This window comes from Sphingomonas flavalba (assembly GCF_004796535.1).
Classification (GTDB): Bacteria; Pseudomonadota; Alphaproteobacteria; order Sphingomonadales; family Sphingomonadaceae; genus Sphingomonas_L; species Sphingomonas_L flavalba.
Map to the genome: position 1 here is coordinate 1 of NZ_SPHY01000009.1, position 56,460 is coordinate 56,460.

The window sequence follows — 56,460 nt, forward strand, 5'->3', positions numbered from 1 at the left end:
GGCTTCGCCGGCACCGTCGTCGACGTGACCTTGGCCGGGGCCGGGCGCGGCGCGGCGGCCACCGGCGGCGGCGCGGGCGGCGCGTCGACCGCCTGTGGCAGCACGACCGGCGCTTCCGGCACCGCTTCCAGATCAAGCTTGGCGTCGGGCGCGGCGCCCTGGCTGGCGGCGTAGGTGGTGTCGCCCTGCCCTTCGACCGCCATGCCGCCCGGCTCGTTCGGCTTGACTTTGTAATCGCCGGTCGGCGCCTGGATCAGCGCGCCGTCGCCTTCGGCGGCCGGGGTGCGGTTCTGCCACCAGTAGACGCCGCCGGCGACCAGCCCGATCAGCACCAGGCCAAGCAGCACGAACAGGGCAACGCGCAGCGGCGAAACGCCCTCGTCGTCATAATCCTCGTCGTCGACCGGCTCCAGCCAGGGCAGACGGTCTTCGTCGCGCAGTGACAGGCCGTCTCGATCGGTGTCGGTCATCACTTCATCTCCTCGACCGCGGCGACCCCCATGATGGCCAGGCCATTGCGGATGATCTGCCCGATTCCGTTCGCCAGATAAAGCCGCGCGCAGGTGGTTTCCACATCATTTGCCATCAGCACCCGCCGGTCGGGCCGGTCGTTGCCCATGTTGAAATAGGCATGGAACGCCGCCGCCAGATCGAACAGGTAGAAGGCGATGCGATGGGGCTCGCGCGCGGCGGCCGCCGCCTCGACGACGCGGGGGAACTGCGCGGCCAGCGCGACCAGCGCCAGTTCCTCGCGGTCAAGCCGCTCCAGATCCGGCGTCCCGGCGCAATCGATCCCGGCCTCGGCGATCCGCCGGCCGATCGACCGGATGCGGGCGTGGGCGTACTGGACGTAGAAGACCGGGTTGTCCTTCGACGCCTCGACCACCTTGGCGAAATCGAAGTCCATCTGCGCGTCGGCCTTGCGGGTCAGCATGGTGAAGCGCACCACGTCCTTGCCGACTTCGCGCACCACGTCGGCTAGCGTGACGAAATTGCCCGCCCGCTTCGACATCTTGATCGGCTCGCCGCCGCGCAGCAGCCGGACCATCTGGATCAGCTTGACGTCGAACTGGACGCGGTCCTCGGTCAGCGCGGCGACCGCCGCCTTGATCCGCTTGACCGTGCCGGCGTGGTCGGCGCCCCAGATGTCGATCAGCGCGTCCACGCCTTCCGCCTTCTGCGCATGGTAGGCCAGGTCGCCGCCGAAATAGGTCCAGCTCCCGTCGGATTTCTTCACCGGCCGGTCCTGGTCGTCGCCAAATCGGGTGGCGCGGAACAGGGTCAGTTCCACCGGCTCCCAGTCGTCCGGCGTCTCGCCCTTCGGCGCTTCCAGCACGCCTTCGTAGATCAGCCCGCGTTCGCGCAGCCGGGCGATCGCCGCGTCGGCCTTGCCCTCGGCGTGGATCGCCGCCTCGGACGAGAACAGGTCGTGGTGGATGCCGAGCAGCGCCAGGTCGGCCTTGATCAGCGCGATCATCGCCGCCACCGCGCGCTCACGGAAAAGGGCCAGCCATTCGGACTCTGGAACGTCTACGTAACGATCCCCGAATTCCGCCGCTAGCGCTGCCCCCACCGGCTTCAGGTAATCACCGGGATACAGCCCCTCTGATATCTCCCCGATAACCTGACCGAGAACCTCGCGATACCGAAGGTGCGCCGACCGCGCCAGAACGTCGACCTGCGCTCCGGCGTCGTTGACGTAATATTCCCGGATCACATCGTGCCCGGCATATTCCAGCAGGCTGGCCAGCGCGTCGCCGACCACCGCCCCCCGGCAATGCCCCATGTGCATCGGCCCGGTCGGGTTGGCGGAGACATATTCGACATTGACCTTGCGCCCGGCGCCGATCGCCGACCGGCCATAGTCGTCGCCCCGCGCGTGGATCTCCGCCAGCTCGGCCCGCCAGACAGCGTCGTTCAGCGTCAGGTTGATGAAGCCCGGCCCGGCAACCGCGACCGATTCGACCCCGGCGACCGCCCGCAGCCGTTCCGCCAGCGCCTCGGCCAGCGCGCGCGGATTGGTCCCGGCCGGCTTGGCCAGCACCATCGCCGCGTTGATCGCCAGGTCGCCGTGCGATGCGTCGCGCGGCGGCTCAACCGCGATATGGGCGCGGCTCAACCCGGCGGGCAGCACGCCGTCCTGTTCAAGCCTGTCGAGAATGGCGCCGAGTTCGGCGGCGAAGCGAGCGTAAAGGGTCACGGGTTCCTGTCATCCGATCATCGAAACCCGGCCGATAGACGATCAGGCGCGCGGTTGAAAGAATAGCCGCGGCCTACCCCGGGCGCCGGCGTGGGTGAAGGCCGGCGTCCGGGGCGCTGATCAGGCCGTGACGATGCGCGGCCGGGGCCGGGCCCGCATCGCGAAGCCGACCAGCCCGAAGCCGGCGATCAGCATCGCCCAGCTTGCCGGCTCTGGAACCGCCGCAGACGCCGAATAGCCGCTGATCTCGGCCTGCGAATGCGCGATGATGATGTCGCCGTTCAGCAACTGCGTGCCGAGCAGGAAGTTGTCGAACGAAGCATGGATCGCGTTGGTCGCGATGCCGAGGCTGGAAATGCCGTCGCCCCAGACCGTCTGTTCGTTCAGTACGATCCGTAGACCGAGCAGATCGACCAGCACGGTGTTGGCCGCCGGGCTGGCGAACAGCCCGCCGCCGATACCGAGGGAGCCGAGCACCGACCCGCCTAACGCCGGTTGTTCGAGCACCGTCGACCCACCGACGCTTAGCCCGGCGCCGGCATCGACCCAGGCGCTGGACCGCACCGTTTTCGAATCGATCCCGGCGATCAGCGCCGGCGGCAACAGCAATGTATCGACGAATAGCCCGGCTGACAGGTCGGCGACCGTCGCGCTCGCGCTGCCGCGGGGCGTCGCCGGATAATCCGACCTGGCCGTCGCGGTGATGACGCCGCCATTCAGCTGCTCGCCGGCCGACAACAGCGGCGACGCGATCAGCGCCAACGACTGGTGCAGGGTCAGCAGGCTGTCGCTGACGTCATACGCGCCGGGCGCCGATCCGGACGCCGTCGCAACCGGCCCCAGCGATGCGCTCAGCGCCCCGACAACATTCAGGTTCGCCGACACGCCGTAGCTTGAACTGCTGATCGTCGCCGCCGGCGCCGCGGATGCCATCAGCATCGCCCCTACGGAAATTACGCAAGTCATAACACCTTGATTCTTCATGATACCCTCCTGTTTCAGGCAGGGATCATCAAGCAATTGCCGTGCCGCATCAGGATATCAGCCAGGCATTCAAGTAAACGTCGTGGCCATCGTTAATGCCGCCGACACTATCTCTAATATATATCAATTATTCATCACGTAATTCGCGCACCAAACTACGTATATTGCACATCGCGACTATCGCCGTGGCTCGGGGGCCGAAAGCGTTAATCCTCCACGCGCATGCCGGGCGGCGTCTCCAACCACTGGAAGAATTCGAGCGTATAGCCGCCTGGGTCGCGAATCTTGAACTCAAGCGTGTCGCCCTCGCAGCCCCGTTGCAGGTGGCTCTCCACCCCGGCAACACCGGTGTCGACCAGGTGGCGGTGCCAGCGTTCCAGGTCGCGCGTCGCGATCGTCACCATCGCGCCTTTGTTGGCGCCGGCTATCGGCTGCTGGCTGCCCACTTCTCCGGAGACCAGCCCCAGATAGGCATGATCGATAATCCGGAAGATCGCCAACCACCCATAGTCGAGCACCTTCTCGAAACCGATCGCCTGCTCGTACCAGCGGGCCGTGGCCGGTACATCGGCGTAGTAGAACAAGGTGATGACCCCGTCGACGCGGCAGGCCGCGCGCAGCGCCGTGACAGACAACGGTGGATGGGCCAACAATCCGCCGAACTCCTCCTGAGCGATCCGCCGCTCAGTTCCGTTCGGTATTAGAAAGCACAGCCCGCCGCAATCGCCGTTGTGAGGCGTGCGCGGCGCGTCAGTAATCGTCGCGGGTGATATTGTCTTCCAGCCGGGCGAGCAGGCCGCGCAGCGCCGCGATCTCCTTGACGGAAAAGCCTTCCATAGCGATCCGCTCATGGCGCCGCGCCGCCGGCAGGATCTTCTCGAACGCGTCGACCCCAGCTTCGGTCAGCACCACCTCGATCATCCGCGAATCCGCCGTCGACGTCCGCCGATGCGCCCGCCCATCGTGCTCCAACTGGTCGATCACCCGGCTGACCGTCGACTGTTCCATCAGCGTGTGTTCGACGATCTTGCCGATGGTCAGCGTCCCGTGCGAGCGCAGCACGCTCAACACCCGCCATTGCGACGGGCTGACGCCGATCGCCTTCAGGCGGTTCTGCAGGCGCAGGTTCAGACGGTTGACGACCCGGTACAGCCGATAGGGCATGAATTCCTCGAGCCAGTCGTCGCCGATCTCCAGGTCATCCTTTGCCGCCTGCGCGCGCGCTTTGCTCATCCCGTCCTCGTCCCCTTGCCAATCCGATACGCCAGAACACATTCATCCACTTGGGCCAGGCCATCCGCCGCCTTGCTCGATCAGTACGGCACCTCGACGCCGATATTCCGCCGGCGCGCCTGATCAAGCACGAAATACGCCGCCGCAAGGTCCTGGGCTGCGACACCCAGCGACTTGTAAAGCGTGACATCTTCCGGCGCGATCCGGCCGGCACAGGCACCGCTCGCCACCGCGCCGATCTCTCCTACGATGTGATCCGGGCCGATCGCTCCCGCGGCCAGCGCCATCCGGTACTCGCCCGCCTCTGCCTCCGCGGAAGGGCGATAATCGACGAAGAACCGCGCTCGCGCGACCAGCGCGACGTCGATCTCGGCGGCGGTCACGACGCTCGATCCGACAATGTTCAGGTGGGCGCCGGGCGCGACCCAGCCACCGGACAGGATCGGCGCGCGCGCTTTGGTCAGCGTGCAGATGATATCGGCACCCGCCACCGCCGCCTCGACGCTGGCGGCCGGTTCTATCGCGACGCCGTGCGTCGCCCCCTCGCTTTCGGCGAAGGCGCGCGCTTTCGCACCGTCGCGCGCCCAGACGCGAATGCGCCGCAGCGGCCGCACCGCCAGCATCGCCCGCAAATGACTGCGGGCCTGCGTCCCGACGCCGAGCAGCGCCAGATCGCCCGCATCGGCGCGCGCGAGCAGCCGCGTCGCGAGACCGCTCACCGCCGCCGTGCGGATCGCAGTGATGGCGCTGGCATCGACAATGGCCTCGATCCGGCCGTGCTCTGGTTCGAACAACAGCACGACGCCGTGATGCGACGGATGGCGGCCACCGTCACCGGGGAACAGGCTGACCAGCTTGACCCCGAAACAGGCCGGGTCGGCGAGACAGCCGGGCATGTTGCCCAGCGCTCCACCGCCCGGCATCGCCATTACCGAGCGCAGCGGAAGGACGGCCCGGCCGGCCGACACGGCGCGCATCGTCTCGTCCATCAGGGCGACGCAGCGGTCGACGGGCAAAATCGCCCGCACCTCTGCCTCGCGAATGATCCTGATGGACATGAGCCCCGGTTACCGCCTCATTCCTGTTCCGGTCCAAACCGCGCCTTCAGGGACGCGAGCGCGTTAATCGCCGAATCGACGTCGGCTTCGTTGTTATAGAAGTGGAAACTGGCACGGACATTGTCGTCGCGGAAAGACGTAACGATGTCGCGCTCCATCAACGCCGCGCACAGCCCCTTGGCATCGCGTGACGGGATGGCAACGGTCGTGCCGCGCCGGGCATCGGCGCGTGGCGTCACGCTCGGCCAGCCGATCGCGGCCAACCGGTCCATGAGCAGGCCGCTCAGCGCCTGATTCCGCGCGGCGATGGCATCCAGGCCGATGTCGAGCAGCAGGTTCAACCCGGCTTCCGCCGCATAGCAATTGACCACTGCCGGCGACCCCGCTTCGAAACGGCGCGCGGTCGGCGACGGTCGGTTGGCGGTGATGTCCATCGCGACGATGTCGTCCTGGGCGAACCAGCCACTGTTCGTCGGCACCAGATCGGCGATCAACCCCTTGCGGACGTAGAGGAAGCCGATGCCGGCGGTGCCGAGCAGATATTTCAGCATGCCGCCGACAAGGAAGTCGACGTCCAGCGCGCGCACGTCAATTTCCAGAGACCCGACCGCCTGATAGCTGTCGACCAGCATCTTCGCGCCGCGTTCGTGCGCCAGCCGGCCGATCGCACCGACGTCCAGCCGGGCACCGTTGCGGAAACAGACCTGGGTGGCGGCAACAAGCGCGGTGCGCTCGTCGATCACGTCCAGGAACTGCTCGACCGGGATATAGCCGTCGGCATCGCGGCGGACGTGCACGACCTCGGCGCCGCGCGGCACCTGCGCATGCCAGATCTGCGCGGCGGTCGGGAATTCGAAATCGGTAATCACGACCTTGTTGCGCTCGCCGGTGAAATCCAGCGCACTGGACAGCGCGTTCAGTCCGGCGGAAACCGACGCGGTCACCGCGATCTCATCCGGCTCGGCGTTGATCAGCCGAGCCACGCGGGCGCGCACCGCCTCGTTCTTATCGACCCACACGTCCCAGTTGGCACCAACCGCCAGCCGGTCGGCCATATAGGCCTCGAACGCCTGCTTCACGCTGTCGGCCAGCGCGCAATACGAACCGCTGTTCAAATATGTTTTGTGCGCCAGCAGCGGAAACCGTTGCCGCAACCCATCGAAATCGACTGTCATTTCATCCCCTTGCCGGTAGAAATTCGCCTCTGCGCTCATGCCCGACCCGGCTGCCGGCGGCGCCACAACCAATAGGCCAGTGACAGCAGCAGCAGCCATGGCACCCCGACCAGCCACGATACGTTCCACGCGGTATCGTCGAGGCCCATCGTCACCAGGATCGCGGCCAGCAGGCACAGTCCGATGATCTGCAGATAGGGGAACAGCGGCATCCGCACTGGCAGGGTTTCCGGCGGGTTCACGCGACGGAACGCGATATGGCTGCACATCACGATCATCCAGACGACAATCGCGCCGAACAGGGCGATGCCAAACAGGTAAGTATAGGCCTTGGGCGTCAGCTTCGACACCGCTGACACGCACAGGATGGCGCCGCCGGACAGCAGGGTCGCGACCATCGGCGTGCCGCTGCGCGTCAACTTGCCGAGCAGGCGCGGCGCGAAGCCGTCGCGCGACAGTGAGAACAACATGCGCGAGCACAGATAGACGTTGGTGTTCATGCTCGACAGCGCTGCACTCAGCACGACGAAGTTCATGATCCCGGCAGCGTGCATGATGCCGCTATGTTCGAACACCTTCACGAACGGGCTGGCGGTGATGATGCTGGTCGCGCCGGTTTCGGTCCACGGCACGAAGGCGACGACGATGGTCAGCGCCAGCACATAGAACAGGAACAGCCGGATCGCCATCGTCCGCAGCGCGGCCGGAATCGCCTTCTCCGGGTTGGCGGTCTCACCCGACGTCACCGCGATCACCTCAATGCCGCTGAACGAGAAGATGCCGACCACCACCGCCATCCAGACGCCGCCGAACCCCATGGGCATGAAGCCGCCGGGCAGGCCGGTCAGATTGTGCAGGCCGGTCGCCGGCATGCCGATGCCGAAGATCGTCGCAAAACCCAGAATGATGAAGATGACGATCGCCGATACCTTGATCAGCGCCAGCCAATATTCGATCGTACCGAAATTCTTCACCGATCGCGCGTTGAAATAGACCACGATCATCGCGAAGCTGACCGACCATATCCACACCGGGATATGCGGGAACCAGAAGGTCATATAGACGCCGGCCGCCGTCGCCTCGCCGCCGACAGCGATGACCTGCGCCATCCAGTAAGTATAGCGCACGACAAAGCCGGACCAGCGGTTCAAATAGGTTTCGGCATAGACACCGAACGACCCGGCGCTCGGGTGGACCACCGCCATTTCGGACAGGCTGAACACCATCGCCGCCGCGATCACCGCCGCGATCGCATAGCTGACGATCACCGCCGGCCCCGCATAGCCGATGGCGAGCGAGCTGCCCGCGAACAGCCCGGTGCCGATCGCCCCGCCCAGGCCAATCATCACGATCTGCCGGCGGCTCAAGCTCTGCTGCAAGCCGTGCTCGCGCTCGGCTATCTCACTCTGGTTCGCCACCAAGCCTCCCTGCTTGCATATTTATATTCCGATTCATGTGATTTCTAAGGCGACCGTGCCGCCCTGCATAGAGTATTTCCGGATTGCAGAGGGCCCGCGCCTGCCGGCCGGCCCAGCGACGGCCCCTTTTCGGGCCGTCTTATTTGCTTCCTGTTGCCCCCCAAAGAATTTCCGCAACGGACCCTTGGCAAAGTGTATGCAAACTCATATTGATTAGCAAGGACTAGAAACGGGGCGGTCTTGCAATCATGACGGAAACGAACAGGTTTCAGCTTGGGCTTTTCGGCGCCAACGCGGACGGCGGCCTGGCTGTCACCACAGTGCCCGAACGCTGGCGCGCCACCTGGCCGGATCTTCTTGCCCTCGCCCGCCTCGCCGACGGTGCCGGTTTCGACTTCTTCCTGCCGTTGGCACGGTGGAAGGGGTTCGGCGGCACCACCAACGCCCGGCACCATTCGTTCGAGACGCTGACGATGGCCGCTGCCCTCGCCACCGCGACCGAACGGATGACCCTGTTCGCGACCGTCCACGCGCCGTTCGTTCACCCGGTCCAGGCGGCGAAGGCGATCGCGACGATCGATCACGCCAGCGGCGGCCGCGCCGGCCTCAACATCGTCTGCGGCTGGAATGCCCCGGAATTCGCGATGTTCGGCATGGAACGAACCGACCAGCCCTACGCGCTGGGGCATGAATGGTACGAAGTGTTCTCGCGCATCCTGGCCGGCGAAGGACCATTCGATTTCGACGGCGCCTATTACAAGCTGCGCGGTGTCGAGGGCGCGCCCCTCTCGCTCCAGCGGCCGCGTCCGACCGTGCTGTCGGCGGCTTTCTCACCCGCCGGGCGGGATTTCGCCGCACGCACCAGCGACCATATCTTCACCACTTTCGTCGAGATCGCCGACGCCGCCGCGACGATCGCCGACGTCAAGGCGCGTGGCGAGGCGGCCGGTCGGCCGCTTGGCGTGTTCACCGCCTGTCACGTCGTCTGCCGCCCCAGTCAGGACGAAGCGGAGGATTATTACGACCGCATCGCGGTGCGCGAGGCCGACAAGGGCGCGGTCGAACACTATATGGCGATGAAGCAGGCGACGTCCGGATCGCACGATCCGTCGGCCTACACGCTCCACGCCAAGCGCTTCGCCGCCGGGGCCGGCACCTACCCCCTCGTCGGCACGCCGGAACATATCGCGTCGGAACTGGTCCGGATTCACGAGGCCGGCTTCAACGGTACCGCGATCAGCTTCGTCAACTATCTCGACGAACTTCCCGCCTTCATCAACGACGTGCTGCCGCTGCTCGCTGACGCGGGCATCCGGCGATGACCGCATCCCCCTTTCCCAACCGCACGCTGGCTCGGCTGCGTGCGGGCGAGGCGATATCCTGCCTGTGGCTCAGCCTGGGCTCGGCCGCGCTGGCGGAAATCGCCGCCGAGCAGGCACCGGATGCAATCGTCCTCGACCTGCAGCATGGCCAGTGGGACAGCGCCATGACCCATGCCGCGCTGGCGGTCGTTGCTGCCTGGGGCGTGACGCCGCTGGCCCGCGTCGCCGACAAGCAGGCATTGTCGATCGGCCAGGCGCTCGACGCCGGCGCTGCGGGAGTGATCGTACCGCTGGTCGACACCGCCGAGGAAGCGGCCGCCGTCGTCGCCGCCGCCCATTACCCGCCGCATGGCGTCCGTTCGGGCGGCGGCATGCGGCCGCTGCGGGATTTCCCGGCCTATCTTGCCGCCAGCCGGACCGAAGCGCTGGTCGCGGTGATGATCGAAACCCGCGCCGGGCTGGACAACGCGGCCGCGATCGCGCGGACGCCCGGTCTCGACATGCTGTTCATCGGCCCCGGGGATCTCGGCCTCGCCCTCGCCGGGGACGGACCGCCTCTCGAAACCGCGATCGCCGCCATCCTTGCCGCCGCCCGCGAGGCCGGCGTGCCGTGCGGGATCTTTACGTCCAGCGCCACGGAGGCGCGCGAACGCATTGCCCAAGGCTTTCGCTTCGTCATCGCCGCCGACGACATCAATCTCGCGCGGGCCGGCTTCGCCGCCGCGCTTTCGTCCACCAGTCAGGACTCGACCGTATAATGTCCCGCTTCGACCTCAGTCTCCCCGCCCGCCACGACATCCGCGCGCAGATCGCCGCCATCTCGCTGGACAACATCGCCAACATCGCGAAAGAGGCTTTCGACAAGACGTCGATCATCCCGCTGTGGTTCGGCGAGGGCGATCTACCGACCCCGGCTTTCATCGGCGAGGCAGCCCTTGCCGGCATCCGCGCCGGCCACACCTTCTATTCGCACCAGAACGGCATTCCGCCGCTGCGCGAGACGCTGGCCGCCTATCACAACCGCCTGCTCGGCACCGCGCTCGACCCAGACCGGATCACCGTCACCTCGGGCGGCATGCCCGCAATCATGCTGGCGATCGAGATGCTGGTCGACGCCGGCGACAACGTCATCGTCATCGATCCGGTCTGGCCGAACATCGGCGGCATCGTCGAGATCGTGGGCGGCCAGGTCCGTTCCGTGCGGCTGGACTACGGCCCCGACGGCTGGTCGCTCGACATCGACAAGGTACGTGCCGCCTGCGACAGTCGTACCAAGGCGATCTTCTTCGCCTCGCCCGGCAACCCGACCGGGGCGATGATTCCGCTCGACGTCCAGACACGGCTGCTGGAACTGGGGCGCGAACTGGGCGTCTGGCTGATCGCCGACGAAGTCTATCATCGCCTGGTCTTCGGCCAGCCGGTGGCGCCGTCGCTGCTGACCGTCGCCGATCCGGAGGATCGGCTGCTGATCGTCAACAGCTTCTCCAAATCCTGGGCGATGACCGGCTGGCGGCTCGGCTGGCTGGTCCACCCACCGTCGGTCGCCGCGCGGCTGGCGGTCATCACCCAATACGTGACCAGCGGCACCACCACCTTCCTGCAGGACGCGGCGATCGCCGCGATCGAGCAGGGTGAGCCGTTCGTCGCGGAGATGAACCGCTATTGCGAGCAGGGCATGCGGATCGTCTGCGACGCGCTCGACACAATGCCGCGCGTCCGCATGGCCAGCCGCCCACCCGGCGGTATGTATGCCTTCTTCGAGGTCGACGGCATGCCGGATTCCAAGGCTGGCTGCCTGGAGATATTGCGGAACACCAGCGTCGGCCTGGCGCCGGGCAGCTTCTTCGGGCCCGGCTCGGAAAGCTTCTACCGGCTGTGTTTCTGCCGCAGCCCGGAGGCGCTAGTGACGGCAATGGAGAAACTGCGGCCATCGCTCGGCTAAAGGTGGATTCGGCGCCGCTGAAATCGGCTTCGGCGCCGTATCTCCGGCGGCATTCCAACGACGCATCAGATCACCAGAGCCTCTGGCGCTCCCGCCGCCCGCCCTAACGGGCGAGGCCGGCGGCGGCGACGAGCGAGGTCAGGCCGGCGATCAAGCCCTGACTGCTTAGCGGCTCGGCGACATCGATATGCTCATCCAGCGCGTGGGCGCGCGCGCCCTTGCCGCCTGAACCGATCGTCACCGCCGGGATGCCGAGGCTCATCGGGATATTGGAATCGGTCGAGCTTGCCTCCAGCTCCGGCGACAGGCCGACGGCGCGGATCGCCGCCTGCGTGTTGCGGACCAGCGGCGAATCGTCCGGCGTATGGCCGGCCGGCCGTTCGCCGATCACCTTAAGCTCGACGCTGATCGTGCCGGCGCGGGTCGAACGGGCAGCGTTCTCGTCCGCGACCGCTTTCTCGACGATCGCGCGGAACTTGCCGTCGAGCGCGGCCAGTTCCGCCGCGCTCACCGAGCGCATGTCGAATTCCATGAACACCGCGTTCGGGATCGAGTTGACCGAGGTGCCGCCGCCGGTGACGCTGGCCGAATAAGTGGTCTTCGGGTCCGTGGGCGGCGTGATCTCGTAAAGCGCAGCGACCGACTTCGCCATCGCAACCATCGGGTTGACCAGGCCGAAGGCGCCATAGCTGTGGCCGCCCGGCCCGCGGAAGATGGCATGATAGCGCTTCGACCCGACGCCGCCGGTGACGATGCGCGACGCATCCGTCCCATCGATCGAGAAGAAGGCACTCACCCGCTTGGCCAGCGGGTCGTTGCCGAAGAAATGGCGCACGCCGCGCAAGTCGCCCTGCCCTTCCTCACCGACATTGGCGATGAACAGGATGTCGCGCTTCGTCCTGATCTTGCCGGCGTCGAGCGCCCGCGCGATCGCGATCAGCGCGGCGACCCCTCGGCTATCGTCGCCGACGCCGGGCGCGGACAGAATGGTCCCCTGCCGCTTGACCCTCACGTCGGTGCCGGCCGGGAACACGGTATCGAGATGGGCAGCGATGACGACCAGCCCGCTTTCCGCGCCGGTGCCCTTGCGCAAGCCGATGACGTTGCCGACCGAATCGACGCGCACGTCAACAAGGCCGATCTGATCGAACATCGCCCGCACCGCCGCGCCGCGCTTCTCCTCGCCGAACGGCGGCGCCGGAATCTCGGTGATGGTGATGATGTCCGCGACGAAGCGGTCGTGCCCGGCCTTCAGCGAGTCACGCGCGGCCTTCCACTGCGGCGAAGCGACGATGCCCTTGACCGGATCGTCCACCTTGGCCGGCGCCGCGAGCGCGCCGCCCGCGAGGAGCAGCGCAGCGGCAATGCCGGCAAGCGCGCGCAAGCGCCGGGCGATCACTTCTTGCCGAGGGTGAGGCCGCCGAACCGCTTGTTGAAGCGCGCGACCTGACCGCCGCTGTCGACGAGCGACGACTTGCCGCCGGTCCATGCCGGATGGACGGTCGGGTCGATGTCCAGCTGCAGCGTGTCGCCTTCCTTGCCCCAGGTCGACCGCGTCTCGTAGACGGTGCCGTCGGTCATCTGCACCTTGATGAAGTGATAATCGGGGTGCGTGTCTTTTTTCACGAATCAAGCTCCTTGCGCGGCTGGTTTCCGACCAGCCAGGATGGAAGCGCGGCCCTAGCCGCTGCCGGGGGCGATGGCAAGCCGGTCAGCCGGCCGGCGGATCGGCGATCATCGCGGTGAAATTGGCCTCCGCCGCCAGCTTGCCGTCGACAAGCGCGCGGCCGGCGAACTTGCAGACGCTCGCCCGCTTCTGGATGAATTCGACCTCCAGCCGCAGCAGCACGCCCGGCTCCACCGGCACGCGGAACTTGGCGCCGTCGATCGCCATGAAATAGACCAGCTTGCCGGACCCGGCGAGACCGAGCGATTCCACCGCAAGCACACCCGCCGCCTGAGCAAGCGCCTCGACGATCAGCACGCCGGGCATGATCGGCCGGCCGGGGAAATGCCCCTGGAAGAACGGCTCGTTGATCGTCACCGCCTTGATTGCCGTGATCGACTGGTCGGGGATGATCTCCTCGACCCGGTCGACCAGCAGCATCGGGTAACGGTGCGGTAGGGCCGCCATCACCCGCCGGATATCCAGCGGGCCGATGGCGGCGGTGCCGGTGTCCCCGGTCATCGGCCCTGCGGCTGCGGCTTCGCGGGCGGCGTCGCCGCCGGGGTGCCGGCGGCCGGCTCACCGGCGACTTCCTGGCCCGGCTCCCAGCCGGCCGGCGGGGTGATGCTCGCCGTCGGCACCAGCGTGTTCAGTTCTGTGACGACGGCGGTGGTCAGGTTGGCGGTCGGTTCATAGGCGAAGGCGGCGTCGGGGCGCAGCAGCACCTTGATCTGGTGCTTGGTCATCGCGGCACGGGTTGCCTGATCCAGCTTGGCGACGACCTGTTCCTCAACATAGGCCTGCACCCGCGCGATCGGCTGGTACAGCGGCGCCAGCTGCTGCTGGATCGCCGTGCGCTTGGTCTGGATCGCATCGAACTGCGGCTTCAACGCGGCCTCCGTCGCGCCCGGCTTCTTCTGCGCTTCCTGGAAAGCGGCGATCAGCGGCTGCAGTTCGCCGTTGAGCGCGGTCTGCCGGGTGGTGAAGGCGTCGATCTGCGCCTTGTAGGTCGTCCGCATCTGGGTGGTCGCGGTCTGGAACGCCGCGGACTGCTGGACGGCGGCCTGCAGATCGGCAACGGCCACCTGGGCTTGGGCGGTGGCGGGGATAGCAGCGGCGGCGATCGCCGCGGTCATCAGAAAGGTTTTCATCAGAATTGCGTTCCTACGTTGAAAGTGAACAATTTGGTGTCGTCCCCCGGTTCCTTGAGCAGGGCCTTGGCGACGTCGATGCGGAACGGGCCGAACGGCGAGTTCCAGTTGACGCCAAAGCCCACGGACACGCGCGGTTTCAGCGTGTCGCCATAGAAGATTTCTCGGAACGGCGAGATGAACTGGGTCAGCGGCGGGTTGGCGGTGCCGTCCTGCCGCACCGGCAGTGTCGTCGAGCCGTTCGCGGTTCCGTCCGAATAGAGCGGATTGCCCGCACTGTCGCGGATCGGGATATTGATGCCGTTCTCGTTCTGGATCGGCGTCGGCGCCTTCACGCCCCACACTGCGCCGGCGTCGACGAACACGGACGGCCGCAGCCCCATGTCGCGCGCGCCGGAACCCAGCGGAATCTCCAGCTCGGCGCGGGCCATGTAGTAATAGCGCCCGCCGATCGCGTCGTCGGTCACCTGGTTTTTGTCGGTGATCAGGATCGGCGTGCCCGGCGTCGTCGTGATGTCGAGCGGATAACGCTTCACCCGGGGGCCGATACCGCGAATGTCGAAACCGCGCATCTGCGGCTCGCCCAGGTAGAAGCGGTCGACCAGCCGGATCGGATCGACACCGGCGGTGCCCTTCTCGAGCGGCATGATGTAGCCGCCCTCGCCCTGCACGGAGAAGATGAAGCCGCCGCCGACACCCCAGTATTTGGCGCCCTCTATCCGGTTGCGCAGATATTTGACGCTGCCGCCCAGTCCGGCGAAATCCTGGTGGATCGCGAAGCGCTGGCCCTTGCTCGGCCGCAGCACGTTGTTCAGGTTGTTGAACACCAGCGAGTAGCCGATCGACGATGTCGTCCGCTTGCCGAGCGCGTCGCACAGATAGCGGCCGGCGAGCAGCGGGCTGCACTGCCCGTCCAGGTAGAAGCGGTACTTGTCGAGGGTGACGTCGTCGAAGCTCAGCCCGTAGCGGGCCTGCGCCTGCCAGTATTCGGTCAGCGGCACGCCGACGCGGATCTGGAAGCCGGTCGTCACCTGCGAATAGGTGGTGTTGCGGTCGCGGTTGACGAAATTGAACGAGTTCAGGTCGCGACGGAAGATATCGCCGCCGATCGCGATGTTGCGGTCGAACAGATAGGGTTCGGTGAAGCCGAGTTGGATCGATTTGGAATAGGCGGAATAGTCGACCGACGCGCGGAGCGTCTGGCCCTTGCCACGGAAATTGCGCTGGGTGATCGACGCGTTGATGATGAAGCGTTCAAGGCTGGAATAGCCGGCCGATAGCTGCAGTTCGCCGGTCGGCTTCTCCTCCAGATTGGTGGTCAGGATCACCCGGTCCGGCGCAGAACCCTGCGACTGTTTGACCTCCAGCTTCTCCTGGAAATAACCGAGCGAGTTGATACGGTCCTGCGAACGCTTGACCAGGAAACTGTTGAACGCATCGCCTTCCTGCAGGCGAAATTCGCGGCGGACGACCTTGTCTTGGGTGATGGTGTTGCCGTTGATGTCGATCCGCTCGACATAGACGCGCGGCGCTTCCGCCACCTGGAAGGTAAGCGACATCGTCCGCGCTTCCGGGTCGCGGCGGAACTGCGGCTCGACCTGCGCGAAAGCGTAGCCGAACAGGCCGGCGGACTGGGTGATCGAGTCGACGGTGTCCTCGACCTTCTTGGCGTCGTACCAGTCCCCCGCCTTCATCGGGATCAGGTGCTTCACCGTCTCCGCCTTGAAATCGCGGATATCGCTTTCCGCCTCGACCTCGCCGAACTTGTAGCGCTCGCCTTCCTCGACGACGTAGGTGATGATGAAATCGCGCTTGTCCGGCGTCAGTTCGGCGATGGCGGAGATCACCCGGAAATCGGCATAGCCGTTGGTCAGGTAGAACTGGCGCAGCTTGCCCTGGTCGTAGGCAAGCCTGTCCGGGTCATAGGTGTCGCTGGACGAAAAGAAGCGGAAGAAGCGCGACTGCTTGGTCGCCATTTCCGACCGCAACTCGCCGGCGGAGAACTTGGTGTTGCCAAGGATGTTGATCTGGCGGACCTTGGACTTGTCGCCCTCGGTGATCTCGAACACGATGTCGACACGGTTCTGGTCGAGCTGGACCATCTTCGGCTCGACCACAGCGGCGAAGCGCCCCTGCCGGCGGTACAGCTCGATGATCCGCGCGACGTCGGCGCGGACTTTGGACCGGGTGAAGATCTGGCGCGGGGCAAGGCGAATCTCCGGCCGGATCTTGTCTTCCTTCAGCCGCTTGTTGCCTTCCAGCACGATGCGGTTGATGACCGGGTTCTCGCGGACCTCGATGGTGATGACGCCGCCGGCGTCGGCGCGGATCGTCGCGTCGGCGAACAGTTCGGTCGCGAACAGATCCTTCAGCGCCTGGTCAAGGCTCTCGCGGTCATAGGCCTCGCCCGGCCGCAACTTGACATAGGACCGAACGGTATCCGGCTCCAGTCGCTGGGAGCCGGTGACGTTGATCCGGGTAATCGTGCCGCGAACGCTGTCCGCCGCCGGAGCGGTCGTTGTGGGCGCCGTTGCCGGAACCTCCGTCGGCAGGGTCTGCCCCCAGGCCGGCGCGCCGGCGCCGGCCAGCATTGTGCCGATCAACAGCGCCGGGACGCGATGCCGCCTGGACCCGGTCCTTGCCTTCATTGCCCTCACGCATCCCACCTTAACAACTGGAAACAAGGAAAACGGGCACTGCCCCAACCCGCTCAACCGATCAACCCGGCCAGGCCACGCCACAGGCCAAAGGACGACAGGTCGTTGAACGTCACTAGCAACATCAGCGACAGCAGGACCAGCAGTCCGGACCGGTACGCCCATTCCTGGACCCGCGCCTCGACCGGCCGGCGCCGTATCGCCTCCAGCGCGTAGAAGAACAGATGGCCGCCATCAAGCATCGGAACTGGCAACAGGTTGATGAATCCGAGATTAATCGAGATGATCGCAATGAAGCCGACGAAGGCGGTCAGCCCGCCCGCCATCTGCTCGCCGGAAATCTGCGCGATTTTCAGCGGCCCGCCCATTTCGCTGACCGGCCGCCGGCCCGTGATGATCTGGCCCAGCCCGTCGACCATCATCCGCAAAATCGCGCCCGTCTGGCGGAATGCGACGACCGGAGCCTCGATCAGGCTGACCGGAACGATGACCGGCTGCGCCGACCGCACACCCAGAACGCCCAGTCGGTATTCGTTGCCGAAGCGGTCGCGCTCGATCCGCGCGCCGATCGCCAGCGGCAGGTTCAGCGTCGCGCCCTCGCGTGCGACATCCAGCGACACCTGTTCGTCGGGCCGCGCCACGACATAGCGGGCAAGGTCGCCGAAAGTGTCGACCGCCCGGCCATTGACCGACAGGACGCGATCGCCGGCGCGCAGCCCGGCCCGGTCGGCGGCGGACTGGGCGACGACCTGGTCGACGACGGCCGGCGTCCGGGGCTCGCCATGCGCCACCGCGAAACCGCCCAGGATGACCAGGGCGATCAGGAAATTGGCGATCGGTCCGGCGGCGACGATCGCCGCGCGCTGCCACACCGATTTGGACTGAAAGGTCTGGTTGCGCTCTTCCGCCGGCAATGCCAGCCATTCAGCGCTGGGCTGGCTGGCCGGGTTCATGTCGCCGGCGAAGCGGACATAGCCGCCCAGCGGCAGCCAGCCGAATTTCCAGCGCGTGCCACGCCGGTCGGTAATGCCGAAAATCTCCCGCCCGAAGCCGATCGAAAAGGCATCCGCCCTGACGCCGAACCAACGCCCGACCAGATAATGGCCAAGCTCATGGAGGAAGATCAGCGGCCCGATCACCAGAAGAAAGGCGATCGCCGTCGAAAACAGGCCCGGATACTGGGTCACGCGGCTAATACCTCCATCGCCGCGCGGGCCTTGGCGCGGGCCTCGCGGTCGATCGCGAACACCTCGTCCAACGTATGCGGAGCCGGCGGGTCATAACCGTCCAGCGTGTCGCGCACAATTGCGGCGATATCGAGGAAGCCGATCCGCCGCGAAAGGAAGGCGGCCACTGCCTCCTCATTGGCAGCGTTCAGCACTGCCGGCCGCGCGCCGCCCGCCGCCAGCGCCGCGCGCGCCAGCGCGATCGCCGGGAAGCGAACGGTGTCGGCGGCCTCGAAGTCGAGCCGGCCGGTCCGCGCCAGATCGAGCCGCTGGCACGGCGTCTTCATCCGGTCCGGCCAGGCCAGGGTATGGGCGATCGGGGTCCGCATGTCCGGCGTGCCGAGCTGGGCGATCACCGAGCCGTCGACATATTCGACCATCGAGTGGACGACCGATTGCGGGTGGACGACGATGTCCAGCCGTTCCGTCCCGACCGGGAACAGATGGAACGCCTCGATCAGCTCCAGGCCCTTGTTCATCATCGTCGCCGAGTCGACCGAAATCTTCGCGCCCATCGACCAGTTCGGGTGCTTGACCGCCTGCTCCGGCGTCACCGCGCGCATCGCCTCCGCGCTCCAGGTGCGGAACGGCCCGCCGCTGGCGGTCAGCACGATCCGCGCCACCCGCTCCGGCGCGGCATGGTCGAAGCACTGGAACACCGCGTTGTGCTCGGAATCCACCGGCAGCAGCGTCGCACCGGCGGCGCGAGCGGCGCGGGTCATGATCGCACCGGCGGAGACCAGCGCCTCCTTATTGGCCAGCGCCACCGTCGCGCCGGCGTCCAGCGCCGCCATCACCGGGCGCAGGCCGGCGCTGCCGACGATCGCCGCCATCGTCCAGTCGGCATCCAGCCCCGCCGCCGCGACGATCGCCGCGTCGCCGGCGGCCACTTCCGTGTCAGTGCCCGCCAGCCGGTCACGCAACGCCCCCAGCAACGCCTCGTCGCCGATCACCGCCAGCCGTGCACCGGTCGCCCGCGCGGCATCGGCCAGCCCGTCGACGTCGCGGTGGGCGGTCAGCGCGACGACCTCGAACCGGTCGCGGTCGTGGGCGATCAGGTCCAGCGTCGACCCGCCGACCGATCCCGTCGCGCCGAGGATGGATATCCGCCGCCGGCTCATTGCACCGCCCCGGCGGCAAGCAGCAGCGCCACCGCCGGCGCCACCGTCACCACCCCGTCGAGCCGGTCCATCACCCCGCCGTGGCCGGGCAACAGCGTGCCGCTGTCCTTGACCCCAGCAGCGCGCTTCAGCGCGCTTTCGTACAGGTCACCGATCTGGGCGAGGATGGCAAGGATTGGGCTGGCCAGCGCCAGACCCAGGTCGAGCCCACCCCACTGGTGAAACACCAGCCCCGTCGCCAGCGCCATCGCCATGCCGCCGATCAGCCCGGCCCATGTCTTGCTGGGCGAGACCGCCGGCAGCAGCTTAGGCCCGCCGATCGCCCGCCCTGAAAAATAGGCGCCGATGTCGGTCGCCCAGACCAGCGCCAGCGTCCAGAAGGCAAGCAGCAGCCCGGCCGGCAGCGCGCGGATGAACAACAGCGCAAAGATCGGCACGCCGACATAGGCGATGCCCAGCGCCAGCCGGGTGTTGCGCGTCACCCCGGCGACGAACAGCGCCGCCGCGCCGACCAGCCCGAGCGCGAACCCATCCGGTCCCGCCGCCCATGGCGACATGATAGCGAGCGGCACGACGAGGGCGTAAAGCGCGAGTTGACGATGAGTGCGCGACACCCCGGCCAGTGCCGCCCATTCGACAAGCATTGCCATCCCGGCGAGCGCGCCGAGCAGCCACAGCGCCCAACCGCCGCCGTAGAGCGCGAGCAGCGCCACCGCGATCAGCGCGACGCCGACGACGGTACGCCGGCCCAACTCGCCGCCAGGGGTGCCGCCGCTGCTCATAGTCCGCCGAAACGGCGCTCCCGCTGCCTGAAATCGGCGATCGCTGCCGCCAGCGCTGCCTTGTCGAAATCCGGCCACAGCGTGTCGACGAACAGCAACTCGGCATAGGCTGCCTGCCACAGCAGGAAATTGGACAGTCGGCGCTCGCCAGAGGTGCGGATCACCAGGTCGGGGGGGGGCAAGCCGGCGGTGTCGAGGACCGTGTTGACGGCGGCGACGTCGATCGCCTCCGGCGCCAGCGCCCCGGCCCCGACCTGCGCGGCCAGCGCCCGCGCCGCCCGGACCAGCTCATCCTGCGCGCCGTAGTTGAGCGCAACGACCAGCGTCTGGCGGCGGTTGGCGGCAGTCCGCTCGATCGCGCCGTCGATCATCCGGACCAGTTCCGGCTCGAACGCGCGATAATCGCCGATCACCCGCAGCCGCACCCCGGCCCTCGCCAGTTCGTCGAGGTCGGACAGGATGAAACGCCGCATCAGGCTCATCAGATCGGAGATTTCCGACGCCGGGCGGCGCCAGTTCTCGGACGAGAAGGCGTAGAGGGTCAGCACGCCGATGCCGAGTTCGCCCGCCGCGCGGACGATGGCGCGTGCCGCCTCCACGCCGCGCCGGTGGCCGGCGACGCGCGGCAGGTGCCGGGCCTTCGCCCAGCGCCCGTTGCCGTCCATGATGATCGCGACATGGCGCGGCGCACCGTTCCCCTCGCCCGGTGCCGGCTGCGCGGCGCTCGCGCTGGCGGAGGTCACTTGCCGAGAATTTCCTTTTCCTTGGCGGATGCGGCGGAATCGATGTCGGCGATCGTCGCGTCGGTCAGCTTCTGCACCTCGTTCTCGTGGCGCTTGCGCTCATCCTCGCTGTAGACACCCTTCTTCTCGTCGACCTTCAGCGCGTCGTTGCCGTCGCGGCGGACGTTGCGCGCGGCAACTCGGGCCTTTTCCGCATACTGGCCGGCCAGCTTGGCCAGTTCCTTGCGGCGCTCCTCGGTCAGGTCGGGGATCGGCAAGCGGATATTCTGCCCGTCGACGATCGGGTTCAGCCCAAGCCCGGCCGAGCGAATGGCCTTGTCGACCGGCCCGACGTTGGACCGGTCCCATACCTGCACGGTCAGCAGCCGCGGCTCCGGCGCGGACACCGTCGCCACCTGATTGAGCGGCATTTGCGCACCGTAGACCTCGACGGTAATCGGGTCGAGCAGGGTGGTGCTCGCCCGGCCGGTACGCAGCCCGCCCAGGTCGTGCTTCAGCGATTCGACCGCGCCGCGCATCCGGCGCTCGAGATCGGCCTTGTCATATGCGGCCATGGGTTCAGCTCTCCTCGCTATTCTGAACGATCGTCGCGGTTCCCTCGCCCTTCAGCACCTTCAGCAGGTTGCCCTGCTCGCGGATGTTGAACACGACGATGGGGATATCGTTGTCGCGGCACAGCGCGACCGCGCTGGCATCCATCACCTTCAGGTCGTCCGACAGGACCTTGTTGAAGGTGACCCTATCATAACGCCGCGCGCCCTTCACCTTCTTCGGGTCGGCATCGTAGACGCCGTCGACCGACGTGCCCTTGAACAGTGCGTCGCAGTTCATCTCCGCCGCGCGCAGGGCAGCGGCGCTGTCGGTGGTGAAATAAGGATTGCCGGTGCCGGCGGCGAAAATGACGATCCGGCCTTTTTCCATGTGGCGTTCGGCACGGCGGCGGATAAACGGCTCGCACACCGTCGACATCGGGATGGCGGACTGGACGCGGGTGTCGACGCCGATCTGCTCCAGCGCATTCTGCACCGCCAGCGCGTTCATCACCGTCGCCAGCATGCCCATATAATCGGCGCTGGTCCGCTCGAAGCCCTTGGCCGCCGCCGCCAGGCCACGGAAAATATTGCCGCCGCCGACGACGACGCACAGCTCATGCCCGGCCGCCTTCGCCTCGGCGATCTCGCCGGCGACACGGGCGACGGTATCAGGATCGATGCCGAACTGCCCCTGCCCCATCAGCACCTCGCCCGATAGCTTCAGCAGGATCCGGTTGAAGCGCGGGCGTGTCATGGGAAGGGGCGATCCGATCTGGAAGAATTTGCGCGCGCGACCTTAGTCAGCACATATCGGGCTGCCAAGGGCATTGCCCGCCCGCGCACCGCGCGCGGGCGGGATCATGATGCAAAGGGTGGCGTCAGCCCTTGACGCCAGCGGTGGCGGCGACTTCAGCGGCGAAGTCGCTCTCCTTCTTCTCGATGCCTTCGCCCAACTGGAAGCGCACATAGTCCTTCAGCACGATCGGCGTGCCTGCGTCCTTTGCGGCGGCAGCGATCACGTCCTGCACCGGGGTCTTGTTGTCCATGACGAACAACTGGCTGAGCAGCGCCGCTTCCTTCTTGAACTTGGCGATTGCGCCTTCGACCATCTTCTCGACGATGTTGGCCGGCTTGCCGGATTCCGCCGCCCGCTCCGCGGCGATCGCGCGCTCGCGCTCAATCACGTCGGCATCGAGGCCCTCGGCGTTCAGCGCCTGCGGGCTGGCGGCGGCGATGTGCATCGCCAGCTGCTTGCCAAGGCCGGACAGCACGTCCTCCGACGCGGCGCTCTCCAGCGCGACCAGCACGCCGATCTTGCCAAGGCCCGGCGCGGCGGCATTGTGGACATAGGAAACGATCGCGCCCTGATCGACGCTGAGCGTCCGCACCCGGCGCAGCGACTGATGCTCGCCGATCGTCGCGATATTATGGGTCAGCGCGTCGGCGACGGTGCCGCCCTGCGGCATGGTCGCGCCCTTCAGCGCCTCGACATCGTCGCCGCCGGCCAGCGCCAGCGTCGTCACGTCGCGGACGAACGCCTGGAACTGCTCGTTCTTGGCGACGAAATCGGTTTCGCTGTTGACCTCGACGGCGGCGCCCTTGTTGCCGGACACGACGACGCCGACCAGCCCTTCGGCGGCCTGGCGCCCGGCCTTCTTCGCGGCGGCAGCCAGGCCCTTGGTACGCAGCCAGTCGATCGCCGCTTCCATGTCGCCGTTGGTCTCGGCCAGCGCCTTCTTGCAATCCATCATGCCGGCGCCGGTGCGCTCGCGCAGTTCCTTGACAATCGCGGCAGTGATCTCCGCCATGGTCCGATCCTTTCATTCAATGAGGCGACAGGCGGACGCCGTCCCCGGCGCCCTGCCCGCGCTATGTGACAATCGTGGGTCCGCATCCCGCTGGGCAGACCCGGGCGCCGGCGTCAGGCGTCCGACTGCACTTCCGTCTCTGCGGCAGCCGCGGCGGGAACCTGCTCGTCCTCGGTGACCGGGGCAGCGACCGGCGCTTCCGGCGCGGCCAGCGCGGCTTCCGCCGGCGGCTCGTCGAACGCGCCAATGTCGACGCCCCGCGCCGCCTGGCCGCCCTGGTTGCCACGGGTCGCCGCGGTGGCGATCGCGTCGCAATACAGGCGGATCGCGCGGCTGGCATCGTCGTTCGCAGGGATCGGGAAGGCAATGCCGTCCGGGCTGACGTTCGAATCGAGGACGGCGACGACCGGAATGCCCAGCGTGTTGGCTTCCTTGATCGCCAGCTCTTCCTTGTTGGCGTCGATGACGAACATCACGTCGGGAATGCCGCCCATGTCGCGGATGCCGCCCAGCGACAGCTCGAACTTGTCGCGCTCGCGGGTCAGCTGCAGCACTTCCTTCTTGGTCAGCCCGACGGTGTCGCCGGCCAGCTGCTCCTCGAGCGCCTTGTAGCGCTTGATCGAGTTACTGATCGTCTTCCAGTTGGTCAGCATGCCGCCCAGCCAGCGGTGGTTGACGTAATGCTGTCCGGCCCGGCGCGCCGCCTCGGCGATCGGCTCCTGCGCCTGGCGCTTGGTGCCGACGAACAGCACCTTGCCGCCGGCGCCGACGGTCTGCGACACGAAGTCGAGGGCGCGCGCGAACAGCGGCACCGTCTGCGACAGGTCGAGGATGTGGATGCCGTTGCGCTGGCCGAAGATGTAAGGCTTCATCTTCGGGTTCCAGCGATGCGTCTGGTGGCCGAAATGCGCGCCCGCTTCGAGCAACGCCTGCAGGGAGACGGTGGGAGCCGCCATAAGATATTCTCCTTACCCGGTTGAACCTCTGGAAGGCAGTGACCGGACAAGGCCCGGCACCGGTATGAGCGCCTTCCATGTGGAATAGCGCGGGCCGTTAGCCGGGTCGGGCCGCAAATGCAAGCGTAGCGGCACATGCCGTCGTCGGGTAGTGTCTCAGTTTGAAATTTGATGCGCCATTGGCGTTCTGGCCGCGCCTCCTATATGCTTAGCGGAAAGCATGGAGGTTGCGCAGATGGCGACAATTCAGATTGATCCAGTGCCGATTCAATCCAAAGGTGGTTACCCCGTCACGATCACCGGAATAGACCCGACCGATCACGACTGCCTTAAGGGCGGCATTGTTACGCCCGGCCAAGGTCTTGCGCCAGCCAGTTGGAATTTGAGCGGGATAATGCGTGGCGGCACAGATCAGTGCAATGTCGACACGCGGGCTGATGAGTTCGCAGATCTTGCGGGCTTAGCTCACAAATTGGGAGCGCCCGGTGCCTAAAGGCCCCCGTGGAGAGAAGCGCCCCGCCGACGCTATTGGTCTCGCCGTGATGATCGGTAAGATTGCCACTGGCGAGATTGAGGACGAGCGCGACGAGAAGCTGTCCAGCGCCGCCGCCGAGTTGGGGCGCAAGGGCGGGAAGGCTCGCGCGGAGTCCATGACGCCGGAGCGGCGGGCGGAAATCGCGCGAAAAGCAGCCGAAAAGCGCTGGTCGAAAGATCACGGTTGACAAATCTGAACAGAATGCCATTCTGGTTGCGCGGCGCTCACAGCATCCGGAACCAGCCGATGAATCCCGTCAATCCTCGCCAGTTCGTCGATGACCAATTCCCCTCGGAGTTTCGTCCGCTGGTGGCGACCACGCTGAAAACGGCATACCGCACGGCTGATCTCTGGATCGCCAGCGAACCCGCATTCCAGATACCGACCGTGCAGTGGAACCGTGGTCGCCTTGTCTCGTGGGCCGTTGATTTCGGCGTGTTCAAGTTGGTGGAAAGCGGGGCGCTTCCTTTCGACTATTCTTGGGAGTTTTTTGCTCGTCCGACCGGACGCTATCTTGCGATCCGTCCGAGCCATTCGGTCGTGACGATCAGCCAGGTTGTGGATCCGACGAAGCAGCCCCGTAATGTGGTCTTCCGCGCCAACGCCCGGGTCAGCAACTCGCCCTTTTTCAATCTGCCGGAGTTTGAGGAAGAAGGCAGGATCGATGGCCTCCCTCATATCCTTCTGACGCACGGGCATCAGTCGCTCTCGTTTTCGCATCTGTGCATACCCGATCCCAAACATCAGAACGGCTATCGTTATCGGACTAAAAATCTGCTGGAGATGCCTCACGAGATCAAGGCGGACGGCCCGCCACCGGAAGACACCGATACCGACTTCGAGAACCTGGGGCTCTTGAAGGAGGACATCGCGAAATGGAAGAAGGATCATGGCGGCTAACGACAACATTATTCAGTTCTCGAAAGCCGCCCGCGATGAGAGTCTAGGGCGGCTTTTGATTCCCGAGCGTCTGTTGGAAGCGCGGCTTACCAAGCGCTGGAACCAATCCGAACTCGCGAACGCCGTTGGCGTCACGAGACAGTCGATCTCAACCTATGAAATGGGGACTAAGAAGCCAGAACCCACCACCATGGCAGCGATAGCACGCGAGCTGGAGCAGCCCATTAGCTTCTTCACTCGCGGTGATTTGCCCACCTTCGGGCCAGCAAGCGCGAACTTTTATCGGAAAGTCGGCGCTGACACGAAGAGACGAAATTCGGCCTGCGCAGTGTATGCCGATTGGCTCGCTCAGACGGCCTACGCCTTCGATGCCTTTGTGAATTACCCTGAACTCAATCTGCCGAGTTTTGAGCCTCACGAGACGGGCACCAACCGTTATTCGGAAGAAGAGATCGAGCAGATCGCCGAGACGGTTCGCGATCATTTTGGTTTAGGTCTCGGGCCGATTTCCAATGTCGTCCGGTTGCTCGAATCCAAAGGCATCATTGTTTGCAGAGTCGTAATTCCAGATGAAAAGATCGAAGCCTTCTCGTTTTGGCGGGGCGATCGGGCATTTGTTTTCTTGGCGTCCGATAAGGATAGCGCCGCCAGGGCAAGGCTAGATGCAGCTCACGAGTTGGGGCATTTGTGTATGCACCAATGGGTGGGTGCGGAAGAAATCGAAGACGAGAAGACGTTGAAAGAAATTGAAAAGGAGGCCGATCGATTTGCAGCCGCCTTTCTATTGCCCAGAAAGTCATTCCCGAACGAGATTTATTCCCCACGCTTGCTGGCATTTGTCGATCTTAAGCAAAGGTGGAAGGTTTCGATAGCGGCGATGGTTTATCGCTGTAAATCATTGGGTATATTTGACGAGCAGCAGGTAACGAACCTCTACAAGCAGATTTCCGCGAGGAAGTGGCGCAAGCAGGAGCCGTTGGACGGCCCCGATGGCCTGCCTTTGGAACAACCGCTTCTGCTCACAAGAATCGCTGAAATGGTTCTGATGGCCGGAAGGATCAAACGAGACGAGTTGAAGGCAGCGCTGGGTTTCTCGTCCAGCGTTATAGAGAAGCTTGTCGGGCTCCCGCCCGGCGCGCTCGACAACGACGATCACGTGGAGATTGCCCCCTCTCTAAAGTGAAATACATGCTTGACGCTAAGTATAAAAGTTCATATCCAATGGGTATGAACAAGCTCCCTCTCGCCAAGCGCACTCAAATCCTCGCCATGCTATGCGAAGGGTCGTCCATGCGCTCGATCAGCCGCGTTGCGGACGTGTCGATCAACACGGTGTCGAAGCTACTGGTTGAAGCGGGCGAGGCTTGCCTGACCCTCCACGACGAAACCGTGCGCAACGTGAAGGCGTCGCGCATCCAGTGCGACGAGATTTGGTCGTTCTGCCACGCCAAGCAAAAGAACGTCGCGACCGCCAAGGCCGCACCGGAAGGTGCTGGCGACGTGTGGACGTGGACCGCGATCGACGCGGAGACAAAGCTGATCGTTTCGTATTTCGTCGGCGATCGTTCGGGCGAAAGCGCGATCATCCTCATGGACGATCTTCGCGATCGCCTCGCCAACCGGGTCCAGCTCACCACGGATGGCCACAAGGCTTATCTGGAGGCCGTGGAGGGCGCGTTCGGTGCAGACGTGGATTATGCCCAGCTTGTGAAGCTATACGGCCCCACGGTCAGCGCACCGGGCCGCTACAGCCCCGCTGAATGCACCGGGATCAAGAAAATCCGTCGCGAGGGCAATCCCGATATCGCACACGTCTCGACCAGCTATGTCGAGCGCCAGAACCTCACCATGCGCATGTCCATGCGCCGCTTCACCCGGCTTACGAACGGCTTCTCAAAGAAGCTCGACAACCATATCCACGCGCTGGCGCTGTATTTCGCCTTCTATAATTTCTGCCGCATCCATAAGACGCTGCGCATGTCGCCAGCCATGGCAGCGGGAATCACCGATCGGCTATGGTCGCTGGAGGATATTATCGCGCAAATCGACGCGGCGGCTCCGGCACCGAAAAAGCGCGGCCCCTATAAAAAGCGGGAAGCAATTTCAAACTGAGACACTACCCGTCGTCGGCTTCCCTTGCATTTGCGCGGGCTGCCCGCTATGCGCCCGCCATCCGCGCCATGGTCATCCCTGGAGGCATGGCGGGATTGTTCAAACCCAAGCGAATTGGAGACATGCGATGAGCGATGTGCTGACGCTGTCGGCCGAGACGCGCGACCGGGCTGGCAAGGGAGCCTCCCGGGCCCTGCGCAATTCCGGCCGCGTCCCTGCCGTGATCTACGGCGACAAGCAGGAACCGACCCCGATCCACGTTGAGGAGCGGGCCTTGATGAAGCTGCTGCATACCGGCTTCTTCATGAACTCGCTGGTCATGGTCGAAGCCGGCGGCAAGACCATCCGCACCCTGCCGAAGGACGTCCAGTTCCACCCGGTCACCGACCGGCCGCTGCATGTCGACTTCCTGCGCGTCTCGGCGAACGCCAAGGTCACCGTCGCGGTGCCGGTGCGCTTCATCAACGAAGACAAGGCGCCGGGCATCAAGCGCGGCGGCGTGCTGAACGTCGTCCGCCACGAGCTGGAACTGGCCTGCGACGCGGCGCGTATCCCGGATGAGGTCATCATCGACCTGACCGGGCGCGATGTCGGCGATTCGATCCACATCTCGCACGTCACCCTGCCGGAAGGCGCGACCCCGACGATCGACGACCGCGATTTCACCATTGCCACCGTCGTCGCCCCGTCGGCGCTGAAGTCGTCCGAAGGCGACAATGAAGAGGAAGCGCCCGCCGCCGGCGACGTTCCCGCCGCCAAGCAGTCGGACGGCGAATAGCATCCGACACCTGATGATCGCCGCCCCGGCACCTGCCGGGGCGGCGACAGGAAGGCGTTGACCATGCAAATATGGGTCGGTCTCGGCAACCCGGGCGCCCAATATGCGCTGAACCGCCACAATATCGGCTTCATGGCGATCGACGCGATCGAAGCTGTCGCCGGCTTCCCGCCGCCGCGCACCCGGTTTCAGGGCTGGGCGACCGAAGGCCGCGTCGGCGCCGAAAAGCTGCTGCTGCTGAAGCCGGCGACCTTCATGAACGAAAGCGGTCGTTCCGTCGGCGAGGCGCTGCGCTTCTACAAGCTCGACATCGGCGCCCTCACCGTTTTCCATGACGAACTTGACCTCGCGCCGTTCAAGGTCAAAGTGAAGACCGGCGGCGGCACTGCCGGGCATAATGGCCTGCGCTCGATCGAGGCGCATGTCGGCGACGGCTTCCGCCGCGTCCGCCTCGGCATCGGCCACCCCGGTCACAGGGACCGGGTGACGCCCTATGTCCTCGGCAATTTCGCCAAGGCGGAGATGGACCCGCTCGCCGACATGCTCGGTGCCGTCGCGGCGGAGGCGGAATGGCTGGCGCAGGGTGACGACGCGCGGTTCATGAACGCTGTCGCGCTACGGCTGCAGGGCTAGTCCCGTCGCAGCCGGCGCCCGGGCAGACGAAGGAGAAAGGATGCCCCGCTTGTCCCCCATCGTTGTGCTCGCCGTCGGATCGGTGCTGGCGCTTGCCGCTTGCCAGCGCAGCACACCGCCAGCCGAGCAGACCGCGAACGCTGCCGTCCCCGCCGACGCGCCGCCCACCCCGACGCCAACCCCTAGCGCCACCGCCACCGCCACCGCAACCGCAACCGCCACCGTAGTGAAGCCAGTCGCCACGCCGACAACGGCGGACAGCACGCCGGTCGACGGCACCATCCGCAACGCCGCGGAGCGCAACACGTCCGACACCAAGCATATCGGCGGCGTCCCACGCGCGGAGGGCGACATGGATCGCGGCGCCAACCGCCGCGCGCTGCCATCCACCGGCAAGCCGGTCCCCCCGGTCGAGCGGCGCGCCATCACCCCGGACGATGCCGACCGCAAGCTACCCGCCGCACGCGTGCCCGGCCGTGGCGAGGCGGGTGGCAAGCAGCCGGAAGCCGACAACCGCCCGCCGGTGGCGACGCCAAGCAATCCGCCGCGCCTTCCGCGTCCGCGGATCACGGAAACGCCGCGCAACTGATGCGGCGCGGACTGGTCTTGCACGCCTGATCGGCCTATCTGGCCGCCATCACGCCGCCGGGCGGCGGCACTATCACGGGATTTCTCATGGGCTTCCGCTGCGGTATCGTCGGCCTTCCGAATGTCGGAAAGTCAACGCTTTTCAATGCACTGACAGAAACGGCGGCGGCGCAGGCGGCGAATTATCCGTTCTGCACCATCGAACCGAATGTTGGCCAGGTCGCGGTGCCCGATCCTCGCCTCGCCCGGCTTGCCGCGATCTCCGGCTCGGCGAAGATCATCGAAACCCAGCTTGCCTTCGTCGACATCGCCGGGCTGGTGCGCGGCGCGTCGAAGGGCGAAGGACTGGGCAACCAGTTCCTCGCCAACATCCGCGAGGTCGACGCTATCGTCCATGTCCTGCGCTGCTTCGAGGACGGCGACGTCACCCATGTCGAGGGTCGGGTCGACCCGATCGCCGATGCCGAGACAGTCGAGACCGAACTGATGCTCGCCGACCTTGAAAGCCTTGAAAAGCGCGTGCCCAACCTGGTCAAGAAGGCGCAGCAGGGCGACAAGGAGGCGAAGACCGCCGCCTCCGTGCTCGGGCAGGCGCTCGATCTGCTGCGCGCCGGCAAGCCCGCCCGGCTGACCGCGCCGCGCGATGCCGACGAGCAGCGCTGCTTCGAACAGGCGCAACTGCTGACCGCCAAGCCGGTGCTTTACGTCTGCAACGTCGACGAAGCGCACGCCGCCGACGGCAATGCCCTGTCCGCCCGCGTATTCGACAAGGCGAAGGCGGAAGGGGCGGAAGCCGTCGTCGTTTCCGCCGCGATCGAGGCGGAGATCGCGACGATGCCGGCCGAGGACCGCGCCGACTTCCTCGTCGACCTCGGCCTTGCCGAAACCGGCCTCGCCCGCGTCATCCGCGCCGGCTATGCACTGCTCCACCTGATCACCTTCTTCACCGTCGGCCCGAAGGAAGCACGCGCCTGGACGGTCGAGAACGGCGCGAAGGCGCCGCAGGCCGCCGGCGTCATCCATAGTGATTTCGAGCGCGGCTTCATCCGCGCCGAAACCATTGCCTATGCCGATTATATTGCCTGCAACGGCGAGAACGGCGCGCGCGACGCGGGCAAGCAGCGCGCCGAAGGCAAGGATTACGTCGTCCAGGACGGCGACGTGCTGCTGTTCCGCTTCAACGTATAGGCCCTTGCCGATGATCGACCGCCCTCTGCTCTATCGCCCCGCCGTCGGCATCATGCTGCTCAACCCGGTCGGCCGTGTCTTCGTCGGCCAGCGGCTCGATAACGAGCTGGAGGCCTGGCAGATGCCGCAGGGCGGGATCGACGACGGCGAGGGCGCCGAGGCGGCGGCGCTGCGTGAGTTGAACGAGGAAACCGGCATCACGCCGCGCCATGTCGACTTGGTCGCCCGCCACCGGGAGGAGCTGTTCTACGACTTGCCGGAGGATCTGGCCGGCAAGCTGTGGAAGGGCCGCTGGCGGGGGCAGCGGCAGGTCTGGTTCCTCGCCCGCTTCACCGGCACCGACACCGATGTGAACATCGCCACTCCGCATCCGGAGTTCCGCGCCTGGAAATGGGCGGAGCCGGAAGACTTGCCCACAATGATCGTTCCGTTCAAAAAGACGCTGTACGAGGATGTCCTGAAGGCGTTCCGTTCCCTCATCTGAGGGGGGTGTCCGAAATTCCGGCTGTCCCGGATGCGCGGCACCATCGTACCGGCAGGGCGCCGCCGGCGCACTGCCAGACGCACGCTGAGCCATGAGTATCGAGGAGCCGATGCGTAGATTTGCCCCCGTCGCCGCCATTTGCGTGCTGCTGCATGCCCTGCCCGCCGCCGCCGCCAGTCTGCCCGAACCACTGCGCCAGATGCTCGATGCAGCGCTCGCCTCCAACAGCGAGGGCGATATCGTCACCGTCGCCAAATACGTCCGCCTCGCCGCCCCCGATGCCGCTGATGAGGTCGACGCCCGCGTCACCGCCTGGCGCGCAGCGCGCAGCGCCGCCCGCAAGGAACAGCTTGTCGAGGCCGGCCCGCTCGACCTGTGGAAGGGCCGCACCGACATCGGTGGCTTCCGCAACAGCGGCAACAGCAACGCCGCCGGCCTGTCCGCCGGACTGGATATCCGGCGCGAGGGGCTGGACTGGCGCCATCGTCTGCGCCTGCGCGCCGATTATCAAGAGGACAAGGGCATCAAGACGCGGGAAGCCTACACCGCATCGTGGGAACCGAGCTACAAGGTCAACGAGCGCCTGTCTGTCGCCGGCGTCGCCCAGTACGAGCGCGATCCGTTCCTCGGCTACGATAGCCGCTACTCGGCCGCGCTCGGCATCGGCTACCGTGCCGTGTCGACACCGGCGCTGACCATCGACGTCAACGCCGGCCCGGCCTTCCGCTTCACCAGTTTCATCGACGGCACGCGGGAGGACAGCCCGGCGGCGCGCGGATCGACCAGCATCGCGCTCAAATTATCGCGGACGTTGAAGCTGACCAACGACAGCGCCGCCTATTTCGACACGACCAACAACACCGTCGTCTCGACCAGTGCGCTCGATGCCAAGCTGATCGGCCCGCTGTCGGCGCGGCTGTCCTACAACCTGCAATACGAAGGCAACCCGCCGGCCGGCCGCAAGACGCTGGACACCCAGACACGCGCGTCACTGGTCTACGACTTCTAGCGTCGGGCCTGGCGGCACCGACCGAACCGGCGCCGGCCTGCGCGCTGCGACGATCAAGGGGAAGCTGGATGCCCCGCGTGGATTCGAACCACGATTGACGGAGTCAGAGTCCGTAGTCTTGCCGTTAGACGACGGGGCACCGGAGGCGCGGCACTAACCCGCGGGTTTCAGCCGGTCAAGGGTCATGACCGGCCGATCGGGCGAAAGCTGTGGGGCGCGGCTTTCCCACCTTCGACAACCCCGCACACGGCACGAAAACGCCGCCGACCCGAAGGCCGGCGGCGCCCCTTGGTGACCCTATGGCCTCGCTTATGCGTAGGTGACGCGCACCTGCCGGCGGCTGCGCAGCGCACCGCCAACCAGGCCGAACCCGGCGATCAGCAGCGCCCAGGTCGCCGGCTCGGGAACGGCGGCCCCCGCCCCCTTGGTGTAGATGACCTTGCCGCCATAGCTCGCGTGGGACTGGGCGATGCCCTTGACCACCAGCGTCTGCTTGCCGGCGGTGACCGGCAGGTCGATCAGCGTGCGGAAGTCGATCGCGCCGTCCAGAATGACGTCGAACGGCGTCCCGTTCAGCGTCACGGAGGTGAACTGCAACGCCGTACCGGTAAACCAGATGCCGGCCGAACCGATCGTGCTCGTCACCGAGCCATCGGCGACGGTGAACTCGTATTCGTCGGTGAACTGGCCGGTCGCCGGGTCCAGATTGCCGAACAGCCCGACGAAGGTGCCGAAGCCGATGGGCAGCAGATCGATCACGGTCGCCGCCTGGGCCGGCGCGGCGATCAGCGAGGCGGCAGCAGCGGTGGCGAGCAGAGAAAGTTTCATGAAATAACCCCTTGGATGGATACGGATGAACGATTCCCACTGTGCCTTTCCGGCGACGGAGCAATCAATCATTAACCATGACGCAGAATTCACTGTTCCATTTCGGGACGTCCCTGAGCCTGTCGTTCGCCGCCGCTCACCCCGCATGCGCCGCCGGGATGCGCGCTTGCCGCTCGTCCCGCCACAGGATAACGTCGGGGCAAGTACCGGCGGCATTCCCGATCCGGATGAAACATAGATTGGCCCGATTAATGGTGGATCCCTCCACTGCGGTGCCGCTGGGGGCCGACGACACCCGGCCCCGCAGGGCGCGTTCCATTCCTCCGGTGTCGTCGCATGATCGCCGCGCCTATGGCGCACTGGATCTCGGCACCAACAACTGCCGGCTGCTGATCGCGCGTCCCGCCGACGACGGCTTCGTCATCATCGACGCCTTTTCGCGGATCGTCCGGCTGGGCGAGGGGCTGGCCGGCAACGGGCGACTGTGCGACGCGGCGGTCGACCGCGCCGTCTCCGCGCTGTGCGTCTGCGGGGAAAAGCTGCGCCGCCGCCGCGTCCACATCGCCCGCTCGGTGGCGACGGAGGCATGCCGGCAGGCCAGCAACGGCGCCCAGTTCATCGAACGGGTCCGCCATGAAACCGGCATCGCCCTCGACATCATCTCGACCGAGGAAGAGGCGCGGCTGGCGATGCTCGGCTGCAGCGCGTTGCTCGAACCCGGCGAAGTGCCGGCGTTGATCTTCGATATCGGCGGCGGCTCGACGGAGCTGATCCTGGTCGACACGACGGGGCCGCAGCCACGCACGGTCAACTGGTTCAGCGCCCCCTGGGGCGTGGTCTCGCTGACCGAGGTCGAACCGGTCGATCAGGCGGACGAGGCCGGGCGGATCGCCGCCTATGCGCGGATGCGGGCGCGGGTCGCCGACGCCTTTGCGCCGTTCGTGCCGCACCTGCCCGCCGTCGCCGCCGATACTGCGCGGCTGCTCGGCACCAGCGGCACGGTCACCACCCTGGCCAGCGTCCACCTGCAATTGCCCAGCTACAACCGCCGCGCGGTCGACGGGCTGGTCGTGCCGGCGGAGGCGATGCGCGGGATAAGCCGGCAACTGGCGGCGCTGCCGGTCGCGGAACGAGCGCTGCTGCCCTGCATCGGCACCGAGCGCGCCGATCTGGTCGTCGCGGGTTGCGCGATATTGGAGGCGATATTGGACATGTTCCCGGCCGAACGGCTCTGCGTCGCCGATCGCGGCATCCGCGAAGGCATTTTGCGCACGCTGATGGCGCGCGACGGGCACGGCTGGTGAGCCGCGGCCTTCCTCCTAGCGGTCACCAGCGGGTGCGCACCGCGCGTGGCCGCACCGCTGCCTCGACCCGCTGGCTCGAGCGCCAACTGAACGACCCCTATGTCCGCAAGGCGAAGGCGGAAGGCTATCGCAGCCGCGCCGCATACAAGCTAATTGAGCTGGACGAGCGCTTCCGCCTGATCAAGGGCGCGAAGCGGGTGGTCGACCTTGGCGTTGCGCCGGGCGGCTGGAGCCAGGTCGTCCGCAAGCTCGCGCCGGGTGCGGCGGTCGTCGGCATCGATCTGCTGCCGACGGACCCGCTCGACGGCGTCACCCTGTTCCAGATGGATTTCACCGACGATCGCGCCCCGGAACGGTTGATCGAGGCGCTCGGCGGCGCGCCGGACCTGGTGCTGTCGGACATGGCGGCGAACACCGTCGGCCATGCCCAGACCGATCACCTGCGCACGATGGGCCTGGTCGAAACGGCGGCGCAGTTCGCGGTCGACACGTTGCGCCCCGGCGGCGCGTTTGTCGCCAAGGTGCTGGCGGGCGGCGCCGACAATGCGCTGGTCGCCGAGCTGAAGCGCAATTTCGCAACGGTGAAGCACGCGAAACCCCCCGCCAGCCGCAAGGAATCGTCCGAATGGTACGTGATTGCCCAAGGCTTCAAGGGGCGGCCGGGCGACACGGACAACGGCAACGCCTGACTGCCGATAACCGAACGTAAAGCCCTGATCGGGCATGCGGACGCGGGAAAGGAAATGCCCGCGTGCGGACCTGGCGCCTGGATCATGCCCCATTGATGCTGGCCGCCGCCTATATGGTCGTCGTCCTCGCCCTGTGCCGTCCGCAATTGCCCGCGCTGCTCCAATTCCTCGGCGGCTATGCGCTGTCGCTCTGCTCGGTGTGGACGATGGTCGGGCTCTGCGTCCTGCTCGGCGCCACGGTCAGGGTGCAGCGAAGCGGCGGCGACGCATCCGCCTTCGCCATCGCCCGCCATTTCGCAGTGCGTAGCTGGGCGGCCGATCGCGGCCTGTCGGTGCTGGCGCCACTACTGACGGTGGTGGTGCTGCTGTGCAGCTACAACATCTACAAGGCCTTCTACCTGCCGACAGCAGGCTTCTGGTTCGAAGGCTATGCCGACGCCGCCGACCGCCTGATGTTCGGCGCCGATGCCTGGCGCCTGACCCACGCCGCGCTGCCCAGCCCATGGGCGACGCAAGCCATCGACATGGCCTATCACGGCTGGTTCCTGCCGATGGTCGTCGGCGTCGCGCTTTGCTCCTTCGCACCGCCGCGGGCGCGCCTCCGCCAGCGCTATCTGCTCGCTTATGTACTGCTGTGGATCGTGCAGGGATCAATCCTCGCCTATCTGATGCCAGCGGCCGGCCCCTGCTTCTACGGCGCGTTTCAGGCCGATCCGGGCCGCTTCGCAGCATTGACCGGCCTGCTCGACGACCAGAACCGCTTTCTCCTCGCCCAGGGTGCGCCCGGGCTATACGCCCTCGTCTACCAACACGGCCTGCTGTCGCTTCATCATGCGCCGGAAATGGCGATGGGCGCCGGCATTTCCGCCATGCCGTCGATGCACAATGCGATGGCGGTGCTGTTCGCCTGCGCCGCCTGGACGTGCGACCGCCGGCTCGGCATCGCCGCCGCGCTCTACGCGCTGCTGATCTGGGTCGGCTCGGTCCATCTCGGTTGGCATTATGCGGCGGACGGCATCGTCGCGGCGGGGCTGACGCTTGTCACCTGGGCCGCCCTCGCCCGCCTGCCGGCGCCCCACGCACCGGCGGCTATCAGACAGGCAGACGCAGTGTCGGGTCAGCCGGTCGCCGCCTGATCCGGCACTCAGGTCAATCCCCCGCCCGCGCCTCGTCGACCGCCTTCTTCAGCATGTCGTAGCCGACCGCGCCGGACAGCACCTTGTCGCCGACGACCCAGGCCGGCGTGCCGCTGATCCCCAGCGCCCGCGCCAGGCGAACGTTGCCGGCCAGTTCCGCCTCGACCTGCGGCGAATGCGTGGCGGTCGCGACCGCCGCGCCGTCCAGCCCCGCCTTGCGCGCCGCCGCCTCGATCGTCGCCTTGGCCGGGCGGCCGGTCGCGTACATCGCATCGTGAAAGGCGACGAAGCGATCCTGGCCGGCGGCGGCCAGGCTGACGCGGGCGGCGTCCTCGCTTTCCTCGCTCAGGATCGGCAACTCGCGGAACACCACCTTCACCCGCTTGTCCGCTGCGATCAGGCGCTGCACGTCCGGCAGGCTGGCCCGACAATAGCCGCAGGCATAGTCGAAGAACTGGACGAGGACGACATCGCCGTCCTTCGCCCCGTTCCACGCGCCGGCGAACGGCGTTTCCAGCGCCTTGCGGTTGCTGGCGATCATCTTCGCCGTCTCCCGCTCGTGCAGCTTCGCCATCGCTTCGGGAATGACTTCCGGGTTGTCGAGCAGATAGGCGCGCACCTGGTTCCCCGCTGCCGCCTCATCCGCCGGGCGCATCGCCACCGTCACGACAATCGCGGTCACCGCCGCAGAGCCGAGCGCGACGGCGCCCAGCAATTTCCAACCCGGTCCGCCGCTCATCGTCTCCGTTTCCCATTCTCGGCCGCCGCGCGGGAGACCATTACGATATCCTGGGCGCGCAGCCAGTCCGGCGTGCCCGTTTTCAAGCCGTTCAGCGCCTGCTGGGCGTTGACCAGCGCCAGCCCCGGCTGGCCGATCAGATTGTAGCGCTCCGCCGTCGCCAGCGCAGCACGCGGCTGGTCGCCCTCGCGGTCGTAGACGATGCCGAGCTGATACCAGGCGAAGGGGTTGTCGTTGTCGCGCGCCACCGCCGCCTTCAACACCCGCCGCGCTTCGTCGAAATGCGTCGGGTCCTCGGTGGAGATCAGGGCATGGCCGAGCATCGCCGCGATCAGCGGCTGGTTGCGCGTTTCCGCCACCGCCTCGCGCAGCGGCGCGATCGCGTCCTTCGGTCGCCCGGATTCAAGCAGCACCTGCCCCTTCAACTCCAGGAAATAGGGGTCATCCGGCTGCACCTGGAGCAACGCGTCGACCTCCGCCACCGCTTTCTCCGGGTAAGCGGACTTGTGATAGGCATAGGCCCGGGCATAGCGGGCCGGAATGCTCTTGTCGGTTTCCGGATAGTCGCGCAGCGTCGTCTTCGGATCGGACACGAAGCCGACCAGCTTCGCCTTCACCCGTTCGAACCGCGCCTCGATCGCCGGGTCGGCCGGCGTGTTCCAGGCCGGGTCGCCGTGGTAGCGGCCGGTCAGGAACTGGATGCGCTCGCCGGTCATCGGGTGGTCGTAGGCGAAACTGTCGCGGTCAATGCCGTAGCCGTAGCGGAATTCCAGATTCTGCAATTTTTTGAAGAAGGACAGCGACCCGCGCCCGCTGATCCCGGCCTTGCTCAGATAGGTCGCGCCGGCCTCATCCGCCGCCGCCTCCTGCGTGCGGGTGAAGGCAAGGAACTTGCCCGTCGCCGCCTGCTGGCCGGCAGCCATGATCCCGGCGCCCGCCTCGCCCGCGCCGGCGGCTATCGCCGCCACGCCCAGCAGCAGGCTGACCAGGGTGATGCCGGTCGCTGTCTTCACCCCCTCGCCGATGCGGATGATGTGCCCGCCGACGATATGGCCAAGCTCGTGAGCGATGACGCCCTGTACCTCCTCCGCGGTGTCGGCCGCCGCGATCAGCCCGCTGTGCAGGTAGACGATCTGGCCGCCGGCGACGAAGGCATTGATACTGTTGTCGTGGATGACCACGACCGACACGTTGCGCGGGTCGAGCCCGGCGGCGACGATCAGCGGGCGGGACAGGTCGGCAAACAGCGCCTCGCTCTCCGCGTCGCGCAGCAGCGACTGGGCGAAAGCGGGCTGGAACGCCAGGGTAAGGGACAGGCACAGGGCGAGCAGGCCACGCAAGATCGCGTGCAGCCCACGACCCCGATCACCTGTCCCAGCCATCACGCACTCCTGCCCGATACGGCCTGAACCGCGCCTGACCCCCCTTTTACTTCCCTTATTCCGATGCGCCGAAAGTCCGCTGCCACCAGCCTCGGCGCGGCTGGCCATTCTCATCGTTGGCCACGTCCGTGGGCGCCTCTGCCGCAACGGCGGCCGGGGCTTCCGCGTCAACGGCAACGGCAGCGGCCTTCTTCGCCGGCGCGCGCCGGGCCCGCTTCGGCTTTTCTGGTGCCGGTTCAGCGACGGTCTCGGCTTTCTCCGCCTCGGCCGGGGCTTCCGCCGGCGCCGCCTTGGCCGGAGCCTTGCGGCGCGTCGCCCGCTTCGGCTTCTCGGCCGCTTCCGGCTCAGCCGCCGGTGCCGGCTCGGCCGCGATCGGCTCGGCAGCGGCTTCCGCCGCCGGCTCCGCCTTGCGAGCCCGCGGGCGGCGGCGTGTCGTCTTGACCGGCACTTCTTCGACCGGCTCGGCCACCGGCGCCGCCACTTCCGGCTCCGCGACCGCCGCTTCTTCCGGCAGGTCTTCGGTCACCGCATCCGCATCGACGGCATCGCCGGCATCCGCCGGTGCGTCGCCGGCATGGCGACGGCGGCCACCGCGCCGGCCACGGCGACTGCGGCGGTTGCGGCCTTCGCCGATCTCCTCCTCGCTCGCGCCGTCCTGCGGGGCGGCACCATCGGCGCCGTCGTCGTCACCGGCTTCGACCAGTTCGGCCTCCGCCTCGGCATCGACATCGTGCTGACCGTCCTGCCCGTTCGTTTCGCCCTCGTCGCGCCGGCCACGCCGGCCACGCCGCCGGCGGCGACGGCGGCCGCGCCCTTCGCCGTCCTCACCGCGCGGGCGGGCCTCGCCGTCGCCGCGCGCCTCGGCCTCGTTCTCCTCCTCGTCGATCTCCTCGACGAAATCGTCGTCGTCCTCCTCGACCGGCGGCGGCGCGAAGCGCGGGGCGTAGGCCGGCGGCGGGCCGCTCGACTCGACGCTCATCCGCGCGCCTTCCGCTTCACCGTCCTGCGCCACCTCGATCCGGACGCCGTAGCGGTCCTCGACCTCGGCCAGTTCGGCACGCTTGTGGTTGAGCACGTAGAAGGCGGCTTCCTGGCTGGCGCGCAGCAGCAGCTTGGACCCGCGCCCGCGCGCCGCCTCATCCTCCAGCATACGCAGCGCCGACAGGCCGGCCGACGATGCGGTGCGCACCAGGCCGCTGCCCTCGCAATGCGGGCAGATCCGGGTCGATGCCTCCAGCACGCCGGTGCGCAGGCGCTGGCGGCTCATCTCCATCAGCCCGAACGAGCTGATCCGGCCAACCTGGATGCGGGCCCGGTCGTTGGCCAGCGCCGCCTTCATCGCCTTTTCGACCTTACGGACATTGGAGTTGTTCTCCATGTCGATGAAGTCGATGACGACCAGCCCGGCCATGTCGCGCAGCCGCAATTGGCGGGCGATCTCGTGCGCCGCCTCGAGGTTGGTCGACACCGCCGTCGCCTCGATACCGTGCTCGCGGGTGGAGCGGCCGGAGTTGATGTCGATCGACACCAGCGCCTCGGTCGGGTTGATGACCAGGTAGCCGCCGGACTTCAGCTGGACCAGCGGCTGGTACATCTGCGACAACTGGTCCTCGACGCCGTAACGCTGGAACAGCGGCACCGCATCGGCATAGGCCTGCACCCGCCTGGCGTGGCTGGGCATCAGCAGCTTCATGAAATCCTTGGCGAGGCGGTAGCCCTCCTCGCCCTCGACAATTACCTCGTCGATGTCGCGGTTGTAGATATCGCGGATCGCCCGCTTGATCAGGTCGCTGTCGCCATAGATCAGCGCCGGCGCCGACGATTGCAGCGTCGTCTCGCGAATGCCGTCCCACAGCCGGGCGAGATAGTCGAAATCGCGCTTGATCTCGGTCTTGGTGCGCTGCAGCCCAGCGGTGCGGACGATGCAGCCCATCGTCTTCGGCAGGTTCAGGTCCGCCATCACCGCCTTCAGCCGCCGGCGGTCGGCAGCATCCGAAATCTTGCGGCTGATCCCGCCGCCATGGGCGGTATTGGGCATCAGCACGCAATAGCGGCCGGCCAGCGACAGATACGTGGTCAGCGCCGCGCCCTTGTTACCGCGCTCTTCCTTGACGACCTGAACCAGCAGCACCTGCCGCCGGCGGATCACGTCCTGGATCTTGTAGCGGCGGCGCAGGTTCATCCGCTTCTGGCGCAGGGTCTCGGCGGCATTGTCGTCGGCGCCGGCGTCGTTGCCCTCCGCCGACGCGTCCTCGTCGCCGTTATCGCCGACCTCGCCGTCGTAAGCGGCATCCTCCGCCGCATCATCAGCGTCGGCGGCATCGTCGTCGTCATCCTGCTCGGCGGACCGCAGCGCCTCCTCGGCGGCGGCATGCTCCGCCTCCTCGCGCAGCAGCGCTTCGCGATCCTCCTTGGGGATCTGATAATAATCGGGGTGGATTTCGCTGAATGCCAGGAAACCGTGGCGATTGCCGCCATAGTCGACGAACGCCGCCTGCAGCGACGGTTCGACGCGGGTCACCTTGGCCAGATAGATATTACCCTTGAGCTGCTTGCGCTCGGCAGATTCGAAATCAAGCTCCTCGATACGGTTTCCCTTGACGACGGCCACGCGGGTTTCCTCCCGGTGGCGCGCGTCGATCAACATGCGCATGGTCATTTATGATACTCCGGGCGCGCCTGGGCGGGGCACTGGCCGCCGCCGGCACGCGGTTGAATGAAGACGGCGGCGCCGTGCCGGTGGGCACCGCGGCCGTCTTGTCGGTTACAAAGGAAATTGCCTCTGCTGCCGGGGCACGGGCGGACTCTTGGTCCGTCCAACGCCCCCATCCGCACGCACCGCCGGCCGAAGCCTCGCGATGGACGTTGGGGGAAAAATGCCTCATTGCAGCGTCAACCTGATGGATCGCCGGGAAAATCGGGCGATCTTCGAACCGGCACGGAGACATCCGCCTGCCGGTACTGGCATTAGCTAGCATCGGCCCGACGCAACGGCAACCACAGCCACGAATATTTCCTTTCCACCGTCACCGCCACCGGGCGATTAACGATCTATTTAGACTTTTATCCGAGGAATGGTTAACAACGCATTGCAAACGCGTCAGGGAGCGCGGAAGACATGATTTTGGGCTGGACCGGTCAACGATCCACGCGGCAAGAGACGGGCATGGCTGCCGTGCTGTTGATGATCGCCGCGCTCCTTGTCGGCCACCCGGCGGCGGCCGCGACGATCCGCAGCGTCGACGCAACCGCGTCGGCGATCACCATCCGTTTCGACGGGCCGATCCCCAGCGCTTCCGCCTTCATGGTCGACGGTCCGAACCGCATCGCGGTCGACGTCGCCGGTGTCGAGCCGGGCGCCGCCGCCAATCCGGGCGGCGCCGTCGTCCGCATCCGCCAGGGCCGGTTCAACCCGACCACCGTGCGCCTCGTCTTCGACCTGTCGGCGCCGGTCGTCGTCGCGAACGGCAGCTTCTCGGCCGACGGCGGCACCCTGACCCTTGCTCTCCGCCCAGCCAGCCAGGCCCGCTTCACCGCCGCCGTGCGGCAGGGGCGCAGCAACTTCCTCGCCCCCGCCGGGCTGCGCAGCGCCACCGCCAACCGCCGTTACAGCGTCACCGTCCCGCTCGACCCGCCGCGCAAGGCGGTCGCCCTCCCCGCGGTTGCCGGGCCTTCCGACGACAGCCGGCCGCTGGTTGTGATCGACGCCGGCCATGGCGGCCACGATCCGGGCGCGCTGTCGCCGACCAGGGGCAAGCGGGAAAAGGACATCACCCTCGCCGTCGCCCGCGCGATCCGCGACGAACTGGTCAGGGGCGGCCGCGTCCGCGTCGCGCTGACCCGCGACGACGACCGTTACCTCGTCCTGCGCGAGCGCTTCGAAATCGCACGGCGGCTGGGCGCGGACCTGTTCATCTCGATCCACGCCGACAGCGCGCCGTCCGCCGACGCGCGCGGCGCGACGATCTACACCCTGTCCGAAGTCGCGTCGGATCGCGAGGCGGCCCTGCTCGCCCAGCGCGAGAACAAGGCGGACATCGTCCACGGCGTCAACCTCAGCGGCGAGAACGCCGACGTTACCTCGATTCTGATCGACCTCGCCCAGCGCGAGACGATGAACACCGCCGCCAGCTTCGCCCGCCTGCTTCAGCGCGAAGCGGCGCCGGACGTGCCGTTTCGCGCCACCCCGCACCGCATGGCGTCGCTGATGGTGCTGAAGGCACCCGACGTGCCCTCGCTGCTGTTCGAATGCGGCTACATCACCAACGACGAGGATCTGGCGTTCATCGGCTCAAAGAAGGGCCGCGACAGCATCGCTCGCGGCTTCCGCCAGGCGCTGGAAATCCACTTCGCCCGCCAGATGGCCTCGCGCTAAACCTCTCCTGCACCGCGAAAACCCGCGCTCCGACACCCACTACTTCGTCGTGTAGCCGCCGTTGACGAGGATGGTCTGCCCGGTCATCCACCAGCCGTCGGACACGAGGAAGCGGATCCACGGTACGATGTCGCCGATATCGGTCAGTCCGGTCGGCGAGAATGGCGACAGCGCCGCCGCGCCCTTGTGATAGGCGACGGCGTCGGCGCCTTCGGCCGGGTAGAAGAACGGCGTGTCCATCGGCCCCGGCCCGATCGCGGTGACCGATATGCCGCGCTCACCCAGTTCCTTCGACGCCGCGCGCGTATAGTGCTCCACCGGCGCCTTGGTCCCCGCATAGGACGCATAGAACGGCGTGAACGCACCGAGCAGAGACGTCACCAGCGTGCAGATCTTGCCATTGTCGTTCAGTGCCTTGCCCGCTTCCTTGATGAAGAAAAAGGCCGATTTGGAATTGACCGCGCTCATTTCGTCGAACTCGGCCTCGCTGATCTCGGCCATCGGCTTCTTGAGCACCTTGCCGACCGTGTTGACCGCGATGTCGATGCCGCCCATCGCGGCCTTGGCGTCGGCGAACAACGCCTCCACTGCCGCGGCAGTGGTCAGATCAGCCTGAAAGGCGTGGGCGGCGGCGCCTGCCGCGCGGACTGCCGCCAGCGTCTCCTCCGCCGCCGCCCGGGCCGCATCGCTATTATAATGGATCGCCACCGCCTTGGCGCCGTGCCCGGCGAGGTCGCGGACCAGCAGCCCGCCCAGATTCTTCGCGCCGCCGGCGATCAGCACTGTCTTTCCCTCGATTGCATGGTCGGCCATTCCCGGTCCTCCTTCTGGCGGTCACTTGAGGCGGGCAGATTATTCGCCAAGCCTGCGCTATAAAGCCATTATCTCTGACAACATCGGTCAGGAATGCCGACCAATGGACCGTATCGACCACTTCCGCATCTTCGCCCGCGTCGTCGAATGCACCAGCTTCACCCGTGCGGCGGAAACGCTGGGCCTGCCGCGCTCGTCGGTGTCTGCGGCGGTGATCGGGCTGGAAGCGCGGCTGGGCACTCGCCTGCTCCACCGTACCACCCGCCGGGTCGCGCCGACGCCGGACGGCACCGCCTTCTACGAACGCTGCCTGCGCCTGGTGGCCGATGTCGAGGATGCGGAGTCGCTGTTTCGGGACGGAGCGGAAGGGCCGTCGGGCGAGTTGCGGATCGACATGCCCGGCCGCATCGGCCGGCTGATTGTCGCCCCGGCGCTCGGGGCGTTCCTCGACGCTTATCCGGGCATGACGATCAGCCTCGGCGTCTCCGACCGCCCGGTCGACCTGATCGAGGAAAGCGTCGACTGCGCCCTGCGCGTCGGCACCGTCACCGAACCCGGCCTGGTCGCGCGATCGATCGGCTCACTGCCGCTGATCAACGTCGCCAGCCCCGCCTATCTCCGCCGCCACGGCACGCCGGAAAGCCCCGCCGACCTGCCCGCCCATCTCGCGGTCGGCTACGCTTCCCCCGCCGGCGGCAGGGTGGAGCCGTGGGAATGGGTCGAAAACGGCGCCCACCGCACGCTGCCGGTGCGCGCGCGCGTCACCGCCAACAATGCGGAGGCTTATATCGCCTGCTGCCTCGCCGGGCTGGGGCTGATCCAGATCCCTGCCTACGATGTCAGGGCGCATGTCGAACGCGGCGAGCTGGTCGATCTGATGCCCGCGCACCGCGCCGCGCCAATGCCGATGCACCTCGTCTATTCGCACCGCCGCCATCTGTCGCGGCGGCTTCGCGTCTTCACCGACTGGCTGGAGGCGCTGCTGCGCCGGTCGATCGCCGCCACGGCCTGAGCGTCTCCTCTCCCCGTCGCATCCCCCGCTGGCAAAGCCCGCGAACTTTGCTAGAGCCGCAGTCCGATGGTCGATGCGATCCCCAGCAAGGTCCGGTTTCGCCTGCGGCGTGACGATGCGATGGCAGCGTTGTCGCCATGGCTGGCAAAATGGTGGGTGAAGGCGCTGATCGGCGCAGTCGGCCTGTATCTGGTCGGCTGGCTGCTGATCTGGCTGTTGTTCGCGCGGGGACTGCCTTCTGTCGACAATCTGCGCACCTACGAACCACCGCTGCCGACCAACCTGCGCTCCGTCGACGGCACGCCGATCCACAGCTTCGCGCGCGAGCGGCGGGTGCAGTTGCGCTTCGACGAATATCCCAAGCTGCTGATCGACGCCTATGTCTCGGCGGAGGACCGGACCTTCTTTTCGCACGGCGGCGTCGACTATCCGGGCGTCGTCTCCGCGCTGATCTCGAACCTCAGCCGCTCCGGCCGTCCGGTCGGCGCGTCGACGATCACCCAGCAGGTGGCGAAGAACCTGCTACTGTCCAATGAACTGAGCTACAGCCGCAAGATCCGCGAGGCAATCCTCGCCTACCGGATCGAGGATGCGCTGACCAAGCAGCAGATCATCGAACTGTACCTCAATCAGATCTTCCTCGGCCGCAACGCCTATGGTGTACAGGCGGCGGCCCGCGCCTATTTCGACAAGGATGTCGACCAGCTCACCCTGCCCGAAATCGCCTATCTCGCCATCCTGCCCAAGGCGCCGTCGAACTACGATCCGGAACGCCACACCGACCGCGCGCTTGCCCGGCGCAGCTATGTGCTGAACGAGATGCAGCGCAACGGCTACATCACCCAGGCGCAGCTCGATGCCGCAAAGGCCGCCCCGCTCGGCACCGTCCGCCGCACCCAGCAGAAGTTCGAGAGCAACGGCGGCTACTTCATCGAAGCGGTCCGCCGCGAGCTGATCGACCGCTTCGGCGAAAGCGCACAGGACGGCCCACACAGCATCTATGCCGGCGGGCTATGGGTGCGCACCTCTCTCGATCCGCGGCTGCAGGACCTGGCGCAGACCGCATTGCAGGACGGGCTGGTCCGTTACGATAGCGGCCGCGGCTGGCACGGGGCGATCAAGACGATCGACGTATCGGGCGAATGGCCACGCGCGCTGGCCGGCCTCAACCTCGGCCTTTCCTACAGGAACTGGCAGATCGCCGTCGTCCTCTCGAAAGCGGGCAGCACCGCCACGATCGGCTTTGCCGACGGCACCACCGGCACGCTGCCCGCCTCCGCCGCCCAGATGCCGCGTTCCGGCACGCAGACGTCCGCTTTCCGGGCAATGAAGCCGGGCGACGTCATCGCCGTCGCGCCGGCGGGCGGCGGCTGGGCCTTGCGCGTGGTTCCGGCGATCTCCGGCGGCATGGTGGTGGAGGATCCGCATACCGGCCGCATCTACGCGATGCAGGGCGGCTTCGACGCACGGCTGCACACGTTCAACAACGCCACCCAGGCGCTGCGCCAGCCGGGGTCGACGATCAAGCCGTTCGTCTATGCTTCCGCGCTCGACCATGGCATGACCCCGGCGACGCTGATCGTCGACGGGCCGTTCTGCGTCTACCAGTCGGCGGCGCTCGGCCAGAAATGCTTCCGCAATTTCGGCAACAGCCGGGGCGCGGGACCGCAGACGATCCGCTGGGCGGTCGAGCAGTCGCGCAACCTGATGACGGTGCGCACCGCCTCGCAGACCGGCATGCCCAACGTCGTCCAGACGATCAAGGCGATGGGGATCGGCAATTATTCGCCCTACTTGTCGATCGCGCTCGGCGCCGGCGAGACGACGGTGCTGCGGCTGACCAACGCCTATGCGATGCTGGTCAACCTGGGGCGGGAGCTGAAGCCGAGCCTGATCGACGTCGTCCAGGACCGTAACGGCAAGGTCATCTACCGTGCCGATCCCCGCCCCTGCCCGCGCTGCAACGCCAGGGATTGGGACGGCAAGCCGATGCCGCGCCCGCCGGTGCGCGGGCGTCAGGTGATGGACCCGATGACCGCCTACCAGATAGTTCATATCCTGGAAGGCGTCGTCCAGCGCGGCACCGCCGTCAGCTTGCGCGACCTCAATCGCCCGCTGATGGGCAAGACGGGGACGACCAGCGGCCCGACCAACGTCTGGTTCGCCGGCGGCTCGCCCGACCTCGTCGCCGCGCTCTACATGGGCTACGACCAGCCGCGCTCGCTCGGCGGCTATGCCCAGGGCGGGACGATCGCCGCGCCGATCTTCAAGCAGTTCGCGCGAGAGGCGTTGAAGGACATGCCGATCGTGCCGTTCCGCGCCGCCCCCGGCGTCCGCATGGTCCGCATCGACCGCCGCTCCGGCCGCCGCGTCTACGGCGCCTGGCCGGGCAACGAGGCGCTGGCATCGGTCATATGGGAAGCGTTCAAGCCGGAAAGCGAGCCGCGCCGCACCATTCGCCGCGAGGAGATCGCCGAACGGGCAGACGACAAGGCCGGCGCGGTCAACACCCGCGCCCGCGACAGCGAGTTCCTTGAGCGCGAAGGCGGTATCTACTAAAGCGCGCGTCCACCCGGCGCCAGGCGGTCCAGGCGCGCGTATATTTTTTGGAGACGTCCCGATGCGCGCCGAAGCGCAAGCCCATGTCGATCAGATCAAGGATGCGCTGGCCCTGCTCCGCCGCTTCCTGGACTGGGACCGCGCGCTCAAGCGCCTTGATGAACTGAACGCCCGGGTCGAGGATCAGGCGCTGTGGGACAATCCGCGCGCCGCGCAGGAGGTGATGCGCGAACGCCGCCGCCTCGACGAGGCGATCACCGCCACCCGCGCGATCGGCTCCGAGCTGGACGACACGGTCGAACTGATGGAGATGGCGGAGGCCGAAGGCGACGAGGCGCTGGTCGACGACGCGATCGCCAGCCTGGCCGACCTTGCCGCCCGCGCGGAAAAGGACAAGGTCGCCGCGCTACTCGCCGGCGAGGCCGATGCCAACGACACCTATATCGAGGTCAACGCCGGCGCCGGCGGCACCGAAAGCCAGGACTGGGCCGGCATGCTGCAACGCATGTATACCCGCTGGGGCGAACGCCACGGTATGAAGGTGGAACTGGTCGACCACCACGCCGGCGAGCAGGCCGGGATCAAGTCCGCGACGCTGATGCTGAAGGGCGAGAACGCCTACGGCTATGCCAAGACCGAAAGCGGCGTCCACCGCCTCGTCCGCATCTCGCCCTACGACAGCTCGGCGCGGCGCCACACCAGCTTCGCCTCGGTCTGGGTCTATCCGGTCGTCGACGAGAATATCGACATCGAGATCGTCGAGAGCGATCTGCGCATCGACACCTATCGCGCATCGGGCGCCGGCGGCCAGCACATCAACACCACCGATTCGGCGGTCCGCATCACCCACGTCCCGACCGGCATCGTTGTCCAGTGCCAGAACCAGCGTTCGCAGCACAAGAACAAGGCGGAGGCGTACAACCAGCTCCGCGCCCGCCTCTACGAAGCGGAGCTGCAACGCCGCGAAGCAGAGGCCAACGCCACCAACGCGACCAAGACCGACATTGGCTGGGGTCACCAGATCCGCAGCTACGTCCTCCAGCCCTATCAGCTGGTCAAGGACCTGCGCACCGGCGTCACCTCCACCGCGCCCGGCGACGTGCTCGACGGCGACCTCGACCGCTTCATGGCCGCCGCCCTGTCGCAGCGCGTGACCGGCGAAACGGTCGAGGTCGAGGACGTGGACTGACACCCGCCATGCTGCGCGCCCTCTCCCCTCCCACCGGCCCCGCCACCCGGCCCGGTCCCTCGACTGCGCTCGGGACGGACGGTCTAGGGCTACGCTATCGTCCCCACGCCCTTCCCACCACCGCTTCCCCAACCCGTCCATCCCGAGCGCAGTCGAGGGACGCACAAGCCACCCCCGGCCGCGCGCGAAAGGCCGCCCGCCAATCCGCGGCCACCCTCGCCCTGCTCCTGCTCGCCGCCTGCAAGATGGCCCCGCCCAGCGGCGAGGTCACCCATGGCGACGCCTTCCCAGCCGCCGACCGCCCGGTCGCGCCGATCGTCTCCAGCCGCTGGTCGACCGAGGAAGCGCGCGACCGGCTGAGCGAGGCGGCGGCGGTGATGGACCGCGCCGGGATAGAGCCGGGCATGACCGTCGCCGACATCGGCGCCGGCGAAGGCTATTACACCATCCGCCTTGCCGCCCGCGTCGGGCCGAAGGGCCGGGTGCTGGCACAGGACATCGTCCCCAAGGTCCACGACATGCTGGCGGAGCGGGTCAATCGCGAACGGCTCGACAATGTCAGCGTCAAGCTGGGCGAGCCGGCCAACCCGAAGCTGCCGGCCAACAGCTTCGACCGCATCCTGATGGTCCACATGTACCACGAGATCGGGTCGCCCTACGAATTCCTGTGGAATCTCCGTCCGGCGCTGCGTCCCGGTGGCCGGGTGATCGTTGTCGACGCCAACCGCCCGACCGACCGTCACGGCACCCCGCCCGCCCTGCTCGCCTGCGAATTCGCCGCCGTCGGCTACCGCCGCGTCGACGATCGGGCGATGCCCAAGGCCGGCGGCTATCTCGCCGCATTCGAAGCGGTCGGCCCCCGCCCCGCGCCGCAAGCCATCCGTCCCTGCCGTCTCGACTGACCGCCGGGCTGGCGCGCGACGGATATCGGGTAGATCCGCGTTCCGCCTCGGGTCGCCTCCGCCTTGGGCGCTACAGCAGGCCGCAGGCGCGGAAGCTTGACCAGCGAGTCCCGGCGATAACCAGATGGTCGACAAGCCGCACGCCGACCTGGCGGGCAATGGCCGCCAGACAGGCGGTGGTATCGAGGTCGACGGTGCTCGGGGTCGCATCGCCGCCGGGGTGATTATGGGCCAGCATGATGGCCGCGCAATCCAGCGCCAGCGCGTCGGCGATGATCCGCCGCACCGGCAGGGTTATCGCCGCGTGATGCCCGGAGTAGCCCAGCCTCACGCCGGCCAGTTGCGTATCGGCCGCCAGATAGGCGACGGCGAGCATCTCCCGCCGCGCCCGCCCAATGCCCGCGAACAACGCATAAAGGTCATCCGGTCGCTCGATCGCGCGCATGCCGGTGCTTTGCATCGCCGCCATGCCGTCATCATCATCGCCGCCGACCCGCTCTCGAAGCGGGGGCCGCTCCGTTACAGAGCGATCGGGGCAGAACATCTCCCGTTTCGGACAGATCTCCGCATGCGCGCCACATGGCCCGCGCCTTTCTCCAAGGCGGCCCGGCCCCTGCGCCCTCGGGCAGGAACGAAAGCCATCCGTCCCCCGAAAAGCAACTGCATTGGGCGTCAATCGGCAGCTTCAAACCAGCGCGTTCCGTTAATGGCGACGGAACGCCCTGCCGACACTCCGCAAGCCCCTCTCATTCACGGGAGGGGTTGGGATGGGGCCATTCTTTAACGCCTGCCCGCCCCTATCCTCACACGCAGCGCGGGTCGCGCTCCGGCTGAGCGGCAGTCCGCGTTTTCCATTCGCCGTTCGGCGACAGGTATTTCTCGCCCGGTACGGTCTGCAAGATCAGGTTGCAACCGCTGGTGAACGCCATCTGTTCGACGGTGGCGCCGGCGGCGGCGCTCGCCGTGTATTTCGCCTTGCGCTGGATGTTGATGTTGTTGACCAGCGCGCGCAGCGTCGGCGTCGCGGCGCCGACGATGCCGAGATAGCCGTCCGGCTGCTCGCCGACCTGCCCGGCGGTGCGTGCCGCCTGATAGGCCGGGTCGCGCTGGGCCAGCGCCATGCCGGATGTCAGGGCCATCGCGGCCCCGGCGGCGATCAGTGTCAGTGTTCCGAATGTCTTCATCAGAAAATCCCCGGATTGGCCTGGATCAACGATTTCGCCTCCCCATCCAGCCGATAGACGACCTGCTGGGTGACGTTGATGTTGAGGTTGATCTCGATCGGCTTGTCCGGCGCGCTGACGTTGACGCATCCCCCGGTCAGGGCGGCGGCGGCCGCCAGCACGGCACCCGGCAAGAGCCTTTCGATCCACCAGACTGTCCGTCTCCTCATCGTCGTTGTCGATCCTGCGAATGGCATTGGCACGGTCCTGATTTAGCGGGGCTGAACGGGTTCGGGTGGGCGATTGCGCTTTTCCTGCTCCTCCAGCAGCGCCGGCAGATTGCGTTCGATCAGCCGGGCCGGATCGTAGAGGGACTGCGCCGAATCGATCAACTGTCGAAATGGCGCGGCAATCCGCACATTGAATACCAGCGGCAGCGTCTGCAGCCGGTCGAGCAGGAAATTCCGCTTCGTTCCCTCGCCCTGGCGGATGCCTGCGAAGCGGACCTCGGTGATCACCTCCCCGGCCAGCGCGCCGTTCATCACGATCGCCAGGTCGCGGTAGCGCAGCGACTTCAGCGACTGGAAGGCCAGGTTGCCCCAGAAACCCAGATCCTCCTGGCTGACCTCGCCGACATAGGCAAGCGTACCGCCGCCTTCCGACCGCACGTTCAGCCGGCCGTTCTCGATCCGCCCGCCATCGGCGTTGAACACGATCGGCAGGGTGCCGTCGAACGTGCCGGTCGCGTTCAGGTTCTTGAAGTCGAACTGCTGGAGGAACTGGCCGGCATCCATCCCGGTGATGCGGAAGGTCATTCGCCGGTCCTGCGGCGTGCTGAAATCGAGCAGCGTCGGTTCAAGCACCAGCTCGCCACCGGCGAAAGGCCAGCGGCCTTCCTCCACCCGCACCCGCGCACCGGGTAGCGTCTGGTAACGGATGGTACCGTCGTTGACGGCAATGCCGGGGTTGATCGTGCGGACCGCCGCCACCTGCCCCGGCGCGCTCTCCAGGCTCAGCAGGTCGGTGAAACGGATGGTGCCGGCGATGCCGCTGACCGGGCCGAGCGCCGCCGCCAGGTCGGTGCCGTCGGTGCGGAAGGCGCCCGTGCTGGTCACCCCGTCCGGCGTCCAGGCGATATGCCCGTCGCCACTGACGATGCCGACGACATCGGCGATGACGCCGAAGGTCAGTGGCGTCAGCTCGTCGGGCTGGAACGCCTTGTCGAAGGTGATGCCGGGCACCGCCAGGTCGGCATGCCCCGCCCCGCTGCCGAGATCATGGACGATCGACACGTCGGAAACGAAAATCCCTTTGTCGGGGTGAACCAGCCGCCCGCTCACGGCAATCCGCCCGCCGGCCAGCGTCAGCGCGACATCCCGCCCGGCCAGCGGCACGAAGCGCGGCGCCTCCGCCGCATCGGCGACCGTCAGCGCGCCGCCGACCACCAGCCGCCCGTCGCGCAGCGCCCATGTCCCGTCCGCCGCCGACATCACCAGCGGCACGTTGGCGATCGCGCCGGCGCCGCCGGTGAAGCCGCCGGCCGGCACGCCGTCGAACCGCCCGTCAACGGTGGCGAAGCGCAGGTGCGTCGTCTCCGCCCCCGCGCCGATCCGCACCGCCGGCGCCGCCAGCCGGAACCGCCGCTCGCCCAGCCGCAGCTCTGCCCGCTCGGCGGCCAGCGTCACCGGCGCTTCGCCCATGCGCCCGGCCAGATGCACCGCGTTCAGCGCCATGCCGCCGCCCAGCCGGTCACCGTCGAGCACGATCAGCCCGCCGTCGACCGGGCAGAGCGGCAGCCGGGCATCGCTCAGCACCAACCCGGCCGCCGCCAGCCGCCCAAGGCTCAGCGCCGCGCAGCTCCGGTTGACGGCAAAGCGCGTCCGCCCGTCCCATTCGGCCGCGATCGGCAGGGTCAGCCCCTCGACCCGTCCGTCGCCCAGCGGCCCCGACAACGTCGCCGTCGTCGTCACCCGCATCCCGCGCCCCGCCGCCGCCAGCCGCACCGGCGTCAACGCCAGCCGCGCGCCACCCGCCGCATAAGGCTGCATGACGATCGAACCGGTCACCGGCGCGTCGGCCCGCGCCCGCACCAGCTCCGCCCGCGCATCGGGCAGCCCGCCGCCGCCGCTGGTCACCGTCGCCGCGATCCGCGTTTCGCCCCCCGGCCAGGCATAGCGGACCCCGCCGCCGCCCAGCGTCAGCCGCGCGCCGGTCGCCGCGACCAATGCCAACCGCCGGACGGTCACCACCCCGCGCGCGCCGGAGGACTCGACCGTCACCGCCCCGTCCATCGCGAAATCCCGCGCCGCACCGGCCAACGCCCCGGCCAGCCGGTCGGCGAGCGGCCCGACCGGCGTTCCCGGCCCCGTCGCGCCGAACGCCACGATCGCGCGGTGCCGTACCGTATCCAGCGCGCCGTGCTCCGCGCCGACCCGTCCATCGAACCGCACGCCGCGTGGCGACAGGCTGTAGCGGCCGTCGACCCGAAGCGCCTTGCCGGAAAGCACTGCCGTCCCGAACGCCCCGGCGGCCAGCCGCACCGCACCGGCGGTGCCATCCGCGCCACCGGCGAAGCTGACCTGCCCGGCAATCGGCGCCAGCCGCCCGGCCGTGTGGCTGGCGCCCGCCGCCTTCACCAGCGCGGCCCCACGCCACCGCGTCAGGTCCGCGGCCAGCGTCGCGGCCAGATCCAGCGTCGGCGCGCGCAGCACCGCGTCACCGCAGGCCAGCGCCGCCGCATTCACCGGCCCCCGCAGCACCGGCCGCGCGCGATCGATGCGCAGCGCCAGCGCGGCGGTCAGCCCGGTCGCCGCGCAATCCCCGCTCGCCAGCCGCGGCGCCCGCGCCTCCAGCCGCCCGGCAAAGTCGCCATCCAGCCGCCCCTGCCCGCTCAGCCGCAGCACCGCCGGCCCATAAGGCGTGGCCAGCATCGCCCGCCCGTCCGCCACGGCAAGGTGTATCGCCGGCAGGGCAAAGGGCTTGCCGGACGGCGCCGGCAGCAGCTTGTCGATCGCCCCCATCGACAGCGTGCCATCCGCCGCCAGCTTCGCGTTCAGCCGCACCCGTCCGGCGCGGATCGCCGCGACATAGGGGCCGGACCAGCCGATCGCGGTGCGAATCTCCACCCAGTCGGCAATAAGGTCGGGCCGCGCAGGGTCGCCGATCACGACATCGGTCAGCCGCTGGCGCGACGGACCAAGCGCGGCGATCCGGTAGCGCGCCGCTACCCCGCGCTCGGCGAGCATCCGGTCGACATAACCAGAGGCGATCGGTCGGCGCTGCATCCACAGCAGGGCCAGCGCCGCCAGCACGATCAGCGCCAGCACCGCGATCCGCCGCGTCCATCGCCCGCCCGGCAGCTTGCGCCCCGGCGCGGCCGGCCCGGCTTCCGGGTCCTCCGTCTGGTCCGCCATCACGCGCCGCACGCCTCACACATCCGTACCAGCATAGAGCCGCCACCGCGCCGCGCAATCATGCCCGCTCCGGCGCCCCCTATCCCGCCAGCGTCGGCACCACCGCGCGTAGCGTATTCAGCGCCGGCGCGGCGGCGCGGGCGGCGGCATCGACATGACCGGCGTGGAGAATGCCGATCGCCCGCACCAGGTCGAAGCCGGCCAGCCGCGGCCGCACCACGCCCGGCGCGGTGAACCCTTCCGGCATCACCGTCACGCCCAGCCCGGCCTGGACCAGCGCCAGCGCCCGGTCGTCATTGGTCGTCCGCGCGGCAAAGAACGGGCGGACGCCGTGGCTGGTGAAATGGCGGCTGGTCTCGGGCAGCGCCTCGCACTGGCGGCGGACGATCATCACATTGTCGGCCAGCGCCGCGGCCGCCACCTCCGCCTCCCCGGCCAGCGGGTGGCTGGCCGGCATCGCCAGGGCATAGCCTTCGGTCAGCAGCACTTCCCCGGCAAAGCGGCTGTCGTCGGCGCGCACGATGGTCAGCGCCGCGTCCAGCCGCCCGCGCCGCAGCCGTTCCTGCAACTCGCGCTCGCGCCCCTCCACCCATTCCACCCGCTGCACATCGTCATGTGCGGCGCACTGGCGGACGATCGCCGCGATCCACGCCGACGGCATCGTCGTCAGCACGCCCAGGCGAAAGGTCGACCGCGCCGGCACCGCGCCAACCGCGCGCTCGGCGAGGCTGAACTCCCCCTCGATCCGCCGCGCATGCACCGCAAAGCGCGCGCCCGCCTCGGTCAGCTCGACGCGGCGGTTGCTGCGCTGGAACAGGCTGCGGTCGAGCAGCCGCTCCAGCTTGGCGATGCCGACCGACAGCGTTGGCTGCGACACATTGCACTGCGCCGCTGCCTTCGAGAAATTGCCATGGTCGATCACCGCCAGGAAATAGCGCAGCAGATAGCGGTCGATCATAGATACGGTCTATGCTGTCGCCGCAACGCTTTCAATTTTTATTCAAAGACCGGCGGCGCTATGAGTCGGTGATCGCAAGCGAGAGGGACGCCCGTGGATTTCGATTTCGCGCTCGGCGAGATGGCCGACACCATTCGCGACAGCACCGCCCGGTTCGCCGCCGACCGCATCGCCCCGCTGGCGGCGCGGATCGACGCGGAGGACTGGTTCCCGCGTGAGATCTGGCCCGAAATGGGCGCGCTCGGCCTGCACGGCATCACCGTGGAAGAGGAATATGGCGGCCTCGGTCTCGGCTATCTCGAACATGTCGTCGCGCAGGAAGAGGTCGCCCGCGCCTCCGCCTCGGTCGGGCTCAGCTATGGCGCCCATTCCAATCTGTGCGTCAACCAGCTCCGCCGCTGGGGCAATGCCGAACAGAAGCGCAAATATCTGCCGAAACTGATCTCGGGCGAGCATGTCGGTTCGCTGGCGATGTCGGAAGCCGGCGCCGGGTCGGATGTCGTGTCGATGAAATTGCGGGCGGAGCGGCGGGGCGACCGTTTCATCCTCAATGGCACAAAATTCTGGATCACCAATGCCACTTACGCCGATACCCTCGTCGTCTATGCCAAGACCGGCGAAGGCTCGCGCGGCATCACCACCTTCATCGTCGAAAAGGGCATGCCCGGCTTCTCGATCGGCCAGAAGATCGACAAGATGGGGATGCGCGGCTCGCCGACCGCCGAACTGGTGTTCGACGATTGCGAAGTGCCGGAAGACAATGTGATGGGCCCGGAAAACGGCGGCGTCGGCGTGCTGATGTCGGGCCTCGACTATGAACGCACCGTGCTCGCCGGCATCCAGCTCGGCATCATGCAGGCCTGCCTCGACACCGTCCTGCCCTATGTCCGCGAACGCAAGCAGTTCGGCCAGCCGATCGGCGCATTCCAGCTTATCCAGGCCAAGGTCGCCGACATGTATGTCGCGCTCAATTCCGCCCGCGCCTATGTCTACGCCGTCGCTCGCGCCTGCGATGCCGGGCGGACGACGCGCTTCGATGCCGCCGGCGCCATTTTGCTCGCCAGCGAAAATGCGATGCGGGTGGCGGTGGAGGCGGTGCAGGCACTGGGCGGTGCCGGCTATACGAAGGACTGGCCGGTCGAACGCTATATGCGCGATGCCAAGCTGCTCGACATCGGCGCCGGCACCAACGAAATCCGGCGGATGCTGATCGGCCGTGAGCTGATCGGCGCATGACCGTCCTGACCACGCTGGCCGATCCGGCAAGCCCGGCCTTCGCCGCCAATGCCGCCCACAACCGCGCGCTGGCGGACGAGCTCCGCGCCCGCGTCGCCGCCGCCACGCTCGGCGGCTCGGAAAAACACCGCGCCCGCCATGTCGAACGCGGCAAGCTGCTGCCGCGCGACCGCGTCCACCGGCTGCTCGATCCCGGCGCGCCGTTCCTCGAAATCGGCCAGCTTGCCGCCAACGGCCTTTACGGCGGCGCCGCGCCGGGTGCCGGGCTGATCGCCGGGGTCGGCCGCGTTTCCGGCCGCCCCGCGATGATCGTCGCCAACGACCCGACGGTAAAGGGCGGCGCCTATTTCCCGATGACGGTGAAGAAACATCTGCGCGCGCAGGAAATTGCCCGCGAAAACCGTCTGCCCTGCGTCTATCTGGTCGACAGCGGCGGCGCCAACCTGCCCCATCAGGCAGAGGTGTTTCCCGATCGCGAGCATTTCGGCCGCATCTTCTACAATCAGGCGCAGATGTCGGCGGACGGTATCGCCCAGATCGCTTGCGTGATGGGAAGCTGC

At 67.3% G+C, this 56,460-nt stretch carries 54 protein-coding genes, 1 tRNA gene and 1 pseudogene (1 of these 56 only partly in view); 24 read left to right on the plus strand and 32 right to left on the minus strand.

Annotation, left to right across the window (positions count from 1 at the left end; translation table 11 throughout):
• From E4A53_RS09640 to E4A53_RS09675, 8 genes and pseudogenes are all read right to left on the minus strand, one after another.
• Positions 1 to 470: pseudogene (locus E4A53_RS09640) on the minus strand (SPOR domain-containing protein); the annotation flags it as partial.
• On the minus strand, positions 470 to 2,200 hold the full coding sequence (gene argS, locus E4A53_RS09645; RefSeq protein WP_136162900.1) for an arginine--tRNA ligase: 1,731 nt from the start codon (positions 2,198 to 2,200) through the stop codon (positions 470 to 472). The gene argS and the pseudogene E4A53_RS09640, both read right to left, overlap by 1 nt.
• A gap of 120 nt (positions 2,201 to 2,320) precedes the next feature.
• Positions 2,321 to 3,133, minus strand: coding sequence for a PEPxxWA-CTERM sorting domain-containing protein (locus tag E4A53_RS09650; RefSeq protein WP_239018239.1), 813 nt, complete (start codon positions 3,131 to 3,133; stop codon positions 2,321 to 2,323).
• Positions 3,134 to 3,390: 257 nt separating this feature from the next.
• Positions 3,391 to 3,819, minus strand: a complete 429-nt coding sequence (locus E4A53_RS09655) for a VOC family protein (RefSeq protein WP_168694348.1) — start codon at positions 3,817 to 3,819, stop codon at positions 3,391 to 3,393.
• 115 nt (positions 3,820 to 3,934) lie between these two features.
• Positions 3,935 to 4,417: a MarR family winged helix-turn-helix transcriptional regulator gene (locus tag E4A53_RS09660; protein WP_136162903.1), complete on the minus strand. Its 483-nt coding sequence runs from the start codon at positions 4,415 to 4,417 to the stop codon at positions 3,935 to 3,937.
• 80 nt (positions 4,418 to 4,497) lie between these two features.
• On the minus strand, positions 4,498 to 5,475 hold the full coding sequence (locus tag E4A53_RS09665; RefSeq protein WP_206366291.1) for an ornithine cyclodeaminase family protein: 978 nt from the start codon (positions 5,473 to 5,475) through the stop codon (positions 4,498 to 4,500).
• Positions 5,476 to 5,492: 17 nt separating this feature from the next.
• Entirely contained in the window at positions 5,493 to 6,650 is a 1,158-nt protein-coding gene (locus tag E4A53_RS09670) for an aminotransferase class V-fold PLP-dependent enzyme (protein ID WP_168694349.1), read from the minus strand.
• A 35-nt stretch (positions 6,651 to 6,685) separates the two neighbouring features.
• Positions 6,686 to 8,068, minus strand: a complete 1,383-nt coding sequence (locus tag E4A53_RS09675) for an amino acid permease (RefSeq protein ID WP_239018240.1) — start codon at positions 8,066 to 8,068, stop codon at positions 6,686 to 6,688.
• A gap of 248 nt (positions 8,069 to 8,316) precedes the next feature.
• Here E4A53_RS09675 and E4A53_RS09680 point away from each other — a divergent pair, with 248 nt between their 5' ends.
• The 3 genes from E4A53_RS09680 to E4A53_RS09690 are packed head-to-tail and all read left to right on the plus strand — an operon-like array spanning position 8,317 to position 11,332.
• Positions 8,317 to 9,390 carry an LLM class flavin-dependent oxidoreductase gene (locus E4A53_RS09680; RefSeq protein WP_136162905.1) on the plus strand — a complete coding sequence of 358 codons (1,074 nt, stop codon included), beginning with the start codon at positions 8,317 to 8,319 and terminating at the stop codon, positions 9,388 to 9,390.
• Complete coding sequence (locus tag E4A53_RS09685; RefSeq protein ID WP_136162906.1) at positions 9,387 to 10,148, plus strand: HpcH/HpaI aldolase family protein; 762 nt, start codon at positions 9,387 to 9,389, stop codon at positions 10,146 to 10,148. The genes E4A53_RS09680 and E4A53_RS09685 overlap by 4 nt, the downstream gene beginning before the upstream one ends.
• On the plus strand, positions 10,148 to 11,332 hold the full coding sequence (locus E4A53_RS09690; protein WP_136162907.1) for a pyridoxal phosphate-dependent aminotransferase: 1,185 nt from the start codon (positions 10,148 to 10,150) through the stop codon (positions 11,330 to 11,332). Before E4A53_RS09685 ends, E4A53_RS09690 begins: the two co-directional genes overlap by 1 nt.
• Positions 11,333 to 11,435: 103 nt before the next feature.
• Here E4A53_RS09690 and E4A53_RS09695 read toward each other — a convergent pair whose 3' ends face one another.
• The 13 genes from E4A53_RS09695 to rpsB form a co-directional block, all read right to left on the minus strand.
• Positions 11,436 to 12,716, minus strand: a complete 1,281-nt coding sequence (locus E4A53_RS09695) for a M20/M25/M40 family metallo-hydrolase (RefSeq protein WP_239018241.1) — start codon at positions 12,714 to 12,716, stop codon at positions 11,436 to 11,438.
• An 11-nt stretch (positions 12,717 to 12,727) separates the two neighbouring features.
• Positions 12,728 to 12,958 carry a 50S ribosomal protein L31 gene (rpmE, locus tag E4A53_RS09700; protein ID WP_136162909.1) on the minus strand — a complete coding sequence of 77 codons (231 nt, stop codon included), beginning with the start codon at positions 12,956 to 12,958 and terminating at the stop codon, positions 12,728 to 12,730.
• 85 nt (positions 12,959 to 13,043) lie between these two features.
• Complete coding sequence (gene fabZ, locus E4A53_RS09705) at positions 13,044 to 13,520, minus strand: 3-hydroxyacyl-ACP dehydratase FabZ (RefSeq protein WP_136162910.1); 477 nt, start codon at positions 13,518 to 13,520, stop codon at positions 13,044 to 13,046.
• Positions 13,517 to 14,149, minus strand: a complete 633-nt coding sequence (locus tag E4A53_RS09710) for an OmpH family outer membrane protein (protein WP_136162911.1) — start codon at positions 14,147 to 14,149, stop codon at positions 13,517 to 13,519. The genes fabZ and E4A53_RS09710 overlap by 4 nt, the downstream gene beginning before the upstream one ends.
• Complete coding sequence (gene bamA / locus E4A53_RS09715) at positions 14,149 to 16,797, minus strand: outer membrane protein assembly factor BamA (protein ID WP_136162912.1); 2,649 nt, start codon at positions 16,795 to 16,797, stop codon at positions 14,149 to 14,151. The genes E4A53_RS09710 and bamA overlap by 1 nt, the downstream gene beginning before the upstream one ends.
• Before the next feature lie 62 nt (positions 16,798 to 16,859).
• Entirely contained in the window at positions 16,860 to 17,993 is a 1,134-nt protein-coding gene (gene rseP, locus E4A53_RS09720; RefSeq protein WP_136162913.1) for an RIP metalloprotease RseP, read from the minus strand.
• Positions 17,990 to 19,153 (minus strand): 1-deoxy-D-xylulose-5-phosphate reductoisomerase, encoded by a 1,164-nt coding sequence (locus E4A53_RS09725; protein ID WP_136162914.1) that lies wholly within the window; start codon positions 19,151 to 19,153, stop codon positions 17,990 to 17,992. Before E4A53_RS09725 ends, rseP begins: the two co-directional genes overlap by 4 nt.
• Positions 19,150 to 19,935 (minus strand): phosphatidate cytidylyltransferase, encoded by a 786-nt coding sequence (locus tag E4A53_RS09730; protein WP_136162915.1) that lies wholly within the window; start codon positions 19,933 to 19,935, stop codon positions 19,150 to 19,152. The genes E4A53_RS09725 and E4A53_RS09730 overlap by 4 nt, the downstream gene beginning before the upstream one ends.
• The gene (locus E4A53_RS09735; protein WP_136162916.1) at positions 19,932 to 20,678 is read right to left on the minus strand and encodes an isoprenyl transferase; all 747 of its coding nucleotides are present in this window, start codon (positions 20,676 to 20,678) and stop codon (positions 19,932 to 19,934) included. The genes E4A53_RS09730 and E4A53_RS09735 overlap by 4 nt, the downstream gene beginning before the upstream one ends.
• A complete protein-coding gene (gene frr / locus E4A53_RS09740; RefSeq protein ID WP_136162917.1) occupies positions 20,675 to 21,232 on the minus strand; it encodes a ribosome recycling factor in 558 nt (185 codons plus the stop codon). Before frr ends, E4A53_RS09735 begins: the two co-directional genes overlap by 4 nt.
• 4 nt (positions 21,233 to 21,236) lie before the next feature.
• The gene (pyrH, locus tag E4A53_RS09745) at positions 21,237 to 21,965 is read right to left on the minus strand and encodes a UMP kinase (protein WP_136162918.1); all 729 of its coding nucleotides are present in this window, start codon (positions 21,963 to 21,965) and stop codon (positions 21,237 to 21,239) included.
• A 124-nt stretch (positions 21,966 to 22,089) separates the two neighbouring features.
• Positions 22,090 to 23,019, minus strand: coding sequence for a translation elongation factor Ts (gene tsf / locus E4A53_RS09750; protein WP_136162919.1), 930 nt, complete (start codon positions 23,017 to 23,019; stop codon positions 22,090 to 22,092).
• A 113-nt stretch (positions 23,020 to 23,132) separates the two neighbouring features.
• Complete coding sequence (gene rpsB / locus E4A53_RS09755) at positions 23,133 to 23,975, minus strand: 30S ribosomal protein S2 (protein WP_136162920.1); 843 nt, start codon at positions 23,973 to 23,975, stop codon at positions 23,133 to 23,135.
• A 220-nt stretch (positions 23,976 to 24,195) separates the two neighbouring features.
• Here rpsB and E4A53_RS09760 point away from each other — a divergent pair, with 220 nt between their 5' ends.
• From E4A53_RS09760 to E4A53_RS09810, 11 genes are all read left to right on the plus strand, one after another.
• Positions 24,196 to 24,468: a hypothetical protein gene (locus E4A53_RS09760; protein WP_136162921.1), complete on the plus strand. Its 273-nt coding sequence runs from the start codon at positions 24,196 to 24,198 to the stop codon at positions 24,466 to 24,468.
• A gap of 49 nt (positions 24,469 to 24,517) precedes the next feature.
• Positions 24,518 to 24,697, plus strand: coding sequence for a hypothetical protein (locus E4A53_RS09765; protein WP_206366292.1), 180 nt, complete (start codon positions 24,518 to 24,520; stop codon positions 24,695 to 24,697).
• On the plus strand, positions 24,694 to 25,410 hold the full coding sequence (locus E4A53_RS09770) for a hypothetical protein (protein WP_136162923.1): 717 nt from the start codon (positions 24,694 to 24,696) through the stop codon (positions 25,408 to 25,410). The genes E4A53_RS09765 and E4A53_RS09770 overlap by 4 nt, the downstream gene beginning before the upstream one ends.
• A complete protein-coding gene (locus E4A53_RS09775) occupies positions 25,400 to 26,593 on the plus strand; it encodes an XRE family transcriptional regulator (RefSeq protein ID WP_136162924.1) in 1,194 nt (397 codons plus the stop codon). The genes E4A53_RS09770 and E4A53_RS09775 overlap by 11 nt, the downstream gene beginning before the upstream one ends.
• A 44-nt stretch (positions 26,594 to 26,637) precedes the next feature.
• Positions 26,638 to 27,522 carry a DDE-type integrase/transposase/recombinase gene (locus E4A53_RS09780; RefSeq protein WP_206366293.1) on the plus strand — a complete coding sequence of 295 codons (885 nt, stop codon included), beginning with the start codon at positions 26,638 to 26,640 and terminating at the stop codon, positions 27,520 to 27,522.
• Positions 27,523 to 27,649: 127 nt separating this feature from the next.
• Entirely contained in the window at positions 27,650 to 28,300 is a 651-nt protein-coding gene (locus tag E4A53_RS09785; RefSeq protein WP_136162926.1) for a 50S ribosomal protein L25/general stress protein Ctc, read from the plus strand.
• Between the two features lie 63 nt (positions 28,301 to 28,363).
• Complete coding sequence (pth, locus tag E4A53_RS09790; protein ID WP_136162927.1) at positions 28,364 to 28,933, plus strand: aminoacyl-tRNA hydrolase; 570 nt, start codon at positions 28,364 to 28,366, stop codon at positions 28,931 to 28,933.
• Positions 28,934 to 28,982: 49 nt separating this feature from the next.
• A complete protein-coding gene (locus tag E4A53_RS09795; protein WP_136162928.1) occupies positions 28,983 to 29,522 on the plus strand; it encodes a hypothetical protein in 540 nt (179 codons plus the stop codon).
• Positions 29,523 to 29,608: 86 nt separating this feature from the next.
• Positions 29,609 to 30,709, plus strand: coding sequence for a redox-regulated ATPase YchF (ychF, locus tag E4A53_RS09800; RefSeq protein WP_136162929.1), 1,101 nt, complete (start codon positions 29,609 to 29,611; stop codon positions 30,707 to 30,709).
• Positions 30,710 to 30,719: 10 nt separating this feature from the next.
• Complete coding sequence (locus E4A53_RS09805; protein WP_136162930.1) at positions 30,720 to 31,193, plus strand: RNA pyrophosphohydrolase; 474 nt, start codon at positions 30,720 to 30,722, stop codon at positions 31,191 to 31,193.
• 109 nt (positions 31,194 to 31,302) lie between these two features.
• A complete protein-coding gene (locus E4A53_RS09810; RefSeq protein ID WP_168694350.1) occupies positions 31,303 to 32,202 on the plus strand; it encodes a DUF481 domain-containing protein in 900 nt (299 codons plus the stop codon).
• 65 nt (positions 32,203 to 32,267) lie between these two features.
• Here E4A53_RS09810 and E4A53_RS09815 read toward each other — a convergent pair.
• Positions 32,268 to 32,341, minus strand: a tRNA-Gln gene (locus E4A53_RS09815).
• A gap of 170 nt (positions 32,342 to 32,511) precedes the next feature.
• The gene (locus tag E4A53_RS09820; RefSeq protein WP_168694351.1) at positions 32,512 to 33,030 is read right to left on the minus strand and encodes an FxDxF family PEP-CTERM protein; all 519 of its coding nucleotides are present in this window, start codon (positions 33,028 to 33,030) and stop codon (positions 32,512 to 32,514) included.
• A 251-nt stretch (positions 33,031 to 33,281) separates the two neighbouring features.
• Here E4A53_RS09820 and E4A53_RS09825 point away from each other — a divergent pair, with 251 nt between their 5' ends.
• The 3 genes from E4A53_RS09825 (at position 33,282) to E4A53_RS09835 (ending at position 36,159) form a co-directional block, all read left to right on the plus strand.
• Complete coding sequence (locus E4A53_RS09825; protein WP_239018242.1) at positions 33,282 to 34,334, plus strand: Ppx/GppA phosphatase family protein; 1,053 nt, start codon at positions 33,282 to 33,284, stop codon at positions 34,332 to 34,334.
• Entirely contained in the window at positions 34,331 to 35,023 is a 693-nt protein-coding gene (locus E4A53_RS09830; RefSeq protein WP_136162934.1) for an RlmE family RNA methyltransferase, read from the plus strand. The genes E4A53_RS09825 and E4A53_RS09830 overlap by 4 nt, the downstream gene beginning before the upstream one ends.
• A gap of 62 nt (positions 35,024 to 35,085) precedes the next feature.
• Positions 35,086 to 36,159 (plus strand): phosphatase PAP2 family protein, encoded by a 1,074-nt coding sequence (locus tag E4A53_RS09835; RefSeq protein WP_136162935.1) that lies wholly within the window; start codon positions 35,086 to 35,088, stop codon positions 36,157 to 36,159.
• Positions 36,160 to 36,172: 13 nt separating this feature from the next.
• Here E4A53_RS09835 and E4A53_RS09840 read toward each other — a convergent pair whose 3' ends face one another.
• Genes E4A53_RS09840 through E4A53_RS09850 form a run of 3 tightly spaced genes read right to left on the minus strand, consistent with a single transcriptional unit; the run spans position 36,173 to position 40,939 of the window.
• Entirely contained in the window at positions 36,173 to 36,898 is a 726-nt protein-coding gene (locus tag E4A53_RS09840) for a DsbA family protein (RefSeq protein ID WP_136162936.1), read from the minus strand.
• Positions 36,895 to 38,280 (minus strand): M48 family metalloprotease, encoded by a 1,386-nt coding sequence (locus E4A53_RS09845; RefSeq protein WP_136162937.1) that lies wholly within the window; start codon positions 38,278 to 38,280, stop codon positions 36,895 to 36,897. Before E4A53_RS09845 ends, E4A53_RS09840 begins: the two co-directional genes overlap by 4 nt.
• A 55-nt stretch (positions 38,281 to 38,335) precedes the next feature.
• Positions 38,336 to 40,939, minus strand: a complete 2,604-nt coding sequence (locus tag E4A53_RS09850; protein ID WP_206366294.1) for an Rne/Rng family ribonuclease — start codon at positions 40,937 to 40,939, stop codon at positions 38,336 to 38,338.
• A gap of 507 nt (positions 40,940 to 41,446) precedes the next feature.
• On the opposite strand from E4A53_RS09850, the gene E4A53_RS09855 reads away from it, so the two are divergent.
• A complete protein-coding gene (locus tag E4A53_RS09855) occupies positions 41,447 to 42,655 on the plus strand; it encodes an N-acetylmuramoyl-L-alanine amidase (protein ID WP_136162938.1) in 1,209 nt (402 codons plus the stop codon).
• A gap of 39 nt (positions 42,656 to 42,694) precedes the next feature.
• On the opposite strand, the gene E4A53_RS09860 is transcribed toward E4A53_RS09855, so the two are convergent.
• On the minus strand, positions 42,695 to 43,468 hold the full coding sequence (locus tag E4A53_RS09860) for an SDR family oxidoreductase (RefSeq protein ID WP_136162939.1): 774 nt from the start codon (positions 43,466 to 43,468) through the stop codon (positions 42,695 to 42,697).
• 103 nt (positions 43,469 to 43,571) lie between these two features.
• Here E4A53_RS09860 and E4A53_RS09865 point away from each other — a divergent pair, with 103 nt between their 5' ends.
• The 4 genes from E4A53_RS09865 (at position 43,572) to E4A53_RS09880 (ending at position 49,130) form a co-directional block, all read left to right on the plus strand.
• Positions 43,572 to 44,480, plus strand: a complete 909-nt coding sequence (locus E4A53_RS09865; RefSeq protein WP_136162940.1) for a LysR family transcriptional regulator — start codon at positions 43,572 to 43,574, stop codon at positions 44,478 to 44,480.
• A gap of 66 nt (positions 44,481 to 44,546) precedes the next feature.
• Positions 44,547 to 47,039: a penicillin-binding protein 1A gene (locus tag E4A53_RS09870; protein ID WP_136162941.1), complete on the plus strand. Its 2,493-nt coding sequence runs from the start codon at positions 44,547 to 44,549 to the stop codon at positions 47,037 to 47,039.
• 61 nt (positions 47,040 to 47,100) lie between these two features.
• Complete coding sequence (prfB, locus tag E4A53_RS09875) at positions 47,101 to 48,228, plus strand: peptide chain release factor 2 (RefSeq protein WP_136162942.1); 1,128 nt, start codon at positions 47,101 to 47,103, stop codon at positions 48,226 to 48,228.
• A 245-nt stretch (positions 48,229 to 48,473) separates the two neighbouring features.
• On the plus strand, positions 48,474 to 49,130 hold the full coding sequence (locus E4A53_RS09880; RefSeq protein ID WP_136162943.1) for a class I SAM-dependent methyltransferase: 657 nt from the start codon (positions 48,474 to 48,476) through the stop codon (positions 49,128 to 49,130).
• Positions 49,131 to 49,200: 70 nt separating this feature from the next.
• Here the strand turns inward: E4A53_RS09880 and E4A53_RS14645 are convergent, their stop codons facing one another.
• The 5 genes from E4A53_RS14645 to E4A53_RS09905 form a co-directional block, all read right to left on the minus strand.
• On the minus strand, positions 49,201 to 49,575 hold the full coding sequence (locus E4A53_RS14645) for a JAB domain-containing protein (RefSeq protein WP_168694352.1): 375 nt from the start codon (positions 49,573 to 49,575) through the stop codon (positions 49,201 to 49,203).
• 358 nt (positions 49,576 to 49,933) lie between these two features.
• A complete protein-coding gene (locus E4A53_RS09890; protein WP_136162945.1) occupies positions 49,934 to 50,314 on the minus strand; it encodes a YdbL family probable chaperone protein in 381 nt (126 codons plus the stop codon).
• Positions 50,314 to 50,523 (minus strand): YnbE family lipoprotein, encoded by a 210-nt coding sequence (locus E4A53_RS09895; protein ID WP_136162946.1) that lies wholly within the window; start codon positions 50,521 to 50,523, stop codon positions 50,314 to 50,316. The genes E4A53_RS09890 and E4A53_RS09895 overlap by 1 nt, the downstream gene beginning before the upstream one ends.
• 42 nt (positions 50,524 to 50,565) lie before the next feature.
• Entirely contained in the window at positions 50,566 to 53,706 is a 3,141-nt protein-coding gene (locus E4A53_RS09900) for an intermembrane phospholipid transport YdbH family protein (protein WP_136162947.1), read from the minus strand.
• Between the two features lie 79 nt (positions 53,707 to 53,785).
• Positions 53,786 to 54,664 (minus strand): LysR family transcriptional regulator, encoded by an 879-nt coding sequence (locus E4A53_RS09905; protein ID WP_136162948.1) that lies wholly within the window; start codon positions 54,662 to 54,664, stop codon positions 53,786 to 53,788.
• Positions 54,665 to 54,784: 120 nt separating this feature from the next.
• Here E4A53_RS09905 and E4A53_RS09910 point away from each other — a divergent pair, with 120 nt between their 5' ends.
• Complete coding sequence (locus E4A53_RS09910; RefSeq protein ID WP_136163031.1) at positions 54,785 to 55,900, plus strand: isovaleryl-CoA dehydrogenase; 1,116 nt, start codon at positions 54,785 to 54,787, stop codon at positions 55,898 to 55,900.
• Positions 55,897 to 56,460: the start of a carboxyl transferase domain-containing protein gene (locus E4A53_RS09915; protein ID WP_136162949.1), read on the plus strand. It continues 1,032 nt past the right edge of the window; only the first 564 of its 1,596 coding nucleotides appear in the window; the start codon lies at positions 55,897 to 55,899; its stop codon lies beyond the right edge, outside the window. Before E4A53_RS09910 ends, E4A53_RS09915 begins: the two co-directional genes overlap by 4 nt.

Bases quoted from the DNA above. Each gene is read 5' to 3' on its own strand.
- E4A53_RS09650 (WP_239018239.1), bottom strand. From the start codon at position 3,133: ATGGCATCCGCGGCGCCGGCGGCGACGATCAGCAGTTCAAGCTACGGC.
- E4A53_RS09660 (WP_136162903.1), bottom strand. From the start codon at position 4,417: ATGAGCAAAGCGCGCGCGCAGGCGGCAAAGGATGACCTGGAGATCGGC.
- E4A53_RS09665 (WP_206366291.1), bottom strand. From the start codon at position 5,475: ATGTCCATCAGGATCATTCGCGAGGCAGAGGTGCGGGCGATTTTGCCC.
- E4A53_RS09670 (WP_168694349.1), bottom strand. From the start codon at position 6,650: ATGACAGTCGATTTCGATGGGTTGCGGCAACGGTTTCCGCTGCTGGCG.
- E4A53_RS09680 (WP_136162905.1), top strand. From the start codon at position 8,317: ATGACGGAAACGAACAGGTTTCAGCTTGGGCTTTTCGGCGCCAACGCG.
- E4A53_RS09685 (WP_136162906.1), top strand. From the start codon at position 9,387: ATGACCGCATCCCCCTTTCCCAACCGCACGCTGGCTCGGCTGCGTGCG.
- E4A53_RS09690 (WP_136162907.1), top strand. From the start codon at position 10,148: ATGTCCCGCTTCGACCTCAGTCTCCCCGCCCGCCACGACATCCGCGCG.
- fabZ (WP_136162910.1), bottom strand. From the start codon at position 13,520: ATGACCGGGGACACCGGCACCGCCGCCATCGGCCCGCTGGATATCCGG.
- E4A53_RS09710 (WP_136162911.1), bottom strand. From the start codon at position 14,149: ATGAAAACCTTTCTGATGACCGCGGCGATCGCCGCCGCTGCTATCCCC.
- bamA (WP_136162912.1), bottom strand. From the start codon at position 16,797: ATGAAGGCAAGGACCGGGTCCAGGCGGCATCGCGTCCCGGCGCTGTTG.
- E4A53_RS09725 (WP_136162914.1), bottom strand. From the start codon at position 19,153: ATGAGCCGGCGGCGGATATCCATCCTCGGCGCGACGGGATCGGTCGGC.
- E4A53_RS09730 (WP_136162915.1), bottom strand. From the start codon at position 19,935: ATGAGCAGCGGCGGCACCCCTGGCGGCGAGTTGGGCCGGCGTACCGTC.
- frr (WP_136162917.1), bottom strand. From the start codon at position 21,232: ATGGCCGCATATGACAAGGCCGATCTCGAGCGCCGGATGCGCGGCGCG.
- pyrH (WP_136162918.1), bottom strand. From the start codon at position 21,965: ATGACACGCCCGCGCTTCAACCGGATCCTGCTGAAGCTATCGGGCGAG.
- tsf (WP_136162919.1), bottom strand. From the start codon at position 23,019: ATGGCGGAGATCACTGCCGCGATTGTCAAGGAACTGCGCGAGCGCACC.
- rpsB (WP_136162920.1), bottom strand. From the start codon at position 23,975: ATGGCGGCTCCCACCGTCTCCCTGCAGGCGTTGCTCGAAGCGGGCGCG.
- E4A53_RS09760 (WP_136162921.1), top strand. From the start codon at position 24,196: ATGGAGGTTGCGCAGATGGCGACAATTCAGATTGATCCAGTGCCGATT.
- E4A53_RS09765 (WP_206366292.1), top strand. From the start codon at position 24,518: ATGATCGGTAAGATTGCCACTGGCGAGATTGAGGACGAGCGCGACGAG.
- E4A53_RS09775 (WP_136162924.1), top strand. From the start codon at position 25,400: ATGGCGGCTAACGACAACATTATTCAGTTCTCGAAAGCCGCCCGCGAT.
- E4A53_RS09780 (WP_206366293.1), top strand. From the start codon at position 26,638: ATGAACAAGCTCCCTCTCGCCAAGCGCACTCAAATCCTCGCCATGCTA.
- E4A53_RS09785 (WP_136162926.1), top strand. From the start codon at position 27,650: ATGAGCGATGTGCTGACGCTGTCGGCCGAGACGCGCGACCGGGCTGGC.
- pth (WP_136162927.1), top strand. From the start codon at position 28,364: ATGCAAATATGGGTCGGTCTCGGCAACCCGGGCGCCCAATATGCGCTG.
- ychF (WP_136162929.1), top strand. From the start codon at position 29,609: ATGGGCTTCCGCTGCGGTATCGTCGGCCTTCCGAATGTCGGAAAGTCA.
- E4A53_RS09805 (WP_136162930.1), top strand. From the start codon at position 30,720: ATGATCGACCGCCCTCTGCTCTATCGCCCCGCCGTCGGCATCATGCTG.
- E4A53_RS09810 (WP_168694350.1), top strand. From the start codon at position 31,303: ATGCGTAGATTTGCCCCCGTCGCCGCCATTTGCGTGCTGCTGCATGCC.
- E4A53_RS09820 (WP_168694351.1), bottom strand. From the start codon at position 33,030: ATGAAACTTTCTCTGCTCGCCACCGCTGCTGCCGCCTCGCTGATCGCC.
- E4A53_RS09825 (WP_239018242.1), top strand. From the start codon at position 33,282: ATGGTGGATCCCTCCACTGCGGTGCCGCTGGGGGCCGACGACACCCGG.
- E4A53_RS09840 (WP_136162936.1), bottom strand. From the start codon at position 36,898: ATGAGCGGCGGACCGGGTTGGAAATTGCTGGGCGCCGTCGCGCTCGGC.
- E4A53_RS09845 (WP_136162937.1), bottom strand. From the start codon at position 38,280: ATGGCTGGGACAGGTGATCGGGGTCGTGGGCTGCACGCGATCTTGCGT.
- E4A53_RS09850 (WP_206366294.1), bottom strand. From the start codon at position 40,939: ATGACCATGCGCATGTTGATCGACGCGCGCCACCGGGAGGAAACCCGC.
- E4A53_RS09855 (WP_136162938.1), top strand. From the start codon at position 41,447: ATGGCTGCCGTGCTGTTGATGATCGCCGCGCTCCTTGTCGGCCACCCG.
- E4A53_RS09860 (WP_136162939.1), bottom strand. From the start codon at position 43,468: ATGGCCGACCATGCAATCGAGGGAAAGACAGTGCTGATCGCCGGCGGC.
- E4A53_RS09865 (WP_136162940.1), top strand. From the start codon at position 43,572: ATGGACCGTATCGACCACTTCCGCATCTTCGCCCGCGTCGTCGAATGC.
- E4A53_RS09870 (WP_136162941.1), top strand. From the start codon at position 44,547: ATGGTCGATGCGATCCCCAGCAAGGTCCGGTTTCGCCTGCGGCGTGAC.
- prfB (WP_136162942.1), top strand. From the start codon at position 47,101: ATGCGCGCCGAAGCGCAAGCCCATGTCGATCAGATCAAGGATGCGCTG.
- E4A53_RS09880 (WP_136162943.1), top strand. From the start codon at position 48,474: ATGGCCCCGCCCAGCGGCGAGGTCACCCATGGCGACGCCTTCCCAGCC.
- E4A53_RS14645 (WP_168694352.1), bottom strand. From the start codon at position 49,575: ATGCGCGCGATCGAGCGACCGGATGACCTTTATGCGTTGTTCGCGGGC.
- E4A53_RS09890 (WP_136162945.1), bottom strand. From the start codon at position 50,314: ATGAAGACATTCGGAACACTGACACTGATCGCCGCCGGGGCCGCGATG.
- E4A53_RS09895 (WP_136162946.1), bottom strand. From the start codon at position 50,523: ATGAGGAGACGGACAGTCTGGTGGATCGAAAGGCTCTTGCCGGGTGCC.
- E4A53_RS09900 (WP_136162947.1), bottom strand. From the start codon at position 53,706: ATGGCGGACCAGACGGAGGACCCGGAAGCCGGGCCGGCCGCGCCGGGG.
- E4A53_RS09905 (WP_136162948.1), bottom strand. From the start codon at position 54,664: ATGATCGACCGCTATCTGCTGCGCTATTTCCTGGCGGTGATCGACCAT.
- E4A53_RS09910 (WP_136163031.1), top strand. From the start codon at position 54,785: ATGGCCGACACCATTCGCGACAGCACCGCCCGGTTCGCCGCCGACCGC.